Consider the following 57671-nt stretch of genomic DNA (forward strand, 5'->3'; position numbering starts at 1 on the left):
GTTTTATTCAACGATGATTATCCCGGGAACGCATTCTGCAGAAGAAAAGAGGCCCCCTTTGCAACGCCGGGCACCTCTCTCCATTCAATCCGTTCAATATGTTAATCAACAAGCAGCTTCAGGAACTTTTTGTTTTCCGCGGACCCTGTGTTGTTGGTATAGGCATTCAGAACCCTGTTGGTTTCCGAAACCGCCACCGTGCCAATAGTCGACCAAGTGCCGAGCACCAGATCATCGGTCTCCTGAACATGGGCAATCACCGAATGATCTCCGATCAGGTGGAAGATATAATTTCCGGTATCCGCATCAAACACAGGCTGGGTTCCCACATCGTTTCCATTGGTTGGATTTCCGCCGAACACATATTCCCCCCAGTTATTCAGACCATCCGCATCGCCGTCAGCGGTTTTACTTTCGCCCAGAATACCGTAGGTGATCAGGAAGTCTTCGTAGGCGGTGTAAACCGGCTCGGCCTCATCCAGAATCCGCAGCCGCATGTTGTCCATTTCCGCCCCTTCTTCACCTTCTGCGTTGTGATACGCATACATTCCGAAGTAAATATCAACGGCATCATAGAGAACCTGATTGGTATAGCTGCTGTCGCTGTACGACTGCAACACGCCCCCGTTGGCATCCAGCACCTCAACACCCACGCGCCAGATGCCTGAATTGGTGGTTTTCTGAGCCGTATAGGTAATCGTCATCGGAGTGCTTTCGATATCCGCAGCCCCGCCGGTAAGATTGCTAACACCAATCGCATTCAGGCTCATGGAAACCTGCACATCACTGGCACGGGCAGGATCCAGCGAAACCCCGAATCCCCCATCCGGCCAATCGCCTCCGACATCCCAGTTGAGCTGTTTCGTGCGGAAGCCCATCTGCGCTTCGGGTTCACTGCCGAAATACTGCTGCGAAGCCTCATACGGAGCGGTATTATCCGCAAGTGCCGTATTATTGGTGGTCAGGAAAAAATCGATCCCGTTACGGGTTTCACGGGCAGGGTGGGCAAACAGGGTGTAATCCATTTTAAACTCAATCGTTTCATTGGTCACCACTGCACGACCCAAACCGTTGGTATGAAGCACCCCACGCCAGTTCCAGCCCTTTTTGTTGACTTCAAACTCCGGCTCTGTACTTCCCGGACGGTGCACCAGCCGCGCCCCGGCGGCATTCGTATTGATAAAACCGAAGCCCCACTGATTCAGACTGTCCCATCCCCCCAGATTCGAGAAAACCGTGTTGTCATCTGTACCGTCAAACTCATAATCAAACACCGTGTCCCACGGATACTGAATCACGTACGCTTCATCACGCACCTCGATATTATCAAACTGTACCGCCGCGGAATTAACCCAGAGCCCGATCCTGGTGATCAGCGTATTATTCTCCGAATCGGCCTGGTCCATGGTGTATTCCCCACCAGGACCGACCGAACCGGCATTTGGGCTGGCCAGCGAACCCTCCACCCAGACGGCAAAGCTGTTATGATCAATGGTCGTTCCGTTATAGGCCACCGTTGCTCCGCTCTGATTCATAACGACATCAAAATGCTGCACTTTATCCATACTGAATTCCGTGCCTTTTCGCATGTCCCAGTTTCTCCCCCAGTCCAGCCGGTTCAAATTCCCAAGATCTCCGACCATGTTCATGCGCATGTAACCGTCTCCGAAATCCGCCGTATCAAAATAAGCATCAAACGAAAGCGTCATCACTGCGGCATCCGGCATATCGAGTGTTGCAAATCCCCAGCCGCCGGTGCTGACATTATTTACCCACTGCGATCCCCAAACCCCTCCGTTGGTCACCGTCATCGGCCCCGCATCAACCCAGACATTCGTAGGACTCGGTGTATCTCCGAGCGCATAGTTTTCAAAATCATCTTCAAACGTGATTCCTGCCTGTACCTGACTCGCGATCAGGCCGGCACCGAAAAGCGTGCATAGTGCATATCCTGTTTTCATTATGGGTTCCTCCTGTTTTCTGTTCAGAGAAGAGGCCCGGCACCTCCGTGACCTTTTCCCTATTTGATTACGTTCAGGTTCCCACGGGATATCATTTTTTAGAACAGCCGATGTTTTACGATACATAACACGTATTGCACTAAATGGTTCGTTTGTGAAAAAACAGCAGCTGAAAATTTAACACGAAAAACCAAAAGGACCGGAAGCGGCCTACCGCTTAGCCGCATGCCGTTTCCGTTCGGCGCAAATTATACAATTCCGCCGCACTTCATTTATCCCGAAAAAAAGGAAGGCCGAAACCTTCCTTTTTCCAAACTCTGGAAAGAACAGATCAGGACCAGTTCATCGGCATGAATACGGTCATTTCCGCAGTTCCGCGATTGCTCCAGGCATAGTACGGAATCAACTGAGCTTTAAACGGTTTGAAGTCCGGCTTGGAAACCCGGTGATACATCCCGCTTGTATCGGTGTCATTGCGCAACAACACTTCAGTACTGATGGCTTTCATGCCGCCGAGCAGATCCGGCCGATCTTCCACCTTGAGCTCGGCATCCCCCTGCAGGTAGACATCGAGAATTGATTCCCCTTTCGGCAGATCCGGAGATTCAATGCAGTAGAGCAACGGCCCGCGTTTTACCGCCACCTGATTGCGCACCTCCTCGATATACGGATGTCCTTCAATAAACACCGCGTCCATCGGCAGGTTCAGCTCAACCGTATCGCCCGTTTTCCATGCACGGCTCAGCACGGCAAACTCGCCGCCTTTAACCGCCACACCGGCCGCTTCCCCATTCACGCTCAACGTCGCATTTTCCGCCCATTCCGGAATACGCAGATAGAGATCAAACGCATCGGCTTTACACTCCTCCATCGTAATCGTCACGGAACCATCCCACGGATAGTCCGTCTGCTGGCGCAGTTTAAGAGCAGAGCCATCCTGCAGATGAGTAGAGAGCTGATTCGCCCCATAGAGATTCACCGACACCCCGTTGGGCGTCAGGCTGTACGCCCAGCCGGAAACCTTTGCAATGGTTCGCACCAGATTCGGCGGACAGCAAAAGCATTCCAAATAGGGTTCGCGGTGCGGCGATTCCGTCGCTTCGAGATCTTCGCCGTAATCACGCTGACCATGAACAAAGCGCAGCGGATTGGCATAGAAATAATCCTTCCCGCTGTGACCGATCCCCACCAGCGCACTGTTATGCAGCACCAGTTCCATGATGTCCGCATACTTTGACTCCCCTTTAATCCCCAGCATACGATAGCTGAACATGGCATTTGCAATATTGGCACAGGTTTCATTATACGACGTTGTATTCGGCATTTTGTAGTCATCAATAAAACCTTCTTCAATGAGCTGCCGACGCGGCGAAGAACCGAAATGGGTCTGCCCGACAGCGCCGGTGGCATACATCTTCCGATTCACCACGCTGTTCCACAACCGGTCAAGGGCATCCAGCAGCGCCTGTTCTCCGGTCTCAGCGGCAACATCAGCCGCTCCAGCATAGTAGTAAAGCGCCAATACGGCATGCCCTGCGGCCTCAGTCTCTTCGCGTATAGCAACCGTCTCCTGCACCATGTCGCCGATCGGATACCCCTCCGTTGTCGAATCATGCACCACCGGATATTTTCCCCGGTTGTTAATGAAGATTCCGGCCAGTTCGAGATAGCGTGCATCTCTGGTGGTGCGGTACAGCTCGGACAACCCCATAATCTGCGACTGATTGAATCCGAAGCGTCCCAACTCCGGCGGCTGAGGCTGGAAAAGGCTGTAAAGCAGATCCGCATTTTTTACCGCAATGTCGAGAAAATTGGTTTTCCCGGTAACACGATGATGAATGCAGGCCGCGGTATAGAGATGGCCGCAGTTATACATCTCATGATATTTCCGGTTTGAAAAATGACCGATGTTATTAATCTGAATGTAGGTGTGCAGATATCCGTCGTCTTCCTGCACCTCCGCCATCAGCTGCAGGATTTCATCCAGTTCATCCATCAGCTTTTCGTCTTTGTTGATGGCATAAATATGAACACAGGCCTCCATCCATTTAAAAAAGTCGCCGTCGTGCCAGTAGAATCCTTTGTGTTCTCCCGCCATCAGTCCGGCAGCGATTTTAAAATTGTTGTAGGCATGGCCGACGTCGCCCTTCAGCACCTCGCCCATATACGGGACCATCGTCTCTTCGCACTGCTTGAATTTGTCGGCCCAGAAACCACCTGTCCAGCGGCACTCGCCGATGCCGATCGATTTAAACTTCACAAACGGACTGGCCGAATTGTCGGTCACTGCAGGAATACTCATGGTTAACATCCTAAGGTTTCAGGTTTAAAAATCAGTCCTCGTCTTTAATAACCAGCTTCTGCTGAATCTCTTCAATCGAAAGACCTTTCGTCTCCTTGAAGGAGAAAAACAGAATCACCAGTCCAACGGCCACACAGACCGCATACGTCAGCAGCGTGGAAGCCATGCCCAGCGTATCAAGCTGTACCGGAAAAAACTTCGCCACACTCCAGCTGATAAAAGTACTGATAAATCCAAAAAGCGGAATCGCAATCCCGCGCAGAGCAATCGGAAAAATCTCCGAAAAAACAATCCACATAATCGGACCGATGGAAAAATGAAAGGCCGCAATGAAACTGAGCATGCAGATAAAAATCAGCATGGCATTCATCTGAGCGGCTTTCTGAATCAACAGGCTCTGATTATTCCGTGCATCCTTTTCCCCGAGCACCTCTGCAATGGCGGCCTTAAACTCCACATCACTGTGGTATTCCACACCGGCAATCGCCCCCAGCCGTTCCGGTTGCGGAAACGTACCGGATTCCGCAAGCTCGACAACCGTGGTCTCCGGCAGGGTATAGGTCGCCTGTGAAAAACTGTAGGCGCCGACACCGAGACTCGCAATAATCCAGAGCATACCGCCGACGATCAGCGGACGGCGGCCGAGTTTATCGACCAGCAGCAGCGCCACAATAGTGAAGACCAGGCTCGCCACGCCAAACAGAACCGTCTGCGCAAAGGCGGCATCTGTGCCGAAACCCAACTGCTCCACCACCGTGGTAGCATAAAACATAATGGCATTAATTCCCGATGCCTGCTGCGCAATGGCAAACGTCACAGCAATCACCAGAATCAGACGCATACGCCGACCGAAGATCTCCCTGAACTGCGTCAGGATATCGTGATCATGGGCATTTTCGGCCATACTTTCACGCATCTCATCAAGGTGATGGTCGATTTCATCATCGGGCAGCAGCTTTGTGAGTACGTCACGCGCTTCCGCCTCACGCCCTTTATAAAACAGCCACGACGGACTTTCCGGAATGAAGAAAAGAAGAATCAGCCAGATCGCCGCCGCCGGAATTTCAGAACCCAGCATCCAGCGCCAGGTATGATCCGCAAACCCCAGCGATTCCGCCCAGCCGGTGCCGGAAACCGAAGCTTTGAAAATCGCGTCGTTGATGAAATAAGCCAGCGTCAGACCGATCACAATATTGATCTGCGTCATCGCCACCAGCTTTCCGCGCCAGCTCGGCGGAGAAATTTCGCCGATATACATCGAGGCCAGCGTGATGGAGCTGAATGCCAGTCCGCCGATAAAACGAGCAATAAAAAGGGTCCAGTAGCCCGGCGCAAAAGTGGAGCCGACGGCCGAAATCAGATAGAGCGTTGCAATCATCTGTATGACCCGTTTTCGGCCGAAGCTGTTGCACATCGGCCCGACAAACGGCAGTGCAATCAGCACGCCGAGCAACGTGGAGGAAACCACATTGCCCAGCATATCCGGTGTAAGACCGAACTCTTCAGTAATATAGCTGGTCGTGCCGGAAATGAGTACGGCATCAATCCCGAATACCAGCCCGCCGATCGCCACAATCGTGGCAAAGACAAAAGCATTTCTCTGATAGTTTTTCATTGTTCCCCTCTATTGCGCCGCAACGTCCAGCAGCAGCACCCCGTTGGGTTCCAGCGAAAATGCAGAACCCATCGATTTCCCCGTAAGCACATCACCCGCATCCACCGGCTTTCCGTTCAGATCCTTCAGCTGCAGCTCGGCCGTGTGTTTCCCCAGATTAAGAATATTAACCAGATAACCTTCTCCGTTCGGATTTTTCACCACACGCCAGGTACAGCCTTTATGCGTTGATCCATTATCCTCCGAAACAACTACCGGCAGTTTTGTTCCCGGGCTCAGGGCCAGAACCTTCTGCTGAATCTGCTCGACCGTTGCACTTTTCGGCAACATAACCAGCCGTCCTTTTCCGGCGGAAAGTTTTTCTGCACGGGGCTGCCCATACTGATTTTTTCCCAGGCTCAGGGCATCGACAATCACCGTACCGCCTCCGTCCAGATACTGCTGCAAAGCCGCAAATTCGGAATCGGTCACAAACGGGGTTTTATACACCACCACCGTATCCCACTGGCTGTGATCCTGTTTGCTCAGCATTTTTTCCGTCATATAGCCCAGCGGAAACCCTTCAAAAAACAGTTGTTCATACAACTCAAATTGTTCGCTCATGTGACGGTGTTTATTGATCGCCGAGGTTTCCGAATAGAACAGACGGACCGGACGACGCTGCCGGCGAATCGCCATAATTTCTTCCGAAACACTGTTCAGGTCATACATCACCTGCGTCACTTCATTCACCACATGCGGCTGCTGATTGGCCGAAGCCGCATAAGAACCGGCCAGTGCCGGATCAAAGAAATTCAGTTCGCCTTCCATACGGTTTTCCGGAGATCCGTCCGGATCGCGTGCCCACCACCAGGCCAGATTCGCATCCATCCCCTGGATTGTCGCCAGCCAGTAAACGTTGCGCACATATTCCTCGGGCATATCCAGCTCGCGTACCCACGAAGCCGAAAGAAAATGATTTTCCGAATTGAAGTGAATCTTGTTCGGCGCAACTGATTCGAGGAAATCATACGTCATACTCAGCTCTTCCCAGAAATAGGCATAGTGCGCCTCCCATGGCTCAGGCTGTTTGGCATTCAGATTCCGGATCCATTTCGTTTTGGCATCATCGCCGATCATTGACGTCAGCTCCGTCAACGCCTCCACATCAATGCCATGCGAGCGATAGTTTTCGGAAAAGAGATTGGGCTGCAGTTTGATGCTGGTATCCGCCTCCGGATTTCCTTTACGTAATTCGTTCTGAATATAGGTAAACCAATCCGTTACCCGGTCCATATTAAAGCGGCAGAAATCATACCACAGCGGCGAGCCCCGCAGCGAGCGCGGCAGCGGGAACGGATAGCTAATTTCATCAAATGATTGAAATCCGGTTTTCCAGAGTGCATTCAGTTTTCCGATATCCCCGTTATAATTTTCCTTCAGCCACACTTTAAAGTTGGCCTTCGTATACGAAGAAATCGAATTCATCTCTTTATACCGCTGGGTCCAGTGCTCCTTCGCCGCATACCAGTGCGGCTCATTGGAAAGAATGTAGCCGAGCTGGGTCACTTTTTTTCCGCGGGTAAGCTCGCCGGACTTACGGGCGATTTTCCCCCACACCTCACGCACCAGCGGGTTATCGATATCATAGCCGGTGAAAAGGCTGCGCCCTTTATCCGCCTCCGGTTCTTTCTCCAGCACCCACTCCGGAATCCCGCCGTTCCAGAACAGCAGAAACCCGACGTTTGTATCAGAAATCCCGGTAATTTCTTTCAGCAGTTCCTCATCCCACGATCCGTCTTCTTTGAGCAGAAACGAGTTGATCGCCCGGTCGTGATCCACCGGATACAGGTTTTCACCCCCGTGAAAAATCGCCCCCAGATGGTCATTATACACCTGTTTATCAGTCAGCGGACGGCCAACGGATTTGGAAAAATAATCATACAGAAAAATCGGTTTTCCATTGCTCAGAAGAACATCCTCAGCAACGTCAATATTCTCCCAGTCCACCCGCTTCACTGGACAGCGGACGATCTCACCGCGGATCACCGAATTCAACGTGGCAATGCCCTTGTCCAGCAGTTCAATCACTTTCTGCCGCTCAAAATCCGGCAGCTGTTCCGCCAGTTCCTTCTTCCGGCTTTTGAAGGGCTGATGGTAGACGCCGAACAGATATTCATTCGCCTCCTTATGGGCTTCATCCCAGTCTGCAAATTTAATGAACTCCTTAGAAAACCACACTACGGTTTCTTCACGCGCCACACACAACTCCTTCGCGCGGGCCTGATCCATCAGCGTTTCCAATTCACCGATTTTCACCAGCGCCTGTTCCTTCAAGGAAACCTTTTGACCGGAACCGGCCGCCGTAGACAGCGCAAAAATGCACGCTAACGCTAAACCGTGTAATGTGGTTTTCTTCATCTTTTCATTCCTGTTTAGTTTTCCGGAATCATCATAAATTCAAGCGCATACGTTCCCGGCTCAATCAGATACTGAGGCAGCGTATCGGTCAGTGTTCCGCCCAGCCCCGCCTGCACGAGATCAATATTCACGGTATAGAAACCCTGCAGTTTCAGATCAAAAGGATGCCTCGCCGCGGCGAGCTGTTCTGCAGAATAAGGCCAGACTGAAAATCCGAATGTCGGGGCTCCTTTAAATTTCAGCGCCCGCGTACCGTCGGACAGTTTGAGCCATCGCGCATCACAATGCTTCCCGTTTTCCTGCGGCATCGCATAGCTGTGAAACAGCTCTTCGGTTTTCAGTGAAAATTCATTCACGTCGGCACTGAGCTTCCGGTCTTCATAGTTTTCCCAGGGACCCCGTCCGTAATACGCCGCGTCGGAATATCCACCCGGAACGCCCAGCGTCATACCGATCCGGTACAGGTCCGGCAGTGCGGCATCGGCATCCAGTTCCATCTGCACCTCCACCGCACCATCGCTGAAGAAAGTGTAGATCGTTGTCAATTTGATCTGCTCCACTTCGCGGACCACAGAAACACGCACGGTATGCTCTCCATACGGAGACGCTTCAACCTGCGTAACCCGGAAACCTTCCGGCAGATTCCCCCACACTTTTTTCGCGGCACTGTACGGCTTCCAGCCACGCCCTCTCGTATCGTTATCAATCGGCGGACGGTTAAAATTCGGCATCATCGGCGCCGCCAATTGCTGTACACCGTTCACGGTATACGAAATCAGATTACCGTCCTGTTTCGAAACGGCCGCCGAAAAATCAGGGCCGCTGATTGCAACAACACGGTTGTTTTCCTTAAACGTAACTTCTCCGCGCACCGTGGAGGCATAGCCCGGGTTCGGCTTCGCCGGCCGGACCAGTATCTGCTCCCTGGCAACTTCAAACCCTTTTTCCGCCCAAAGCCGGTCACGCGTTTCATGCACGCTCACCCGCAGCCAACACTCTGCATCTTCGCGCACATCCGAAAGGTCGGCCGGAATTTCAACCACAACGGCCTGACCCGGTTCAAGGTCCAGCGGTTCCAGCACGCCGGACTGCTGCTCCGCACCGTTTTCAGAAAAGCTCCAGCGGATTTCATATGCTTTGAGATTCGTGAAACTGAACCGGTTTACAATTTTAACCGTCCGATCCCCCTCATCCGAAATTTCCACCGGCTGGAAAACATATTTACATTCCCACGCATGCGGATTCGGCGTGCGGTCCGATGCAAAAACACCGTTGAAACAGAAGTTTTCATCGTTCGGGATATCACCGAAATCGCCGCCATACGCAAAAAAGACCTCACCGTTTTCGTTGGTCGTCTGCAGGCCCTGGTCAATCATGTCCCAGATAAATCCGCCAATCAGATTTTTGCGTGCGCGGATTTCTTTCCACCAATCATCCAGCCCGCCGATCGAGTTGCCCATCGCATGCAGATATTCACACATCACAATCGGACGCTGAATCTGTTCACTTTCACTCAACGCCACCAGCTGGCGCAGTTCGGGATACATCCGGCTGATTACATCCACATAACCCGGATCGGTCGGGTTCGCAAAAACCGGCCACTTTGTAACCTTATAACCGACATCCGCTTCCTCAATATAATCCGGATGCGTCGGATCGCCTTGCGCACCTTCATAATGAATAAAGCGCGACGGATCATAATATTTCACCCAGGCGGCCGCCGCTGCAAAACCCGGCCCCGTTCCCGATTCATTACCCAGCGACCACGAAATGATACTCGGATTATTTTTATCCCGCTCCACCATCCGCGTAACACGGCTCAACAGCGCCCCGTTCCATGATGGCTGATTGGCGATATATCCGCCGAGATGGTGCGTCTCAATGTTCGCCTCATCCATCACATAAATTCCGTACTCATTGCACAGCTGCAGAAAATAGGGATCGTTCGGATAATGGCTCGTCCGAACCGCATTAAAATTAAACTGCTTCAGCAGCTCGACATCTTTACGCATTTCCTCACGCGTCAGCGCCTTACCGTGCAGATGACTATGATCATGCCGGTTCACCCCCATCAGCTTCGCCTCTTCACCATTAATCAGCAGCTGATTTTCCGGACCGAACTCCACACTGCGGAAACCGATATCCTGACTCCGCGCCTCCACCACTTCGCCCTTTGAATTTTTCAGCGTCAGCACCAGTCGATACAGATTCGGCGTTTCCGCCGTCCATTTCTTCGGATTCCGGATCTCTGATTTCATAAAGCCGAATACCGGGTGATCCCGCGGCGGCCAGCGCTCTTCATAGATTTTTTTTGCGGAACACGAGAGCGGTTCGGCAAATACCGGTTCCGCTCCGTCGAACAGCTCCGCGGAAACCGTCCATCCCTCCAATTCAGCCGGATCATTTTTCACCCAAAGACGCGGGCGGATTTCCAGTTTGCCGTGTTTATACTGTCCGTCGAGCGATGCGCGAACATACATATCATTGATCGCAACCTTCGGCTGAGCCATCAACAGCACTTCACGGTGAATTCCGCTCAGCCGCCACATATCCTGATCTTCCAGATACGATCCATCGCTCCAGCGGAATACCTGCACCGCCAAACGATTTGTTCCCGCCTGCACATAATCGGTAATATCAAATTCCGCCGCCAGACGGCTGCCCTGACTATAGCCTACCGCTTCGCCGTTCACCCACACATAAAAAGCCGACGACACCCCGCCGAAATGCAGAATCACCGAATCGTCTTTCCAATCCTTGGAAACGACAAAATCGCGGAAATAACTGCCCACCGGACTATCGCGATAGATCTTCGGCGGAACCGGAGGCTGCGGCCCCTTCCAATCGTAGGTCAGGTTGGTATCGAGAATCCCCGGAGTAAACGGATAGGTAATATTGGAATAGATCGGTTGCCCATGCCCCTTCAGCTCCCAGTTGGAAGGAACCTCAATATCGTCCCAGCCCTCACCGGAAAAATCGGGTGCCATGAAATCCTTCGGCCGTTCATCCTCGGTCGGCACAGCCTTGAATTTCCATATCCCGTTAAGCGACTGCATGCGCGCAACTGCACGATCCCCGGCCAGCGCATCCTCCGCTGTTTTATAGGAATAGGCCGGCACCCGGGCACCGAGCTTATTACGCTCGAACACCTGTTCATTCTCCCAGTCCTTCTGTGCCGCAAAACTGCTGCTCACCATAACTGCCGTTACTCCAGATAGTATCGTTATCCGTTTCATCATCACACTTTCTTCTCTTCTTTCCCGTCGGAACACACGCTGTCCTTCCGGGAGGTTCTATTTATTGCCACAGGTTGAAATCAGCCAACATAGCTGATCTTATAAGATAACTGCCCGCGATTGCACTCCTGTACGAAGTTGCGATCCTTTTCCAAAGGCTGGAACATGCTCCATGGAAAACATAAAAATACACCGGATCCGAAATGCGGCCCCGGTGGCTGAAAATCCGAAATTTTCCGGGTCACAGTCGAATCTTTTGCCGATTAGTAATCGGCAGCAGGAGGCACCGAAAATTCATCGGCCCGGCGGGCCGACAAGGCCTCCTCCTCACGACGAAGCATAAACCGCGGACGCTCCAGCTCCATTTCCCATTCAAACTGCTTTTTAAAGAGCTCCTTCACCAGATCCGGATATTCCGCCGCCAGATTCACCTGCTCCCCGGGATCCGTCGCCAGATTATGCAGGCGCGGCGGCCGATCAGGAAAACGCAGCAGTTTCCAGTCGCCGTCACGGATCGCCCCGCGAGTCTCCATCTTCCAGTGCAGCGTCTGATGCGGCCGCTCCTTATTTTCCCCCAGCAGATACGGAAGCATATCGACCCCGTCCAGCATTTCCGCCGGAACTCCGCCGCCCGCAGTTACAAAAGTTGGAATCAGGTCCAGCGTAATCATCGGGAAATCATAGGTTCCACCCTTTGGAAGTTTCGCCGGCCAGGCCACCACGCCGGGAACGCGGATTCCACCCTCCAGCTGCGTGCCCTTCACCCCGGAAAACGGATAGTTGCTCGACCCGTTTTTATCCATCGGCCCACCGTTGTCGTTTGAAAAAACAATCAGCGTATTTTCGTAGAGCCCCAATTCCTTAAGCATACCGATAATTTTTCCGCACGCGCGGTCCAGCGAAAGCGTCATCTGCGCCACTTTGCGGCGGTTTCCTGTGAGCTGCGGAAACTCATCTTTATCTTTCGGATCCGGCTGCATCGGCGTGTGCACCGCATTGAACGAAACATAGGCAAAAAACGGCTTATCCCGGTGACGCGTGATAAAATCGCACGCTTCATCCGCCAGCGCGTCCGTCAAATAACCCTTGTGTTCTTTGTATTCCCCGAAATTCCGTTCCAGCAGATTTTCATGTTTCTGTTTCTCCGGCTGCGGATACGGGAAAAAGCTGCGCGCCCCGCCACGGAACCCGTAGAACTCATCAAAGCCGCGTTTCAGCGGATGATACCGGTCCGCCACCCCCATATGCCATTTTCCGAAAACTGCGGTTTTATAGCCCAGATCCTGCAGATAGTTTCCAAGGGTTGGAAAATCAGTCGGAAGGCCCATTTCGTCGCCCAGCAGTTTTGAATTCGGACTCATAATTCCCGGCACATTAATCTCTTCGAACCCGAAACGCTGCTGATAGCGCCCCGACAGCAGACCGGCGCGCGACGGTCCGCACGTGGCCCCCGACACATAAAACTGGGTCAGCACAACGCCGTCCTCCGCCAGCGCATCCAGATGCGGCGTCCTGAAATGATGACTGCCCTGAAAACCGAAATCCCCGTACCCCGCATCATCCGCAAACAGCAGTACGATGTTCGGCTTTTCAAAAGCGCAAACAGACAGTGAGAACAGCAGAATCATTAAACAGCTTTTAATCCACATCGGAAATCTCCTTCAGCCACAAGGTCACTGAAACCACGGAAAGGATTCCCGGTGATTGTCAGTGCCTTTCTATATTTTCACGACCATTAAAACAGAATGGATATTAAAGAACATGGTGATTCCTACAGTAGAACCATCTTAAATTGCACTTCCTTGAAAGTTGCTGTTTGCCGTATCGGGGAACCCGTTATTTCGGGTATGATTTTCATTCAAAAGACACCGAATGCAGGAGGAGAGCATGGAAAACGAAAAAACGCCCGAAATCCCTGAAACCCAGCAGCGTCCCGGCATAAAGAAACGAATATCGCAGATATTCTGGCTCGCCTTTCTTGCCTTTTCGCTCGCCGCTGCCTGGTATTGCTTTTACGCCCCGTCCAACGACGTTGCCTGGGCAGGAAGCTACACCGAAGCTCAGAAGACCGCGCTGAAAACCGATAAACCCATGATTCTGTTTTTCACTGCCGCCTGGTGTTCGCCCTGCCGGATCATGAAACGCACTGTGTGGGCCGACAACGAGATCGCCGCCGAAGTCAACAAACACTTTATACCTGTGGAAATCTACGCCGACAGTTCTGGTGCAGCTGAACTTTTCACCCGTTACAATATAACCGGAACTCCCGTCACACTCATCACACATCCCGACGGAACCGTAATCGACTACGCCGCTGGGAAAACCGACAAAACCGGTTTGAAGGAACTCCTCCGGAAACAGTTTACGCACTCCGGCCGCTCACTCTGAAGCCGCCTGAATAATCCGGCATTGTATTTCCCGATTGCGCCGGAATAATAGGAAATGAACACTCAGTCAATCACACAACCTATTGCGAACAGGGGAGATACCAATGAACACAGAAGAGACCAAGCAGCTCCGTCTACTTGCCCTTTTTCATTATGTCGCAGGCGGCATAACGGCGCTCTTTTCATGCATGCCGTTCATCCATGTTTTTATGGGGCTGGCCATCATTTCAGGCACATTCTTTGAGGAAGCCGACGGAACCCCGCCGCCGGCTCAGATTGGCTGGATGTTTGTTATCATGGGATCCCTGTTCATCCTCACAGGCTGGGTCATCTCCATCGGCATGATTGTAGCCGGACGAAAAATCAGCCAACAGAAAAGCCGGATATACTGCATGGTTATCGCCGGAATCGAGTGCATGTTCATGCCGTTTGGAACGGTGCTCGGAGTCTTTACCCTCATCGCACTGAATAAAGAATCGATCAAAGATGCTTTTCAGTCCGCAACGCACCGATCCAACCGGAACATCACATAAATTCCACCTTAAAAACATAGGCAGCTTCGCAGGGCTTTTTACCGCGGACATTCAGTTCGAGCCCTTTGCGGGTCTGCTTCCATCTCAGGTGATTCTTTCCGCTGACAAACTGCACGGATTTAATACGGCGCGATTCATGGGGATTCTTCTTCGCCAATGATTTGATCAGGAATTTCCCGTTTTTCGGCCAGCCGAGCGCCGTGGCATACAGGACATCATCTTTCGCGGTGAAACGGATATCCTTATACCCAGCGTCCTCGTTGTGCTTTTCGGAATGGTGGCCTTTATTCACTTTAGTCGGGCCTTCGCCGTAGATTTTCCACGGGCGGGTATCAAACAGCGCCTCGCCGTTAATATTCATCCACTCGCCCATCGACAGCAGAATCGCCTCGGCTTCGGGCGGAATCGTACCGTCCGCTTTCGGCCCGATATTGAGCAGCAGACATCCGTTTTTACTGACAATATCAATCAGCTCGTCTAACAGGTAATCGGCGGTTTTATATTCCTCGTTTTCGATATAGCCCCAGGAAATCTTTCCAACGGAGGTGTCGGTCTGCCACGGATATTTATAGATTTCAGACATGCGGCCGCGCTCGATATCGAGCACGATGACATCTTCCGGAAAACAGTGGTATTTCATATTTTTATCCTGAAACACCACGCCTTTGTTCCATTCCAGGCCTTGGTTGTAATAATAGGCCAGAATTTTTTTGTGCACCGATTCCCAACCGGGTTTATCCAGCCCGTAATCGAACCAAAGCAGGTCAGGCTGATAGCTGTCGATGATGTCCGTAGTGCGCTTCCACCAGAGATCGAGAAACTCCTGATCCGGTTTTGAATCCTTATCGCGCGGATACCAGTACAGATCGGCATACTGCGGGTCGTTGGTATCCCAATCCGGCTCCGTTGTTTTGTAATAAATCCGGTTCAACGCAAAATGGGAAGACGCACCGAATTTCATACCTTCGGCCCGCACAGCATCGGCCAGCAGACGCATTGTATCTTTTTTCGGACCCATATTTTTGACATTCCAGCGGGTGTGCTTCGATGCATACATGGCAAAACCGTCATGATGTTCCGCCACCGGAACCACATAACGCGCACCGGCCTTTTTAAAGAGCCGGGCCCAGGCTGCGGCATCAAACTTTTCGGCTTTGAACATGGGGATAAAATCCTTATATCCGAATTCCGAGGGATCGCCGTAGGTTTCCTGATGATGCCGAAACGCATTCATGTCGCCTTTATTCCAGCCGGGATCATACATACCGGGGGCATATTTTTCCGACATATAGGCCGGAACCGCATAGGGCCCCCAGTGAATAAAAATACCGAACTTCGCATCGCGGAACCAGTCCGGCACCTGATACCGGCTCCGAATGGAATCCCAATCGGGCTCGTAGCGGAAGTCGTCCGCCGATGCTCCGATCACACACAGGGCTAAAAACAGAAATACACGTTTCATCATAAAATTCCTTTCAAATACCGGACGTAAGTTACCCACAGAATCATCCATAAGAATACTTAACCTTTTGGTCATATTTGATATTCCGGAATTTCAGCGTCAGACTCGCCCTTTCACCGAAACGATAAAACACGTCCTCGGCATCGACTCAGGCCTGCCCGATCCTGAACCGCTGTGATTTACCGGGATGTGGAGCCGAAGCGGTATTCCTTACGATAAGCGGAAGGCGTTTTTCCGGTCTCTTTCCGGAAGGCCGCATTAAAGCGTTCGCGCGAGCTGTAGCCGCAGGCCTCGGCCAGAACCTCAACCAGCATATCGGATTCCCGAAGCAGCCGGCAGGCGCGTTTAATCCGGGAACGCCGGATCTCTTCGTGCAGCGTACGGCCGACCTCCGCCTTAAACCGTTTTTCAAGTACACGACGATTACAAAACAGTGCATCCGTGATTTCCGTCACGGTGAGCGGCTGATGGGCGTGCTCGCTGATGAACCGCAGGGCGCGCGCCACCAGTTCATCGTTCACTTCCAGAATATCCGTGGAATGCCGCTGCACCACCCGCTCCGGTGCCACCATGATCGGCTCCTCCGGAACTGCGGCACCGTTCATCAGATCATCGAGCAACTGGGCGGCCTGATAGCCGATTCGCTCGGCCCCCAGCTCAACGGTTGTTAATCCGGGTTTTACCATCTCGCAGATAAACGGGCTGTTATCGACCCCGATAACCGCAACGTCTTCAGGGACCCGCAGCCCCTGATCCTGACAGGATTCAATGACCATCCGGCCCAGATAATCCTCCGCCGCAAAAACGCCGACGGTCTCCCCCTTCTGCAGATCGAGGCAGCGCTCCGGCCGGGTGATGTCTTTCTGATTTTCCAGCCGACGGACCAGATGACCGCGCTTTTCCAGGGTCTGGATAAATCCGCGGATCTTCAATTCACCGCTCGCTCCTTTGATCGACCAGCAGGTCGCCGCAAAACGACTGATTCCTTTATCCAGAAAATGTTCCGCAGCCATGCGGCCGATAGCCATGTTATCCATCAGCACCGAGGCCACCGGAAGATTGAGATAGTCCGACTTCACGTTCACCGCCGGAATACCGCGATGCTGCAGATCGGCAATCACCTCGGGGGTCAGACGGCCGATCACCCCGGCGCCCGTCCATTCTTTCAGATCCTGTTTGGAAATCTGCGGAAATCCGCGATTCGTGTAAAACCGCCAGCCCTTGAGGTTGCTGTAACGCGCAACACCGCTGACAATGCTGCGATAATAGTTGCTGTTATAATCGATACACAGCGCAATTTCTGTGGCTTTTTCGGGCATGAAATAAAAAACCGGATTCTGTTAACGGACCATCCAACCGCCGTTAACGGTCACGCAGGATGAACGCTTTCCATATAAACACAACGGGGCGGACTTTCATCCGCCCCTGCAGAACGGTTAAACGACGTTTTCGCCTTTAACATAACCGAAGTTGGCTGTAATGCCACCATCCACATACAGGACGTGTCCATTGACAAACTGGCTGGCTTTCGAGGCCAGGAAGAGCGCCGCATTGCCCACGTCTTCCGGCTCGCCCCAGCGATCGGCCGGCGTGCGGGTCATCACGAGATCATTGAACGGATGCCCGCCTTCGCGGATCGGAGCGGTCTGCGCCGTGGCAATATAGCCCGGGCCGATGCCGTTCACCTGAATGTTATACTTTGCCCACTCGCAGCACATATTGGCCGTCAGCATTTTCAGGCCGCCTTTTGCCGAAGCATAAGCCGAAACAGAGTTGCGGCCATAGCGGCTCATCATCGAACACATATTGATGATTTTACCTTCGCGCTTTTTGATCATATTCGGTGCAACACGTTTGCCGACGATGAACGGAGCCACGAGATCGACGTCGATCACCTGCTCGAACTCCTCCACCGGCATGTCGAGAATCGGCACGCGCTTGATGATGCCCGCGTTGTTGACCAGAATATCGATCTCGCCGACGTCCTGCTCAATTTTAGAGATACCGGCATCGACATCAGCTTCATTGCAGACATTGAACACCAGCGTATAGGCATCGATGCCCGCCGCCGCATATTCCTTCTTCGCGGATTCCAGCTTCGCTTCATCAATATCATTCACACAGATTTTAGCTCCGGCCTGCCCCAGCACCATGCCGACCGCCATTCCGATACCATGTGTTCCGCCGGTGACCAGCGCCACTTTGCCTTTGAGATCAAACAGATCCATTACACCCATTGTTCTTCTCCTGTTAATTTATGAACACTTAATCAAACTCTTCATCGCCGTCGCATTACCGTCCAATGCCTGGAATGCCTTGGTAATATCTTCCAGTTCCTGAATATCGGTAATCAGCGTCTCGCAATCGATGTCACCGTTCACTACCAGTTCAATTGCTTTTTCATAGTCCGCCGCTTCATAGACACGCGCCCCCATCAGTTCCAGCTCGCGCCAGAAAAACTTGAACATATCCACTTCCGGCTTATTCGCAAAAATCGCCACCATTACGATCCGGCCGCGCACCGCCGCCGCTTCAGTCATGGTTTCAATGCCTGGTTTTGACCCGGAAACTTCAAAGACCACTTCCGCCCCTTTGTCACCGGTACGTTTCCACATCTCTTCGGCCACATTGACCTTCCGCGGATCCAACGTCTGGAAACCGAGTTTTTCCGCCACTTCCAGGCGATAGTCACTCACTTCGGAAATCACCACGTTACCGCCCGCCTGTCGCGCAACCATCGCCACCAGCAGACCAATCGGACCGCCGCCGATCACCAGCACATCTTCGCCTTCTTTAATTTTTGCACGGCCCACATCGTGGCAGGCCACCGCCGTCGGCTCAATCAGTGCCGCATAATCAAGACGCATTTCGGCCGGCACTTTATGCAGCGTATGCGCCGGCAGCGTCCACATTTCCTGCATGGCCCCTTCGGTATCCAGTCCCAGAAACTTCAGATTCTGGCAGACATGAATATAGCCTTTTTTACACGCCGCACATTCACCGCAATGACTCAGCGGACGTACCACCACCGGATCGCCGACCGCGAGGCCTTCGACTCCGGGACCAATTGCATCAACCACGGCCGAACACTCATGACCGATCACACGATTGGTGGTTACCCGCGCATCCATGGAACCGTGATACACATGCAGATCGGTTCCGCAGATACCGCAATAGGCAATTTTAATCCGTGCATCGCCCGGCCCCGGCTCTTTCGGCTGATCCTCTTTGATCGTGAAACTTTTATCTCCTGAATAATATGCAGCTTTCATTTTCCATTCCTTTATTTAAAAAATTCATGTGGAAAGAATTCAGGGTTCAACGGTTGAAAAAATGTACATTCCAAGCCCTGGACCCTTTAATCCTTTTAACTATTCAACCTCATACGGTTTGAGCTTTTCCCAGTTAAAGACAACGCCGGTCCCCGGCTCATCGGAAGCGACCGCACGATGGTTCTCCACCACGAGCGGCCGGGTTGTATATTCATCGATCGGGAAACTGTGCACTTCCAGCCAGCCGGAATTCGACTGCGCCGAAACGAGGCTGACGTGCAGTTCCTGCATCCCGTGCGAACAGACCGGAAGATCATATTTCCGCGAAAGCTCCGCTGCAGCCAGCCAGCCGGTAATGCCGCCGCAGTTGGAAGCATCGGGCTGAATGAATGAGAGCTTCGACTGTTCCAACGCATAGCCGAATTCATGAATCGTATGCAGATTTTCCCCCATCGCCAGCGGCATCCCGGTAGCATCGGCAATCTTCGCGTAACCCGGATAGTCGTCCGGAATTGTCGGCTCTTCAAACCAGGTAATGTCATATGGTTTAAAACGCTTCGCCGCTTCAATGGCTTTTTCCACACTCATCGAATAGTTGGCATCCACCATGAAGGTGACTTCCGGACCGATCAGTTTACGGACCGCGGCAATCCGCTCAATATCCTCATCCAGATTTTCGCGGCCGATTTTGATCTTCACCGCATTGAACCCGGAGGCCAGATAGCCGCGAATGTTGTTCAGCAGTTTTTCCAGCGGGAACATCAGGTCAATCCCGCCGCAGTAGGCTTTACAGCTGTTTCCCGCCCCGCCGGCCATTTTCCAGAGCGGCTCGCCGGCCGTTCTGCATTTGATATCCCAAAGCGCAATATCGATGGCGGAAATGGCAAACGAAGCAATTCCTCCCCGGCCGACATAATGAATATGCCATTCCATGAAATCATAGATTTCAGCAATGTCCGCTCCATCCCGGCCGATCAGCACCGGTGCCAGATCGTGTTCAATCATGGCCTTGATCGCATAGCCGCCTTTACCGCCGGTATATGTATAGCCCGTGCCTTCGCTGCCGTCTTCAAGGGTGACGGTTACCGTGACCAGCTCGAAGTAATGATGATCACCGTGTTTTGCATCCGACAGCACTTCCGCCAGCGGAACTTCGAAGAGGCGTGTTTTGACTTTTTTAATTGCGCTCATAATCAGTTGTAGTTCACATAAAAGGTTTTCTTTTCGAGATACTGCTCGAAGCCGTACTTGCCGTCTTCGCCGCCGGTGCCCGAAAGCTTATATCCGTTATGGAAACCCTGATGCTGCTCACCGTGACCGCGGTTCACATAGATTTCGCCGCATTCCAGTTCATCCGTGAGACGCAGGATATTTTTCATATCCTTTGTGCAGATCATGCAGGCCAGCCCGTAATCGGCATCGTTGGCATATTCAATCGCCTGATCGATCCCCTTGAATTTGATGACCGGAAGAATCGGACCGAACGACTCTTCGTGCACAATCGTCATATCCTGCGTCACATCCGTCAGAATCGTCGGCTCAAACCAGTTGCCGCCCTCAAAACCGGGGACATCGGCCACCTTGCCGCCGTGGGCAACCGTAGCGCCCTCTTTCACACTGACAGCCACGAGCTCTTTCATATGTTCCAGTTCTTTCGCATTCACTTTCGGGCCCATATCAGAAGATTCATCCATCGGATCCCCCACCTTGATGGCCTCAACCATCGGCATGAAAATCTTCATAAAATCATCGTAGACGGATTCCTCAACATACATTCGCTCATTGCAGGTGCAAACCTGACCGCAGTTGTCGAAACGGGAATGCAGCGCCGCTGCAGCCGCCTGCTCGAGGTCGGCATCTTCGAGGACGATAAACGGGGCCTTGCCGCCGAGTTCCAGCTGGCAGTGCGCCATATTTTCAGAAGCGGCCTTGAGAATCGCCTGGCCCGCCGGCGTGCTGCCGGTCATGGTAATCATCTTTGTAATCGGATGGCGGCAAAGCGCATCGCCCATCGTACGGCCGGGACCGGTCACGATATTCAGCACGCCGTCGGGAATTCCGGCTTTTTTGGCCAGCGGCCCGAGCTCCAGCGTCGACATCGGCGTTTCCGAGGTCGGTTTCATCACGATCGTGTTACCGGCCACCAGAGCCGGGCCGATTTTACGGCCCGCCAGTGCCATCGGGAAATTCCAGGCCGTAATGCCCACCACGACCCCGCGCGGAATTTTGTGAATCCAGATGTGTTCGTTTTCGTTATCGGACTTCACAATATCACCGTCCATCTGACGGGCCCAGTCGCACGCATATTCAATAAACGAACAGCAGACATCCACTTCAAAGCGGGCGACGGTCAGCAGTTTGCCCTGTTCAGCAGTCAGCAGCTGTGCCAGCTCCTCACGGTTGGCCTGAATCTCTTTGCAGAAATTACGCAGCAGGTCGGCCCGCTTGCGCGGCGGAATCTTCGCCCAGGATTTCTGCGCTTTTTCAGCGGCCCGCAGGGCGATTTGCGCATCCTCCTCATTTCCGTCCTGAATGGTTCCGATGACTTCACCGGTAGATGGACTCAATACGTTATCGATTCGGTCGGATACGGAATCAACCCATTCCCCGTTAATAAACTGTTTGTATTCTTTCATTACCCAGCCTCCTTGATGGTTAAAAAATCAGCGGTCAGTTTAGAATTTATCCACGCCGCGTAAACACGCATTATGCGTTTACTATGTGACATTTTACGAATTTAAACCCGAGTGAAAAATAGGCGCCTCGCCCATCCGCACGAGACGCCTGTCCCCTCAAACATCAATCCCGCACCAGCTCTTTGTTTTCCGGATGCTCCGGAACGGCATCCTCTTGAGCAAGATCCTCTATGGCCAGCTCCCGAAGCCGTTCCTTAGCTCCTTCGGAAAGGCCGTCACGGAAATAGACTTCCGGCGGCCAGTTATGCGACGGATCTTTCATCTGCGGATCATGATAATCCAGACTCAGGTCGCAGTCGAAACGGCCGAGCATGCTGTGCATTCTTCCCTGCCCGCCCACTTGAGTGAAATGGCATAAGCCCCAGGTAATTCCTCGACCGTCCCCTGAATCGGTAAACGCATCGGGCACATAGGGCCCCGCCGCCACCGGCAGCAGCGTAGAATTCGCCTCTTCCCGGAAATTGATTCCGTCCGGCGACCACTGAATACTTTCCATTTCATTTCCATGCCGGCCGGCCAGCGCTGCAATACCGCCTTTAAACGGAAAGTATGCGGTTTCATGCCCCGAATTGAGCACCGGGTTCAACGGACATTTTTCAAACGGCCCCAGCGGATGGTCCGCTGTTGCGAGCCCTTGAGCACGAATCAGTTCAGGGCGACCGTTAAAATCAGATTTATAGTAGAGATAAATGCGGCCTCTGTAGACCAGCGGATAGGGATCATGAATGGAATACTGATCCCACGCACCGGCCGGACCGTTGGGAATCACAGTCCGGTTCAACGGAGTCCACGGACCGTCCGGCGAATCGGCCCAGGAAACCGCCACCGGACAGTCATCGCCGCGCTTCCCCGGCATTTCCTGAAATGCCTGATAGTAGAGATAATATGTTCCCTTCCAGACCAGAATATCCGGCGTGGACACGGAACGCCAGCCGGGAGCAGGCTTCGGCGGACGCCGCACAGCAACCCCCTGTTCCTTCCAGGTAAATCCGTCCTCCGACGTGGCATACCAGATTTCCGACATATCCCAGTCGAACGAAGGCAGTGTTTCCGAACCGCCCTGGGCTCCCTGCGGCGGCACCTCGGTTTTGCGGCAGGTATACCACACATAATACCGCCCCGCATGTTTGATCACTTTTGAAGGATCCCGGCGGGTAACGGTTCCGTCGTGGTTGCTGTAATCCAGCCCTTCAATCGGAGTGTAGCGGAATTTGGAGAAGAGCTCGTTCCACCAATAAGTCGGGGACGCATAATCGTCATACACCCGTTCCATGGCCTCACTGAGCGGTATATCCGGCTTTTCCATCGGAAGTTTATACGGAAACGATTGCTGCTCCGCCGCGTTTCCGGGGATTGGAACAATGAGCACGGCTAACAGACCGTATATCATGCACCCCTTCTTCATCATTATCTCTCCGTTATAACGGTTGCCGCAGCATCCGACAGTCCTTCACCCGATGCCCGGATAACATATTCTCCCGCCGCATCTGTTGCCTGCACAATAAGCAGTGCGCGGCCTTTATGCGTCCGAATGGTATCCGACTGAAAATCCTGCACGTTATCCGCCGCACCGTTATCCACGCCCAGCCGTTTCAGCCCTTCCGGAATGGAAAAAGTGATTTCGCGGTTTTCCGTATAAACCGGGAACCCCTGTTCGTCCTGCAGCTGAACCACAATGTGGGCCACATCATAACCATCCGCCTTAAGCCGGCGGTTTTCCGTCCGCAGCGTCATACCCACCGGTTCACCATGCGTTGAAAGGGTACGTTCAAACCGTTTCCCGTCTTTCCAGCCCCTCGCCGTCAGCGTGCCCTCTTCAAACGGCACGGCCCATTTGACGATATGATCCTCAAAAGCAGCCTGTTTTTTCCGCCCCAGCGATTTCCCGTTCAGCAGCAACTCAGCCTCTTCGCAATTGGTGTAGAGTTCCACCACCGTCATACGGCCTTCTTCAAAGTTCCAATGATTGAAAACCGGCTGCCAGCTCCAGAGCATCTGCTTCCAGCTGTCCGGATTTTTCAGCACCGCATTTCCGTCTGCATCCAGCTCATAGAGCGCTTTTCCGCGGTGTTTAATTTCCTCGATATAATTGATCCCGAAAGCCAGATGCGGCTCATCGCGCCAAAGTGTGCGATACATGTGCCAACTGCCTTTTTTGAAACCGGCTGTATCCAGCATGCCGCTGCCGTTGACCTTCACCGGATAATCCCCGCGCACTTCGCCCATATAATCGATACCGGTCCAGAGAAAGGTTCCGGCAATATGATCCCGGTCCATAACCGCCTTCCACTCGTGATACTGCGGAACATTTTCCGTACCCATAATCGGCTTGTCCGGAAGGATTCTATGGCCGTAGTCATACAGCACCCGGCGATAACTGTAACCGACCATGTCCAGCGCATCGGCATATCCCGAAAAATGGCTGGCCGAAGGCAGAATACAATTGGCCGTAACCGGCCGCGTGGTATCCAGCTCCTTCGTCCAGCGCGAAAGTTTCTGAGCCGTTTCCCCGATGTCGTACCGCCCGCGCGGCAGTGTTGCGAGCTGGTGTTTAATTTCTTCGGTACTGAACGGGGGCTCGCTCCAGAAATAGTTTCCGTCCCAGTTCATGTTGTTGAAAAAACCGGTGGCGGCTTTGTTGCGCGGATAGGTCCACTCAATCTCATTCCCGATGCTCCACTGAATAATGGATGGGTGATTCCGATGACTCAGCACCGTAGACTTCAGGTCCTTTTCCGCCCATACCTGAAAGTGCTCACCGTAGCCCTGCGTTTCGTAATGAACGTCCCGCTGGTTCATATTAAACCGTTTATCCTTGGGGTTATCCCACTCATCGAAAAATTCATCCTGAACCAGAACGCCCATTTCGTCGCACAGATCAAGGAGCACGGTCGAAGCCGGATTGTGCGCACTGCGGATGGCATTGCATCCACCTTCTTTCAGAATTTCAAGCCGACGACGCCACACCCCTGCCGGTACCGCACTGCCGACCAGACCGCCGTCGTGGTGCAGACAGACGCCCTTGATCTTCATGCTGCTTCCGTTCAGCGAGAACCCGGCATCCGGATCAAACTTAAAGGTACGGATGCCGATCCGGGCAGAAGAGGCATCCACCGTTTCTCCATCGGCAACCAGCTCGGTTTTCGCCGTGTAGAGATAGGGATCGCCGATGCTCCAGCGCCGGGGATTTTCAACCCGGATTTTCTGCTCAATCGTAATGTGCTCCCCGCCGTTCAGTTTAATCCGTTTGGCATCCGAGCCGACCCTATGACCCTCCGCATCCAGAATGGAGGTGATGACCCGGAACTTCCGGATATCGGAATAATCGTTCTTCACCCGGATTTCCGCATCTATTTCGGCTGATTTTTCCGATGCGGTGATCGTGGAATAAAACGTGCCCCAGATCGGAATATGCAGTTTATCCGTAGTGATTAATTCTACATCACGGTAGATCCCTGCTCCGGTATACCAGCGACTGTCGGCATAACGGGTGTGATCCACCTTCACCGTAAGCACATTGGTTCCGTTTTCTTCGAGATGCGGGGTAAGATCAAAATGGAACGGCGTGTAACCGTTCGGATGAAAGCCGAGTTTACGGCCGTTGATCCAGACCTCGGAATTATTATACACCCCGTCAAAAAGAACCTGCACCTTTTTACCGGCCAGCGCCCCGGTCTCAAACGTCTTGCGATACCAGCCTATCCCTTTTCCCGGAATGACCCCGGTGGCCTGATAAAACGGGAGATTAGACTGACATGAATTTTCCACCACCCAGTCGTGCGGAAGATTCAGCTGACGCCATGTCGAATCGTCGTAATGTTCATCCTGCGGCACGCCTTCAGCATCGAGTGCAAAACGCCAGTTTCCGTTGAAATCCGCCACGCGCTGCGCCATAGACACCACACTTACTGCGGCCAACGCCGTCATCATTAGAACCCTGTTCACTACACAACCTCTCCATAATTCAATCGCACTGAAAATGATATGATGAAGTGTTGAAATGCGTACATTGTTCAATTGGACTATACGACGATCCGTTCCGGAAACGGCTACGCCATTCCGAAACGTGAAATTCAATCCGGCCGGACTGGAACGGCACACCGTTTCCGGTGAATCAGTAAAAGAACCGCACAATCAACGCAGCCCCGGAACCGGTTTAAGACCGTTCATCGCATTCCTTATTCAATAGAATACGGCCTTTCAAAAGTCACTGCGTTCACCTGCACCCCGCTTAAGCCCGAACCACGGCTTCCGGGGCTGATTGACTGAATGAAACCGTATGCACCATCTCCAGTCAGTGCAGTATAGATGGCGCTATCCACACCGGTTACAGTACCGGTCCCCGAATCGGTTCCGTCCGTCAGATTCTGCAGCCGCACGGTGTAAACAGTATTTGCGGCATCCACCCCCAGAATCAGCTCATAGTCAAATTGCAGAATATCACCGGCATCCAGAACTCCGGTCACATTTTCCGCACCGGAAATGACACTGTAATTATTAAGCAGACGATAGGTATCAGCATCCTTGAAAATCTGAATATTGGCATCAGCAGCATCGCCTCCGGTGCTGACAGGGGCATCCTCGTTGCTCGCTTTCAATCCGCCGAGGAACGTATACACCCAGTTGGTCGGAGTTGAATAAACCCCTCCGAATTCCAGGTTAACACTCAACCGATAACGTTCGCCCACTTCAAGTTGAACAGCAGGGGTCAAAACCGCCGCGCTTCCGTCTTCATCCGTCCGGGCATAACCGGCTCCGGCCGAATCACCGATAATCCAACCGGCTTCCGCATTCCAGTTCTGCTGGCCGTCCAATGTGCCGTCACTGTAGTCGGGGGAGGTAAACGTAATAACACTCACGACCGGCGAAGGCGATGCCGGCGCCTCACCTTCAAACAGCCGGAAAAATTCCTGCGGAACTGTAATCGGGTTCGTCACCGAACCGGCACCCGTGGCATCCACGGGAAGATTCGCCTGCACAACCGACCAGCTCGTATCCATCAAATTGGTTTTAGACTGCAATTCAATCCAGCCGTTAACCGGACCGTTGGTGAAACTGAGCAGCACATTGGTTCCAACCACTGAAAAATCCGCAATGGGAATCCATCCGGACATTTCATCCTGCAGTTGCCAGGAAAAAGAGGACGGCGTCCAATCCGGCCCCGGAACCCAGCGGGAGCCTCCGTATTCATAGGCCCCGATATCCGGAGCGGAACCGGCATGCCCGTCTGTTACCCCGGCAATGAACCAGCCCTGATCCACAATATCGGGATCATTCACCGGCATGAAATTTTTATCGGCAATGGAAACAAAGGGTGACGAGGCCTCCTGAATATTGTTGGAAAACACGTTATCGAGGGTTTCATCTTCGGTATAGCTTCCGGCCCCCGAATCCCACCAGTCACGCACATCCGACAGATTGTTGATGAGCGTATTGTCCCGCACATCTTTTCGTCCATCACCGAAATCCGGCACCCAGCACAGAATAACCGCCTCGTTGGTCCCGACATTCCAGAAGGTGTTGTTGTAGATTTCATTCTCCAGAGCATCCCAGTTAAAATGCAGACCGCCCCATTGGACATCCCACACCACATTATGATGCACCTTGTATCCTGCGGTATCATTATCCAGATAAATACCGGTTGCCTTGATACCGGCATACGACGGCGAATAAGCATCATAAAACCAGTTATAACTGAGCTCCACATTCCGCGGAACACTATTCCCGGTAACATAGAACAGCCCGCCGTCTGCACACGCTTTCAGTCCGTCCGACACGTCGTTATAGCTGAATACCGTCCCCTCTCCGGTCGCCCGGGTAACGTCACGTGCAGAGCCGGAAATTCTGTTGCTCACAATGAGGGCATCCGGGCCGTTCGAGCGAATCGGGCAGCAGTGATTGCCCTGCTGATTAAAGTTTTGAATGATGTTATTGCGGATGACGGTACGGTCTGCATTTCCGCCGACGTTAATCCCGTTGGATGACCCCTCTTCCAGCAGACAGCGTTCAATCCGGTTATCATCTCCGGTAACCTGAACCGCCGCACCGCCGGCCGTGGATGCCCCCGAGGTATCAATGTCAGGAATCAGCCCGGCAATACAATGGCGCAGACGCAGATTTTCCAATGCACAGTGGTGCCCCCCCATATCCACAAACGCTCCGAACAGATTAAGCCCCTCAACCTCGATATAATTTTTACTCAGATCAAGCGTCTTGTCGCGAACGGCAATCTCAACAACACCGGTGGATGGATCGACTCCGCCCGGCGCATAAAAATAGAGCGTTTGCGCGCCGGCGTCATAATACCATTCGCCCGGCGCATCCAATGCTTCAGGGCGGTTCAGCAGATAGAAAATTCCACGGTGTCCGTTTTCATAGGTTAACGGCGAATGATTGCTGAACGGCCATTGTCCCGTGGGCATCGGTGTAAACGAGAGTCGATGCGTTCCGGGATCAAACCCGGTGATACTTCGCTGAATGGAACAGCCGCTGTGTGCTCCGAGCCAGAAGATCATGCCGCTGGTCCAGTAGTCCGGAATTTCATCATTCGTGATGTATGAATCAGAATAGGTTCCCGAGCCGGTTTCCGCAAATTCGGCATCATAGGTATAAGGATCGCCATCCAGATCATTCGGCCAGCGGGCCAGCTGCATAGCCTCGCTGTTGAAAAAGACCATGTTCTTATTTCCCATTGGCATATTCACACCGGTGGCTTTGTAGACATTCCCTGTATGCACCTGCCAGTTATCGACCACCTCGGTTCCCGAAACAACCACCGGATCATCGCTGTACGCCGTATACCGGATCGGCGAGCCGGAGGAACCATGCTGAAGCGGCTCAACGGTTTCCCGATAAATCCCCCGATGAATATAACAGGTATCGCCCGCCGACATCACCCCCGATGCCTGGGCGATGGTTCGGAACGGATACGCGGCAGAACCGTCTTCATATATTTCAGGCGAAGCCTGATCCACATGATAATCTGACGCCCACGTCAACACAGGAAGTATGGCGAACCAAACCAACCGTTTTTTCATGATTTGTCCTCTTTTTATTCATCGGTCACGGCAACGTTACAGTCACCGAGTTCACCTGCAGACCGTCAAAACCGACATCGCTCTGCGTCAGGTTGTGGGATTGAAAAAAGCCGTAGGCACCACTGCCGGTGAGCGCATTATAGATCGCATCGTCCACACCGTTCACCGTACCGATCCCCGTATCATCTCCATCCGTCAGATTCTGCAGGCGCACCGTGTACGACGTACTGGCCGCATCCACCCCGAGCGTAAGTTGATATTCAAACTGAAGAATATCCCCGGCATCCAGCGTGTTAGCAATCGTGGAAGCCCCGATACCGCTGTATTCATTCAGCAACCGGTATTTATCTTCTCCGGTGTAAATCTGGATATTGGCATCAGCAGCCGTTCCGGCAGTGCCTACAGAAGAAGCAGTTTGACTCTCTTTCATTCCGGCCAGGAAGACATACGCCCAGGCCGTCGGTGTGGAATAGGTCCCGCTGAATTCCATATTTATGGTAAGATGGTAAGTTTCTCCGACCCCCAGCTGGACCGCATTGGTCAGAATCGCCGCGCTTTGATTATCCGGAGTGAATGCCATTCCGCTCCCCGTCGAATTTGAAACAGTCCAACCGGATTCTGCAGCAAAGAGCTGCTGTCCGTCCAACGGTCCATCGCCATAATCCGGAGCCGTGAATGTAATAACCGGTATCCAGTTCGGGTTCTCGATGATTACCGGTTGCGTACCTACGGATTCACTGCCCCCGTCCGTCGAATTGAAGCTGGCGAACAGATAATAAAAATTATCGGCCGGCAACTGATCGCTCGGAATGATGTCCTCCGGAATCCAGATCTGAGCTTCCGACGCGCCCGCCGCCGTGCCGGCCGCACCGGCATCCTCGGCCGTATAATCCTGCACCACGCTCCAGGGACCCGCAGAGGCATCAATCTGCCTGAGCTTATAACTGATCCCGTCCGACGGAGAGAGAACCGTATGCCCCGCACCGGCCTGATATTCAGTCTTCACCGTCAGATACGTCCCATTGGTAAACTGCTGGTTTCTGTATTTGTTCACGTCATCGAAAACAATATCCGCAGCAGTGGACCCGACAGAAATGGAGCAGCTGTCAGTGAAGCCGCCATCGACAGTTTCCCCGGTAATAATTGCACTTCCGGAGGAAAGAGCGGTAACAATCCCGCCGGAAACCGTTGCAACCGCTGGATCGCTCGACGACCAGATTATACGTTTGTCCGCAGCATCATCCGGAGACAGACGGTAAAGCAGACGAAAGGTCCCGCCGGTACTGACGGATCCGACATCCGGCTCCATCGCGAATCCCGACACGGGAATGCCCGGCGCAGAACCCTCAACAATTCTATAGAATTCCTGCGGAGCTGTGATCCGATTGGTAATAACACTCTGTCCCGCAGCATCGGTCGGGAGACTCTGCTGCTGCACCATCCAGTTTCCGGAAACAAGGTTGGTTACCGCATGCAGTTCAATCCAGCCGTTGGCCGGACCGTCGGTTACCTCCATCAGAAATTCCGAACCCTGAACCATCGCAGAATCAATCGGAATCATTTTTGCGCGGGTGCGGATATCAGATTCAAACCTGAAAGTCTGCAGAGCAACAGAAGAGATATGCCCGCCGTTATCCGGAAACTCCACAGATACCGTATTGTTGCTCTGCAACAGCTCGTACGGCACCGGTATTTCAAGCACCCCGAAAAAAGAATCCCGCGTGGCCTGATCATACCCGCGCCAGTCATCCGGAACCGGCACCTCAGCTCCATTAACGGTCAGTACCGGCTTCAACGAAAGTCCGTGAGCACGCCCCGCGCCCAGACGCAGCACCGCGTCGCCATACCGGGCCGAAACGTTTACATTGGTTATGGAAAATTCAATTGGAACACCGGCCGAGATCGGCTGCAGGTATGTGGTGGCATAATATTTGGATTCGACGGATGTTTTTTCGGGGACCACCGGATCGGAAAACTGATAGTTGATCACCGCTGTTGATGAGGCCGGAAGCGTTAGGGCGGCCAGTTCATTGGTTACATAATGATCCAGCACAACATTACCGGCAGTATCCGCATAGGTATGCTTTACTTCAACCGCTTCAAACGGCCGGGAAGTACCAAACAGATTCAACTCAACCGTCTGCGGTCCGGTATGGTCCAGACTGCTGACGATTACAAATGCATTCGTTTCATCTACATAGGCATCAACCTGAATATCGGGATCATCGGAAATGGTATCCACCCGAGTTCCACGCACTTCGTTCCACAACTGCCAGTATTTTATCCGTTCAGTGAAAACAAACGGCCCGTCCTTATCCTTTGGAGAACCCAGCAGTTCATCTTCGTCGTATAGCAAGCGTGTCGGATAGGGATAACCATTGGCACTCCGCCCCCATTCCGCCTGCACCATCATAAACGGAATGGTCTGAATCATACGGTCAGGACGTTCGAGCAGCTGCATCAGAATCGTCGAATAGGAACGGACATCCACCCAGTCGTTTTTCGGATCGTACGGAACATCACTTTCAACCGAAAGGCTGCCGTATTCCGAAATATTGAACGGCTTGATTTCGCCGAGCGTCAGCATGCTGTAATGCTCAATCATATCCAGCAGTGCTTCTACGTTGCTTCCCGAACGGTACTGATGCTCCAGCACATTCGTACTGCCGCCCGGGTTATCGTAGAGATGCAGTGAAAAGAAATCCATATGCTCTCCGGCGATATCGATAAACGTTTTCCAGTTGGCCTCCCAATGTCCGAAATTACTGCCCTCATACTGAGGGTGAGCCGCACAGTACCCGCCAACCAAAACATCGGGATGAGAATGATGAATCGCCGCCGCAACATTGGTATGCAGCCGTGAAATATTAGCCCGTGTAGTTCCCAACTCATCCGCTTTGACAAACGGCTCATTCAAAACCTCAACCATGGCCGGTTTCGGTGCACCGTCTGTTCCGCCGCTTCCGTAGAAATCGGTCAGAAACTGTTCATAATAATCCGCCAGCGCTTCGTAACTTCCAATCGCAAATCCATTACCGTTGGTCTGCCCGTTGGGATACATTCCCTCCTGACCGCCAATCATCATTTTCCGGGCACGGGATTCCAGTGAATGGGCATGCGTGTCGGAAGCATAATTGGAGCGCGCACTGTTACCGCGACTCAGCATATCGGCATGATTACACCATCCGGGTTTCGATGGATCTTCCGTTGTCTGACTCAGATTCCACGGAAGCGTTCCGTTTGCACGGCCCAGATAAACATCATTTTCCGTTAGAAAAGCCGTTTCCTGCGCTTCCGAATCCCAGGTATTTTCTCCCGCGCCCGCATGCAACACAAAATAGGTTTCCCGGTCCAGTTCCGAAACTCCACCCACTTCATGACGGGTATCCAGATTAATATCGACCGAAACCTGAGCGATGGCACCGCTCAGCCCCAGCACCGTTACCGCCGTGATTTTCCCTACTCTTTTTTTCATGTTCCTCTCCTCAGAGTTTATCTATGCGGCTGACCGGCTTTGGAATAATCTCTTTCGGAATCTCCAGTTTCCGGTCATGAGCCCCTTTCGCAAAATTATGCACCGTAAATTTATTTTCCTTCGTCCAGTCGCACTCCACCCGGCCGTCGCCCAATATGATGCGACCCAGTTTATTCCTGAAAAACGCGGCAAGCTCGGCATACTCTTCAGCATAGGCCACATTCACCCGTTCCTTCGGATCCACCCGCAGATCATAGAGCGTCATATCCACCTCTTCAGGCGGAGCATCCAGCCCCCATCGAATTTTTTCACCCGGCTCATACCCCTCGCCCGGTTTCGTCCAGAACGGGCGCATCCGCATCGCAAACGCAAAATCCCCGCAACGGAGATAGGCCCGGTCGCCGCGCACCTGATTCATTTCCCCAATCACATAATCACGCTGCGGCCCCTTTTCCAGCGTCTGGAAAAGGCTGACCCCGTCAAGTCCGGGATGAACCGACGGATCGATTCCGGCCGCATCGTAAAATGTCGGTGCAAAATCCACATATTCAATCCAGTCATTGGAAACTTTACCGGCCGGGATTTTCCGTTTATCGGATGAAGCCACAATCACACTGTCGTGTGTCGTCTGGAACCACGGGCCGAATTTTGCCTCGATTCCCTGTTCCCCTAAGTGCCAACCGTGGTCTCCGCAGACATAGACGATCAGCCACTCCTGCTGCTGCTTTTCACAATAGGCCTTAAAAGCATCAACAGCCCGGCCGATCAAATGGTCGCCCATGGCGCAATAGGCATAATAATCCCGGATCGCCTGCTGTTTTTCAGCATCCGTCATTTTTGAAAAATCCATATCGTTACGCAGATCACGGATCGAACCCGTCAACAGTTCCGCCTCTTTTTCGCTGTACTCCGGAACCGTATACGTTTTACCCGCAAAACGATCACGAAATTCTTTCGAAGGCAACACCGGCGTATGCGGAAAGACAAATCCCAGGTTGATGAAAAGCGGCTTATCCGGTTCCGGTCCCCGTTCGATTTTTCCCGTAACCGCCGTGTATTCCTTCCCGACCTGGGAAAGATAGTTTTCCAAGGCCTGGACAATCGCTCCGTCCAGCGTGCCCTCCGCGGATCGCGGAGCCACACCCCCGATGATCAGATCCGGATTGCTCCGGGTATACGAGCGCAGTATATCGAGCTCTTCCTCCACCGTTTTCCGATGTGCTTTTTCTTCCGCTGTAATGTTCCGATCCGCACGTTTTTTCCAGAACCGCTCAACGCGGCCGTTTTCAAAACGGAATACCTCTTCGCTGCCGAGCACCATCCCCTTGCCGTTGTAATTTCCCCACGGTTTGTTAAACCAGAAGCTGCTGGCATCGGTCTTCTGCAGATCATTATTGGTGATCCAGGGATGGTAGTTCCCCAGCGGAGCCCACTGATGATACCCCTCCCAATCAAAAATATAGTAGCCCGGTTTACCGAACATCGACGACTGATAACCATACTCATTCATCACTTCCGGAATCACCCGGCTGGCGCAGTCTGCCGCCTGATGCGCCTTACGGAAACCATACATACCTGAACGGTGCGGATATTTACCGGTATGCATCGAACTGCGGCTCGGTGCACACGCCAGCGAGTTGCACCACGCCTGTGTAAACAGTGTTCCTTCCGCCGCCAAACGATCAATATTCGGCGATTCCACATAACCCAGCTCGCTTTCGCTTTTCCCGGTAACCGCCTCATTCCAGCACGCCAGAGAATCACTCCGCTGGTCGTCGGTAATAATCCATAGAATATTCGGCGCAGCCGCTTTTGCAACTGCGGTACAGACCAGTACAGTCATTGAACTGATTAAAATATATCGCTTCATCATGATGGTTAGACCTCGCTTATTCATTACAGTTGATTCTCAACATCTAACGGTAGACTCCGCTTCAAACAGACAAAATAAGTACTGGCCTTAAGGCGTAGCATTTAAACAAACAGGGCGCCCGTAGACGCCCTTTATGTAAATTTCCAATGCCTGGAAAAATCACATCATGAAACGACGGCGGATAAACAGCACTCCACCTCCGAACACGGCAATCAGACCGAGAGTTCCCGGCTCCGGCACAATTTCGAATCCATAGCTCATGTTACGGGTCCAGCCGTTAACCGTTGTATTGTCCCGCTGTGTCAGCTCCCACACAACCGAATCAGTCGCCGCAAAATCAACATTCTTATTTTTATACTGATACGCTCCCGTTCCATCCATAACGTTGGTTACACCAATCCCGTTAATTAAGGCCGCCACAGAATCCCCGTTGGCAGTGGACGCATTGCCGCTTGTACCCAAACCGGCACTGGTAAATCCAGTGAAGTTGGCAGACAAACCTGCGGTATCTGCAGTCACGGATGAGGAAACGTACTCCAGAGTCAAAGTATCCCCAACCTGCCAGGCTCCGCCGCTCGCACGCATGCCTTGACCGTTGAGATCAACATTTCCATTGCTTGAGGTAAGCCGAAACGTATAGTCGATATAATCATTATCAGCACCGACGTCATCCAGGTTTAATCCGGTCCATCGCAGATCAAAGGTGAAGGTTGTCGCGGTATCATCATTGGCTCCAAACGTACCGGGAACCGGTTCAACAATATCACCCGCAGATTCTGTCCCCCCCACAACGCCTGTACGAAGGTCGGTATAGGCGGTATTCACTGATGTCAGTGCGGCCGATGCCACGCCGGCAACGGCTGCCATCGCAATGAGTATTCCTGTTTTTTTCATGTTTTCTCCTTTTTACAAATCGGCAGGGTTCAACCCTGCCGGATAAAATCAGTGCCCGGCGGGATACCCCGCCGGACAAACAGAAGTATTGATTACTTAGTGACTTCCAGTCGGATGAATACATTGTCGGCACTTTGGCCGATATTGCTGATGTATTCTTCGAGCACACCGTTATTGGATACCGGAACGGTTTCATGTACGCCCCAGAGACTTTCCACGGCGAGATTGACGTTGGTCATCACGTTCACCGTCAGCGTGTCATCCCCGATCACAGAGAAGGTATAGTCCGAGCCATCGTAGGTCGGAATGACCCCGATATCACCGGCACCCGTTCCCGGCATCGGATCCCCGCCGAAGGCATACTCGCCCAGGTTGTTCATCCCGTCGCCATCAAGATCGGCATCGGCATCACCGTGCTCACCGACGAGTCCATAGGAAGCCACCCAGCTGGCATACCCGCTGACGACCGCTTGCGGTGCAATCAGTTCGAGGCTCATAACTTCAATCCCGGTAAGGCCGGAACCAAATCCCCCGGTTTCGAAGTACGGGTAGGCCGCGCCGTTTTCCAGTGCACTGTAGAAGATTTCACTCACGCCGCTTTCCGGAGTGCTATAAGCACCTCCGACTCCCGAAGTCAGGTTCGTGAGTGCTACACTGAATACAGTGGAAGCGGCGCTGTCACCCATCGTCAGGTTATAACGGATTTCCCACTCATCGCCGTCCGTCAATGCAGTCCAGCCCGTTTGCGGACCGTTCCAGCCATCGCCGTAAACACGCAATGTATTTGCATTATTCTGCGCCTGCAATGTCGCCATGGCTCTGTTTTCACGGGTGGCACTTCCATCATAACCGACATCCGTTCCATCCGTCTTGGTGGTTAGACCAATACGTGCGAGATATACAAATCCCGCCGGAACATGTGTTCCCAGAACTTTATATCGGACAGCAAACTCAATGGAATCGCCAACCGGCAGCGGAATGTCCTTCAGCAAGGTCATATTAATGTTATTGTTTGTGCAGGTAACCGTTCCTCCGGAAGCCGTATCCACCAACCAGCTTCCTCCGGCCACCCAGGAATTCTGGCCGTTGATCGCACCGTTGACATAATTTTCACCGGCGATGAATTCGATCTCGTTGGTGACCGTTACATAGTCCGGCGGCACAACAACAACGCCCGGAACAGAACGCAGCCGGATGTTGTCGATGAAGTAGTTCGGTCCTGAAACCGGATCCGTTCCGTTGTCATCATTAATCAGAAGGGCTTCCACTGCGGTCAACGCCTCTGCATCAGAATCAAATGTACCGGTCCAGGTGATGGTATTCCATTCATCCGGAACCAGCGTGCTGATGGCCTTCGAACCCCCGGCAACCCCCGCTACGCTGTAGGAGATGGTATCATCTGCAACATTGGCATCAGCCAGCTGGATAGAGGACACATAGATATCGAATGTCAGCGCCCAGTCCTGTCCCGCATAGAGTGCCCAGTAACGGTTTGACACACCATAGGAAGAGATGTCACCGCCGGTCAGATCAGCGGATTTGAACATGCCGATTTCTCCCTGTTCCGTGGCAAACGGATCTGAAATCGAAGCCAGCATCATTCCGCCGTCTTCCGGAGCAACATCGACCCATAGATCGTCCGCGTCGTCGACTTCGGCCGGCGCAACAGCTTCAATTTTGAAGTTACGCGCATAATAGTTCGGGCCTGAAGCCGGATGTGTATCCTGGTGGTTATTGATCAAGCGTATGTATGAATTCGTCAGAGCAGAAGGCTCATTCGTAAACACACTGCTATGCGTAACAGTTACCCATTCATCAGCAATCATTTGATCTCCGACGGAGGTATAACCGGAACTTGCTCCGTCAATCTGGAAGAACAGACCGTCATCTGTGACATTGGTATCTCCAGCCTGAGCTGAAGCAACATACATTTCAAAACTGAAAGTATAGGTTTGTCCTGCATAGGCAGACCAATCGTTGTTATAGCTTCCGTAATTTACATACCGGCCGAGGCCGTCGGAAGCAAACTCACCGATACCGGTTCCAAACGCGTTTGTAACCAGTGTGAATGCCATCGCACCACCCTCAGGATTCGGATCATTCCACAGCGTATCCATCGGCAATCCCGGAACAGCCTGAGTTTCAAATTTAAAGTTATCCATGTAAAGATTAGCCCCGGCCGGATGGGTGGCTTTGTCATTGAACAGGACTTGAGCACTGGCAGAGGTCAGATCATTCGGATTGATCGGCATGATGCCGAACCAAGTGACGGTATTCCACGAATCCGCCACGAAATTGAGATTACTGACTTCTGAATATCCCCCGGCATTTCCAGCAACACTGTAGTACATCGTGTCATCCAGAACCGCTGGATCCGCCAGCTGCGCCGAGGTAATGTAAATATCAACAGACAGCTGCCATTCAACGCCGGCATACTGCTCCCAGTTGTCAGAACCGGAATTATAATTCCCCCACTGACCGGTATGCGTGGCCGAATTGTACTCCCCGATATCACCATGACCGGTATCACTGCCGGTAACTGCAGTTTCTGTGGTCGCGCCCAGCATCATATTTCCGTTAACCGGCGCCTGGTCATCCCACAGCACCGCATCGTATACCGGGATGTTGCAGACCAGACTCAGATTATCCAATGTATAATTGGATCCTGCATCGTGTGTATCCTTGTCATTATTCACAAATGCAAAAGTCGCATTCGCAAGCGAAGCCGAGGCGGCCGGAAACGTCCCCTTCCAGATCACTGTGTTCCAGGCATCGGCCGTCCACCAGGAGGCATTGGCCAGCGTCAGATTTCCGCCGGAAGCAAGCACATCGGTTCCATCCAGCAGCTGCCAGGATATCGTGTCATCGTTAACGTTCGTGTTCGCAAGCTGCGCGGCTGTAATGTAAATATCAGCTGTAAACGTCCAATCACGGCCGGCATAGGTCGACCAGTCATTTCCTTCGGTCGCATAGGTCGACACATTGGTCCCTGACGTCGTTGCACTGGAATCAAATACGCCGGCCGATAAATTCATCGTGCCGCCGGCGGGATTCTGATCATCCCATAGGACGGTATCCTGCGCCTGGACAACAGCAGCCATCGATGCCGCCCCCAAGGCTGTGAACAGTAGTTTTCTCATCTTTTAATCTCCTCGTTTCACCGCCGTGCAGTCCTTTCCATGGCGCGGACCTCCTAACACGACCGTTAACATGAGTTGTTCTAACAAGGAGAGAAAATGCGAACTATGGGCCAAAAGACCCATACTTTTTACCCGCCATCATCCCGAACAGAATAAAAACCACAAACCATTAATTACAAGACTGTTGCGACGCAACCAAACCTTGTGATTTATCCCGGGAAAAACCGGATGAAAAGCGAACCGGAAACGGCCGCAAAAATACCTTCACGGATGGCGGCCGTTCCGCAGAACCGCCCTACTCTTCGTCCAGTTTCAAAATGCCTTTTTTATAAGCAATTACCACCGCCTGCGTGCGGTCGGCCGCCCCGAGTTTTTCCCGGATGTTGGTGATGTGGTGCTTCACGGTCGACATCGAAATATTGAAATACTCCACGAGCTCTTTATTGCTGGTGCCCTGACCGAGCATCTGCAGCAGTTCCAGTTCCCGCGGGGTCAGCTCTTCCTGCTGTTTGCGCGCAGAAATTTTCCGGGCAATTGACGCCGGAAAAAAAGAATACCCCTCCGCCACCTCGTGAATGGCTTCCATCACATCCTCAACCGCGCTGGCCGATTTGGTCAGATAGCCCTTAACACCGGCCTGTACCGCTTTCCAAACCTCTTCCTCCGACTCAAAGACGGAGAAAAGAATCACCTTGGCATCGGGATCAATCGCCATAATTTTCTCCGTACACGCCACCCCGTCCTCGCCCGGCATGCGGTAATCCATGGTCACAATATCGGGTTTCATCTTCTGATAAAGTTCCACCGCCTCTTCGCTGCTCGACGCATCACCGGCGGCCTCCAGCCCCGGCTCCATATCAATCGCTCCCAGCAGCCCGAAACGCAACAACTGATTATCATCCACCACCATAACCCTTATGTTTTCACTCATGCCTGCTCCAGCTCCCATTCTTTTAGCGAGGCCAGTTTCACTGTAACTGTGGTCCCCTTGTCTATCTCGCTTTCAATCGTAAGTTCACCCTTAATCCGGTTGATTCGTTCATGCATCCCCCGCACGCCGAAATGACCGGCCGGCGGTAACTGCTCGGGATCAAATCCTTTGCCGTTGTTATATATTGTCATAGAGAGAGACGACGCCCAATAGGTTAATTCAACACGGATTTCTGTTGGATTCCCATGACGCACCGCATTGGTGACCGCTTCACGCGCCACCATCAGCAGATTCCGGTCGGCGATCTGCTTCAGCCGTTTCGGCATACCCGACACCCGGATATCGAGCTCGGCCAGCCCTTCATCGGCCAGCGGTTGCAGCGCCTGCCTGAGCGCCGCCGGCAAATCCATTTTTTCCAGCAGGCCGCCGCGCAGATCGATAATGGAAGTCCGCGATTCATCCCCGCAATAAGCCAGCATCTCCTGTGCTGCAGCAAACTCATGCACATTCCGCCCCATATCCGCATCAAAACGCTCCGCCAGATTTTCCAGCGGCTGGAACGCATCGGCCATTTTCCAGAGTTCGGAGGAAAATGTTTCTGTATTGTGCTTCAGGAGACGACGGGAGCCCTGCAACTGAATCGCCGTACCGGCCAGCCCCTGCTCCAGATTATCGTGCAGCTCGCGTGCAATTCGCTGTCGCTCATCCAGCACCGCTTCCCGCTCCACCTTATCACTGATAATTCCGGTCTGGCGCTCAACGGTCTTGCGTAACAACAGGGTCCAGGCCACAAAAAGCAACAGAATGGTAAAGATAATTCCCACCGCCCAGAGCAAGCGTTTCACCGTCCACCACGGGGCCGGCTTAATAACAGTAATGTCATCCACACCCCGCAGTTGAAGCCAGAGTCCATCAGCATAAAGCCGCCAACGCATATCTTCATTATGCATCAGATTACAGATCCCCGTAAGCTCCAGAACCGCACCGGGCTTCAGTTCCTCCGGCCCTTCCACCCCGATCGGAAGCCGCGCCTCAAAGGAGTTATCCCCGGAACGGCACAGCAGACTCACCTGTACCGCATTTCCACTTTTTTCAGCGGGGGCGGCAAAGGATTTCCCCACCTCCAAAAGCTGAGCCTGCATCCGAATCAGTCCATAGTTCAGCCGCGAATCCATCAGGTCTTCCGGAAGATCCGTTCCAAACAACTCGTCCAACTCCACATCCACCGGTTCAGGCTGCTTCCCGGTATCGCTCAAAACACGCACTTTCAGCGCGCGGAAGGCCGGACTGACCGGCTGCGGCCAGGCAAATCCCTCCACTTCAACACGCTGCCCCACTTTCAGGCCATCGCTGTTCATCACGGCCACACGAAGAGCGGATTCCGCACCCCGCAGATAAATATCATTTCCCGATGCATGCGTAACCAAACCGCGCGTGCGTACCGGCTTCTGAGGATCCATCGTGACCTGCATCAGCTCCTCAATCGGCACATTGACGGCAGCATGATGAAGCCCCTCCTCCTCGATCAGCTCAAAGTCCATAATCGAATCAGCAATAAAAACCCGCCCGGTCATCTGCCGCTGTGCGTTATAAATGGTTCCAACGATGGCATTAAACCGAACCCGGCGAAACATGCAGTCGGGCAGCTTTTTCCACACCGGCACCACAGCCGGCATATTCACACCCAGCTGGATCGAATCATTGATCTCCAAAAGCAGATAAAAGCGCCCATAAGGAGCCGCCACATCGGAATAGCCGATCACGCGCCCTTCCACCGAGACCCAATCACAATCGCTGGCAGGACGGTTGATTTCATCCAGCTGGAACGGCCGGCCCCGCGGCGGCGGTTTCCAGCCGTCCACCTTCACATCAACCGCCTCAATCGCCGGATAAAATTCACCGGGATACGTCTTCCCTTCGATTTTAACCAAAGCACCGGTATGCAAACGCGGCAGTATGGTATGGTCACCGGGCCGCTGAACATACGCTCCCCCGTTTTCCGTAAGAATAAAAAAATGGGCTCCGCCCGGCGACAGACAGACCAGCTGACCGGAAACCTCAACCGGAATACCCATCGCCGCTTCCTCAACCGACAACTGCCTCAAATCCATTACATTGGTAATCACCGACTGTCCGAAAGACGGACACGCCAGCAGCAACAGCATACACACACCTGAAAAAAACCGCATCAATATCATCGGTTATCTATATTCCCATAGGGGAAAAATTCCAAGCATTGGAACCAGTAAAGGAAAATCGTAATGTGTGTGCTCCGCTGGATTTCAAAGGACTGTACTCAACAGCAACAGAAGTTAATCATGCTTTTCAGGCCCGACTGGAGAATCAGGCCGAAGGGTGAGGCCTTCGATCGGGCAGTTTTGCATTGCGGTGGCGCGCTCACCAACTGCACCGACCCGGCATCGGTCTACATGCTAAAATTGTTGATGTTCCAAAACTGCACTTGAAAGCAGTCCAGAACATATTACGGCACAATCTCCACAGCGAGATTATCTATCCGGTTGTTCCAGGTCAGCACCGCTCCGTCCGGATCGTAAGGCGCACTCCAGATGATCTCGTCAATCGCCAGATTCAGTTCTCCTGTCGTGGCTGTCGTATAGGTTTGGAAATTTCCGTTCTCCACAGGATCAATCGACCACTGTTCCACACCGTCGAGCATACCGCGCACCAGCGGTTCGCCTTGCGGAACAGCATCTGTGGATGCACTGATGTCAACAGAGGTCACCACAAACCGCTGACTCACTCCACCGATATTTACGGTGAACGTACCATCGACCTCATCCTGGCTGTAGGATGCTTTAAATGCATTTCCGTTTTCATGCGCCGTGGCCCGCCCGCCGTGCACCAGTGAAAGGCCGTTATCGGTTTCAACATATCCATATCCGTCTGACCACCAGGTACCGTTAAAATCCGACCAGTCAAACAGCGCGGTTAACGCGCCGGTCGGCGCTTCGCTTCCCACCAAACGGAAAAATTCAACCGTATGGGCCATCGGATTAGTCACCGCACCGCATCCCGTTTCATCAATGGGAAGTTCCGTAAGGTTTGTGCTCCAGCCGGCCGTAACCAGATTAGTTTTGGAGAGCAGGGAAAAAAATCCGTTCTGCGGGCCGTTGGTGAATCCCAGAATAAAACGGTTCCCGACCACGGAAGCGTAATCGATAGAAATGGAACCCTCCCTTGCGGCATGAATATCGGAACTGAATGTAAACACACGAAAACTCAAACTGCTGATGTGTCCGCCTGTATCCGGATAGGTAATTGAAACGATGTTGCTGGATTGAATCAGCCCATACGGTACCGGAATGTTAAGCTGCCCCATAAAATCATTCCGCCCATCGCCTTCATGCCCCATAAAATCGGTCGGCACATCCAGAGCCGTTCCGTTAAACCGCACAACCGGCTGTCTGGACAGCGCCTGATTCCGTCCGGCACCGAGGCGCAAAACCCCTTCTCCGCAAGCATCTTCACTGACGTCATTGATGCTGAAAACGTTAGCCTGGCCGGAAACAATCGGCAGGAAATTGGTTGAGGCATAATATTTTACCTCATCCGCGGTTTCATCCACCTGTATTGAATCCGAAAAAGCATATTCCAGCACCGCTGCCCCTTCAGCCCGAAGCTGCACCTGCCCGGGATTACCGATGTGGACATTTTCTTCGAGGACCGTTTCTTCACCGTCCCAATACAGGTTTTTCTCCACCAGTGTCTGCACCGCATTACCGTATTTTCCGAAGAGGCTCAGATCCGCCTGAACTGAATTTTCATTCAGATTGTTCAGGACGACAAACAGCTGATTGCTGCTGACATAGGCATCCACCTGAATATCCGGATCGGCCGTCGCGATACGCACCCGCGTACCACGAACATTTTTCCACAGATCATAGAATTTAATATAGTCGGTATAAACCCAGTCGCCGGTATAGCTCGGCGTGGCGTTGGTCTCACCCTCTTTCCGGAATAGTCGCCAGTTATGCGGATATCCATAATAGTCCCAATTCCACTCCTCCTTCAACATGATGAAAGGAATGGCTTTATCGATAATATGCGGCCGATCGGCAAAGCTCATGAGCATGGAATTCATGGATTTGATCGCGGCCCAGTCCCGCTCCGGCGTCCACATGATCGGCCGCCAGTCATACGCTTCGAGCCGGCGATCGCGTCCGCCGAATTCCGACACGACAAACGGAAGCGGCTGCCCTTTTTTCAGATAGCTGTAGTGTTCGATCATATCGAACGTAGCCTCCAGATTACTGCCTTTTTTAATATGCGGCCCGTCGGAAGCATAGTCGTCGTAGATGTCATAGATATGAATGCTGAAGAAATCCATATTGGTGGCGCAAATATCAAGGAAGCGTTTGTAGCGTTCCGTCCACTCTTCAAAATCGTGGTTCGACAGATCCGGGTGCGACGGGCAGAAACCACCGATTTTCACCTCCTGATTCAAAAGCCGGATCTGATCCGCTACCGTATTGTGATAATTAAACAGCTCTTCCCAGGTGGATGTTCCATACATGGGATCACTGCTGCTGTCGAACAGCGGATAATCCGGTTCATTCAGGATCTCCACATAGGCCGGGAGCGGGCGCCCCGCGTACCCATTCGCGGCCGTGCCGTAAAAATGATTCAGAAAATTGCCCATATGATTTCCCGTTGCAGAACCGAAAGGCTCGGCAGCGGTATCGGCGGCAGAAAAACTCCATCCCCCGCGCATCGTTTCCGACCCCGGCCAGAAAGGTGAAAACTGCGCACATACAATATCCAATGCCGCACGTGATTCATAAGCATGCCGCCAGGTCTGGCCGGCATAACTGTTTCGGGAAGCGGCTCCCTGTGCGGCGATTGAATAGGTGCTTCCCGAAACCTGCGACCAGCCGGGTTTTACAGGATCCTCTTCAATCTGGTTTTTGCTGTACCACCCGATATATCCGGTATCGCGCCCGAAATAGACATCACGCCCGTTAATGAAATCATGCATCACGGTTTCATCCATATCCCCCGTCGTGTGCGAAGCATGTACCGTGGAAAACTTTTCACGATCAAACGTGGAGATTCCGCCCACAGAATGTTTTACATTCACGTCAACATCCACCTGTACTGCGGCCCGGGCCGCAGCAGCAGTTCCAAGCAACACGGATAACAGTGCTGTCTTCCTCAACAAAATCATTTATCCTCTTCCCGATTATAATTCCGAGCAGAGTTTCCACCATATGCCGGGAACCGCAAATCGGTCATATGTCCGACGAAACAATCAAGGCGTTATTGTGCGCATGACCGAATGAACCCGCACACCATTCAGCCCCGAATTATTGGCTCCCGGATTAATCGTCTGGAAAAAACCATAGGCTCCGCCGCCGTTCAGGGCACTGAAAAGCGCCGCATCCACACCACTCACCGTTCCTGTTCCGGTATCGGTGCCATCGGTCAGATTCTGCAGCCGGACCGTATAGGCTGTGCCCGCCGCGTCGGCGCCCATCGTCAGGACATAATCAAACTGCAGCAGATCTCCGGCATTCAACGGTGCTCCGGTGATATTGGATGCCCCCGACACCGTCGAATAATTACTCAACAGACGATAGGTATTTTCATCTTTAATAATCTGGATATTTGCATCGGCAGCAATCGCATTTCCGGCTCCGACCGATTCCCCGGCACGGCTCTCCTTCAGGCCGCCGAGAAAGGTGTACACAAAGTTGGTCGGTGTTGAATCGCTGCCGGTGAATTCAAAACTGATACGCAGGCTGTAACTTTCGCCGGCCGCCAGTTGCACAGACTCATCGAGCACCGCCGCCTGTCCGCCGGCCGTGGTTTCAATCCGGCCCGAACCGGCGGCATCGACCACACTCCAGCCGGAGTCTGCATTCCATAACTGCTGTCCATCCAGCGTGCCGTCCGTATAATCCGGAGCGGTAAATTCAATACGTCCTGGAATGGGAACTTCAGGCGCATCGGTTTCCAGCAGCCGGAAAAACTCCTGCGGATAAGCCACCGGATTCGTAACCGATCCTGCACCACCGGAATCAATGGACAAACCGGCCTGATTGGTCACCCAGCTCCCATCAACCAGATTCGTATTGGAAAGCAGCGAGAACCAGCTTCCGGCCGGACCGTTAGAAAAACCGAGAACGATATCGGTACCCAGCATTTCGTAATAATCAATATCAATATAAGACGGTGGCGTCTGTCCATCATCGATGACCCGCAGCGCAACAGTACTGATATGCCCGCCACGGTCGGGAAACACCACTTCAACCAGGTTGTTTTCCTGAAGCTGTGCATGGTCCACCGGCACATGAAGCATTCCGAAATACTGAGATCGGTCATCCTCTTCGAATCCCATCAGATCGGCCGGAACCGCAACCGAAACCCCGTTCACTTTAACCGTCGGTTGCTGCGACAATCCGTACGCCCGGGCAAAACCGATGCGCAGTTCCGCACGGCCCGACAATCCCGGCACAACACCGTTGATGCGGAATGAATTGGTTAAACCGGCATCGATGGCTTTCAGGTAGGTGTCGGCATAATATTTGGATTCCGAAAGCGTCTGTTCAATCTGTATCGGGGAAGCCAGGGTGTATTCCAGAATCACACATCCTTCGCGCCCCACCTGAACCTGAGCAATATCACCGACATGGTTGGTTTCGACCAGCGCAACAGAACCGACATCCCCGACACCGTCCCAGTAAAGGTTTTTCTCCAGCACGCTCTGAACAGTATTGCTGTATGCATCGAACAGCGAAAGTTCCACGTCGGAGATTTCATCCACCAGATTATTAATGATCAGATAAACCTTATCATCATCCGCATAAGCATCCACCTGGATATCCGGGTCGTCCGAAGTCACATCAAGCCGCGCACCTTTCACATTCGCCCACTGATCATAAAATTTCACGAGATCGGTATAAATCCAGTCCCCGGTATAACTCTCCGGCTCATTCTCCTGCCGCAGCAGGCGCGGTCCGTAGGGTTCACCGGTCGATGAATTCCGCCCCCACTCCGCTTTCACCACCGTGAACGGAATGGTCTTCAGCATCATGTGCGGACGATCCATGAAAGCCAGCATCATGGCATTGCAGGATTTCAGACGCAGCCAGTCACGATAGGCATTCCAGCCCTGATTATTATAATCATGGGTCTGCGCACCGTATTCTGAAATCATATACGGACGACGAACCCCCAGCTGTTTTTCACTGTAATAATCGATCATATCGAACATGGCTTCCATGTTCGCCCCTTTGCGATATTTCTGCAGCCCGCCTCCAATGCTTGGAAAATCGTAAAGATGCAGGCTCCAGAAATCCATTTTTTCGCCGGCGATGTCGATGAACGATTTCCACTCGTCGTCCCATTCCTGAAAATTGTCTTCATCGTGATCCGGAAAGGTGGTCACAAAACCGCCGATCAGCGAGTTGGTATTGTGCGCTCGGATTCCATCCGCCACCCCATTATGAAACCGCCAGATATCATCCGCCGTTGCGGAGCCGTAATCCGGATCGGATGACCAATCGAGGATATGCCAGTCGGGTTCATTGATAATTTCCACAAAAGCCGGCGATGGACGACCGTTTCCGTTTTCCCCGAAGTTATCGTAAAAATTATCCAGATAAAGGCCCATAAAATCGCCGGTTGCAGAACCCAGCGGCTCCGTCGGGGAATCATTCGTCGAAATGGCCCAGCCGTTATACTCGGCTCCGTTGGGCCAGAATCCGCTGTACTGAGCACATAGAACATCCCCTGTTGCACGGGATTCATAGGCATGCCGGCTCGTCTCACCGTCGTAGGAATTGCGCGACTTCGTCCCCTCGCTCACCATGGTCGAAGCATCCACCCATCCCGGGTTGGCAGCATCTTCGTCGATGTATGCATTCCCCCGCCGCTGCCAGCTGATACCGCCGGTTTCACGCCCGAAATAAACATCCCGCCCATTCATGAAATCATCCAGCAGGTCCGGCACGGCATTCGCCGCCCCCTGCTGCCCGCCATCCCAGTCGCTTTCGGTATGACTGGAGTGAATAGTTATGAATTTTTCCCGCTCAAAGGTTGAAACTCCGCCCGCTGCACGACCGGTATTCAGATCAACCTCAACCGAGACTCCGGCTGCACAAAACGGCAGAAGCAGCCCCACGGAAATAGTCCCTATATACATCTTCATCGTCCCTCTTCCTTTCGGTTTTCGCCCTGCGATTCTCCTCCACAGCGTGTTAACCTCCCATAGGTCGAAAGAACGACAAATCAGCTATTTATCCAATGGCTGGAATCTACAGGTGCACAATTCCCCGTTTTACGGCAGCAATCGCCGCCTGGGTACGGTCCAGCACGCCGAGTTTTTCAAGCACATTGGAAACATGCACGCGCACCGTGCTGGCCGAAAGATCGAGTTCCCCCATGATCTCCTTGTTGCTGTTTCCGGCAACAATCAACTTGAGGACCTCCAGTTCCCGCGGAGTGAGCGAAGCCTGCCCTTTCCGCGCTTCCAGCTTGCGGGCAATCGCGGCCGGAAAATAGCTGCGCCCCTCCGCCGCCTCGCGAATGGCTTCAATGATGTGCTCATACGCATCAGCTTTGGAGAGATACCCCGCCACGCCGGTCTGCCAGGCGTTCCAGATATCTTCCTCTCCTTCATACGTGGAAAGAAACAGAATTTTGGCATCGGGAAACTGCGAAAGAATCCGCTTCGATGCTTCGAGGCCGTCGAGATCGGGCATGCGGTAATCCATGGTCACCACATCCGGGTGACATTCGCTGTAGAGCCCCACCGCTTCTTCACCGGTGGCGGCCTCCGCCACGGTAGTCATATCTCCTTCATCCGAGATAATATCCTTCAGCCCGACACGCAGCAGTCCGTTATCATCCACAATCATAACCGAAATTTTATCACTCATACCTGCTCTCCAAATGCGATGCATCCGTCCGCACCGTCAACTCAACCCGGGTTCCTTTTCCCGGCTCGCTTTCCATCGTTAAATGACCGGAAATTCTTCGTGCACGCTCCTGCATACCCAGCACGCCGTACCGCCCGGTCTCGGCAATGGCTTCCGGATCGAAACCACAGCCATCATCTTCAACAACAGCGGTAAATGTGGCCTCGCCGTACTTCATGGAAACCGAAATCCGCTGCGGACTGGCGTGATGCGCCGCATTCACGGCGGCCTCAGTAATGATCCGAACCAGCTGATGCTCTACAAAAAGCGAAAGACGAACCACTTTTCCCACGAGCCGGAACTGCAGTTTCGGGGCATCCTCATCCAGCCTCGAGATCAGCGTCTGTTTCACCGCAGCAGGCAGATCCACCTTCTCCAGCATGCCGTCGCGTAAATCCTTGATCGATGCGCGCGATTCCTCCTGACAGACCCGCAGCGCATTGACCGCTTTTTCCACCACCGGCAGATCTTCCGGCGAACTTTTCCGGATTTTATTCAATAATCGTCCCAGCTGCAGCGACAGTGCGGTCAGCCCCTGCTCAAGTGTATCGTGCAGCTCCCGCGCAATACGCTGACGTTCATTCAGCACGGACTCCCGTTTAATCTGTTTTCCGATGGTACTGGTCTGTGCGGCAACCACCTTCCGCAACGAAAACACCCAAACCACCATGAGAAACAGAATGCCCGAAACAATGATAATTCCCCAAAGCAGCCGCTGGGCCGTCCACCATGGGGCCTTGCGGATAATTTCGATTCCGGCCTCCCCGGAAAGTTCAAGCCAGAGAGCCGCAGTCATATTTTCAATCCGCGGATTTTTTGTTTCCGACACATGGCCGATTCCCGTCAGTTTGACCAAACTGCCCGGACGCAGGCCCTCCGGAAGCGGAACATCGCCGGGAAATCGTGCTTCCACCAGCCGACCGCCGGCACGGCACCACAGCGTCTGCACCTCAGGCAGCTGATCTGTTCCCCCATCGCCCGGAAACAAGCGTTTCTCGGCATAAACAAACTCGGCATCCAGTGCAATCAGGTCATAGTTCCAGCCGGAATCGATCCGCGAATTTTCCAGCGAAACCGTAAACGGCCGTACAGTCCGGCCGTGTTCCAGACACTGGATGGATACCGCCTGAAAAGACGGGCTGACCGGCTTAAGTTCAACATAGCCGACCAGTTCAACCAGATCACCTTTCTGAAAAGGCTGCTCTCTGAAAATCGAAACCCTGAGACTGCATCCGTTTCCCCGAAGATACAGAGCATCTTCCGAACCGCCTGTAACCACCCCTTTTGTTTTCACGAGAGCAAAGGTCTCTTTGCCATACTGCATCAGCTCATCGATCGAATAAAAGCGGGGTACAGAACCCAGAAAATCAGAAACCAGGCTGAAGTCATCCACGGAGTTAATATACAGAACCCGTCCGGTCATCTGCTTCATTTGATTGGCCTTGGTGGCCAGCACACCGGAAAAAGAAACGGGGCGGAACATAAAGCGCTTCATCCGCTCAAAAGCCCCCTGCTCATAAGGCACAAATATTTCAATCTGTTCGTTGCCGAAGCCCCGGGATGTTTCCAGTTTTATCAGATAGTGCCCATAGGACTTGATGAATTCCATCGATACCGGCCGCCCGGTCACCTGCACCCAGTCCACATCAAAATTGGTGGAACGCGTGAGTGTACGGCTCAGCCGCATCGCTTCCGGCAACGCCCGTTGTCCGGTAACTCTCAACGATGAGGCCAGCAGCACCGGCGAATAGCCGCCGGACTCCGTAGTCCCTCTAAGCTCAACCAGACTGCCGGCCCGGAGATCCGTATATTCCGCAGCCGGCCGGGCCAGCTCAACATACATTCCGGCCTGATCGTCGTGCACAAACAGGCGCGTCTGCCGAGGATGCAGATTGAGTACCTGTGCCTCGATAATCACGGGGACCTTTTTTGCCGCTTCTTCATTCGTAAGCCGCTTAATGTCGAAAATTCGTTTTATAACCGCTTCCGGTTCTCCGCCATAAGCCGGTTTACGGGCAAGCTCGCCCAACCGGGCTTCCGAAATTGGCGGCGAACGGCGCACCTCCAACGACAGGTTACTGACCCGCACATAGGATCCCAACGTGGAAAATCCCCCGGTCTCATCAAACTCGGCCGGAAGCCGCAGGAAAAAATAGAGCGGTTCCGCTGCGCAGTTATTGTGGTTCGCCTGATTAATCAGACCGACAGCGGCCTGCTCAATACCGTTTACGTGATTCGAAGTGATTATTGTGGAAGGTCCGAACCCCTCCTCCGTGCGCTGCACATAAAAGGTTACAGTCAGCGGTCCACCGATATAACGGTCGTCCGAAGGCACCGCACAATGCGGATAGGGCTCGGTCCAGGAATCGGAGCGCATATTCCAGAATGAAAACCCCGCATACTGTTCCGGACCACTTCCCGACAGTACCGAAGCATAGGCTCCGAGATCGCCGTGTATCCAGGGGGATTCTCCCCCTGTACGCAACCCGAATGAAAACCACCAGTGGTTCAGATTATCCGGGGATGTGATTCCCTTCGCTTCGAACACCATCTTAAAAACCGCATAGTCGCCGACCGCCAGCTGCACCGCATTCGTATTAAACATGGTGCCGCCTAAATCGGCGTCGCGGTAATCGCTTCTAAACGGTTCTCCCTTGATCCGTTCGCCATCCGAAACCCACACCGGAGCCGTATTCGTCAAATGGTCGGTTTCATGCCACTGCACATTCCAACCCGAAAGGTCGGAACCGGATGTTTCAAAAACGGGTTTCGAAGCTCCGGACTGTGAAGCCGTCAGAAATGCAACGGCGAAACATATATTTTTAAACCCGGATATCATATTTTTTCATACTACTCACCACACGCTCATTATCCAAGCCCTGCAGCAGATTATGTAAAAAGGCCTCCGCCGAAACGGAGGCCTTTACAACATTCGGCAGACCGGATTAAATCGCTTCGCTCCCCATCACGGCATATTGGTCGTAATCGTCGTTTTAAAGAACAGCCTGTCGCTGGTGCTCAGCTCCCGGGTGACGGCATCATACATAGCATCATGCGGCGTACGGTTGATTGAATCCCAGACGGCCGGGGTAAAGTCAATATTCACCAGATCCGGAGTCGTCAACAGATTATAGGAAATTCCACTGAGCGGATCCGTCAGCTCAACGATGGTGTAATACACAACACCGTTGGAAACCGTCATTTCCGGAAGTACACCGACATCCGCCGGATTGGTGGGGTTCCCGGCCCATCCGTATTCATGAAGATTGAGCATTCCGTCCCCATCAAAGTCTTCATAGGCTCCGCTGTTCGGTTCACCGGCCATACCGTATTCTTCCAGAAAAGCATCAAACCCTTCCGGTTCCGGCGGGGGATTCAGCAGAATAACCGCCGCCAGATTATCTATTTCATACCCCGCCGGATTTGCGCCGCTGACAGCATCACCGTCACTCAGATCATCCGCAGTATAAATGCAGAAGTAGGTTGGATTATTGTAGGCCGCAGCATTCACAATGGCGATATCTTCAACACGGTACGACATCGCCGTTATTTTATTGGAAACCATCATGCTGCACAGCCAGGTATCAGCCACGGCCGTTTTCTTTGCGGTGTAGGAGACGGCCAGTTCATCGCTTTCGTGATCGGCCGTTCCGAGATCAATACCGAGATCAGACAGCGGAATACGCAGCACCGGCGGGGTGATCGCCATGTAATCATCATCGGCAGCAAAGGTGATCGCCACATCATTACTGTTCATGGTCTGGTACCAGGCAAAACCCAGCTCTGTACCGGTCGCTCCGAAACGTTTAGCTGCCTGGTTACCCGTGGTTGAAAAAAACATATCAATGAACCGTCCGTCGTCCGAACCGTTCACAAACATTTTCCAGTCGTAAGTAACCCGCAGGGTTTCGTTCGAAACCAGCACACGCGCCGGATCAGTGACATAAACACCGCGGTTAGCAAGACCGCCGACATTGGTATCCGATGGAATGCCGCCGAAACCGCCATCAGCCGGCAGGTCGGCCAGCCCCGGACGATGCTTGATGACCGTCGGACTCCCGGCAGTATCACCGCCGCTCCACCAATACTGATCGAAATTCAGCAAATCCATTCCATAAGTTGGAAGGTTCCAGCTGTACAGCGCATGCGGCGTCCAGAATGAACCCAGATTCCAGTTATATACCACTTCCAAAGCGGGCAATACGGTCCGGATATTCAGATTATCAATTTTATTATTAAAGGTCGCATTCGGATTCGAATGATACCCCACCTCCCAGACAATCTTTTCAATCGGAGCCGACAGGTCTCCCGAAGTTGCCGCCGTATACGTTACGAGTCCTGCATTGGTTACCGGCTCGATGACCCACTGCGCCAAACCGGCAGCATAACCCGTCACCGTAGGATTCATGCTGCTCTCCGGCGGGTTGCCTTTATTGGCTTCGATATCAATGGATTCCACAACAAACCAGGACTTGCTTCCGTCCTTGTAGATTTCAAAAGTCCCCGGTTCCTGGTCGTTTGCCTCATAGGCCGCTTTCAAAGCTGTTCCATTTGCACCGCCCGGTCCATCACCGCCGCTGGACGCCGTTGCCCGGCCACCGACCTGCATGACAATGCCGTTATTCGTTTCACTGTAGCTGAAACTGGGAACCTCCCACCAGTTTCCGTCAAATTCCTCCCAGTCAAAAACCGCAGTGTCTTCCTGAAAAACCGGTTCATCCGCGGTCGTGATACTCAGGTTATCAATCTGGTTTTGATAGTTTGCCCCCGCATTGGTTGAAATGCCCGTATGCCAGACAATCTTACTGACCGGATTGGTTAAACTGCTCATACCGGCTGGTGTATAGGTGGTAAAACCAACCCCTTCTGCGGGAACAATCGTCCAGACCACAGCGCCGTCTGCAGTTCCTTTAACCGTCGGGGTGTATTCCCCGTCGCCGAATGCACTGATATCAATGGAATCAATCACAAAATAGGTATCCACTCCGCTCTCCTGAAATGTGAATTCACCGGCAGAGCTATCCTGTGGATCATAATCCACTTTAAGGGCGGCTCCATTATCTCCGCCCGCACCGTCACCGCCGTCTACAGCCGTTGCCCGTCCGCTTGCATTCATCACTATTCCATTATTTGTTTCGCTGTAGCTGAAGCTGTTAATCTCCCACCACGCGCCATCAAATTCTTCCCAGTCAAACGTGGCGCTGAGGCCTGCGGCTCCAGTTTGTATTACCGCACAGGAAGCCAGCACTCCTCCCAGCAACAATGGTTTCATTTTCATCGATCTCACTCCTTGGTTTGAATAACGGACCGTATTCACTGCGGGACAAATCCTGTTCCCACCTATTGATGCTGATACGTTAGGTCACTCTCCCGGCTTTCGGTATTGGATATCTATCCAAGGTTTGAAACCTCCCGGATCATCCCGCAGACTCTGCGGCCTGAATGCAAAAAGGGCTCACCCGAAAAACGGGTAAGCCCTGTATGAGATGAAATCGATTCTATACGCCGCCTTACAGCGTAATGGTAAAGCGGTCCACATCCTTCGGCCGGTCCGGCATCACACGGTTGCAGTTTTTGTTAAAATGTTTTCCTACCGGAACATTCCGAAGATTATTAAGGTTTTCAAAAAGGAATTCGTGCGAAGCCTTATATTGGATAATATAACCGCGCTTGTCGGTAACTGTCACCAGATAGCCGCCATACTGGACCCCCCGCATAGAACCTTCGTCATTGACCGCCTGCACCTTCATTTCCACTTCATTATCGCCCATCAGCACAAATTCACCCTGGTTCTCGGCCGAAGGCGTGAAGATGTCCGACTTACGATCCAGCAGCACATAGTTATCGCCGGTCGTTTCCTCGCCGAATACAAAATATTCAACTTCGAGCGGATAAGTATAGTCTATACCTGAAGCAGCCGGCTTCAGCCGGGCTCCAAACCGGTAATCAACAATCTGAAGTCGCCTGTTGGCTTCCAGCCATGGTGTTGTATCCGGCAGCCTTCGCTGATTACTTGATTTTGAAAGATCGATTTTAAACTGCGGCGGATTCAGGAGACTGACATATTCGCGATCCTCCGGAGAAAGCATGGCCGTATCAACCTGCCGTTGCTTTTTCCTCGCATTTTCCAGCACCACCGTCTTTCCCAGCCCCGTTTTATAGATCGCTTCAAACTGGCTGTTATCCACGGTGGTCCAGGTGCGCATTTCCGGACCATGCTCCGCTGCAGTCACTGGTGGTGCAGGCTCAACCGGATTTGCATAGACAATCGGATTACGCGAGGTCGGTGATACATTTGAATAGTCATTGAATACCGGACCCATTTCACAGGTAGCTTCCCCGGGATGCAGCTGGTTGTAAATCAACTCCGCCATATCCGTTGTGAATTCTTCCGTTTTAAAAAACGGCAGCGTCGGTCCATTACGATGGGGGTTGCGGTCATATTCGACCCCTTCCACCTGAACACACAGCATGGCAGCAAAAATGCCTCCGTGTGACTCGCCGAGCAGAATCTCAATCTCCTTCGGTTCGTTGGCTTTCAGCTCAATCCAGTCCCCGACTTTAGAATGATGGTTGGCCATGGGATATTTTTCATTATCAGCCGATGTACTTTGCCACAGATGTTCGGTGTGTTCCTGAAAGTCAGTCACCCACTGCGGAAAACAGGATAGCAGCACCAGTTCTCCGTCGACGCGTACCGCGAGTGCATCATCGCCAAAGCCCCAGAAACGAAATTTAATATCTTCGGGATAAACCAACTGCCCTTTATAATGCACCAGCCAGCACCAGCCCTTCCCATTGGATTCACCGAACGCCTGCGGGGCCTGAGTCGACTGCAACGGCGGCATGGCAATGGATGTGGTGTAGAGTTTCTGCGGTGCACGATAATAGCGGCTGAACACACTCGGTGACCAGTCACGCATCAGAAATTTGGCCAGCAGGCCGGCAAGCTGCACCGGATCAGTTACACAGTCCGCTCCGGATCGCAACCGGTTAAAATCGTAATAGGTACCTTCGAGGTCGTTCCCTACGGAAGACGTTGCACCGAACTGCGAGACATCCTCGAGATCCGGCATGATATCAAATCCCCCGATGCTGTCGCCCAGCCCGTCCGTCATGCCGCTCATTTCCGGCAACTGGATATCGGGCATGCTGGCCTGTTTGACTTTTGTAACAATGCGGGTGGTGGATCTCGGTTTCGAAGTTTTTTTGACCTTCACCTTCGGCTTTTTGAGTTTCATCTTCGGCCGGTCAACGGGTTTGGGCGGTACAAACTTTTTCTCTTCTTTCTGCACAACATTAAAGACCACCAGCATACCCGCCAAAAGGAACGCAGCAGCATGGATCGCGATGCTGATAATAAATCCGCTGGGAGCCCCCTTAACGACCCCCTTATTTTTTTCAGCTGTCTTTTTCATCATCCGTTTCTCCTCAGCTCCCCGGATATCCTGCGGGCTATACCCTGAATCTTATCCGAGCGTTGAAGGAAAATCTAATGAAAGCAGTCATAATTCGCTATCGGTCAAATGTACAATGCGTTTCAAACGCAATACCTTACGAATAATTCGCAAAACATCACATTAAGTCATCCCCCTCACTGAATCCGCATGAATTGACGCTGAAAGCAGCTCAAACCTCGCGCAGATCGAGCGTTGAAACAAAAAGGCCTCCGATTTCTCAGAGGCCGTTCCAATCACTGGGAGTTCACATTACCTCATTAAACGACGGCGAACAAACAGCACCGCACCGCCAAAGAGTCCCACCAGCCCTATGGTCGCGGGTTCCGGGATCGTCTGGGCGTAGCTGTCCACACCGGCATTTGATCCGCCGTTATGCTGAATATGTCCGTACACATTGGCCGCGCTGTACATCGTGGCATCCGTTACAGTAAACGAATTGGCATACGCTCCGCCTCTGAAACTGACTGCCACATTAATTTCATTTTCCGTGGCCGACTTTGTAAAAGCCACAGTGTAGAGCTCTCCATTGGCCTGCCCCGCACTGACATCGAACCCGGTGTTTTCATTAATACCGCCACCGAACGCATAGATATCCCCGGTCGCTCTGGCATCGAATTCAAAGCCGATCTTAGGAGCTCCGGAAGTATCGGCAATACCATCGGTGAGCCCCAGCCGGAATCGGGCGCGAACATTGGTGGCGTCATAAAAAACACCTGCTGTAAGTGTAATGGTTTCCCCCACCGCCCAGCTTCCGCCTGATCCCTTCTGGGTAAAAGCCGGCCCGTTGCCGAGCATCGTATAGCCATCAACCGCGGTATTTTCTGTCACCTGAACTGCCCGGCTGTTCCAGCCGTCGATTTCATCAATCGAAGCTCCATCACTGAATCCATCCGCCGTATTAAAATCGGTGAAATAACCGGTAAAAGGATCCGCAAGAACCCCGCCCGCCAAACAGATCGATGCAGCCAATAAACACATCTTTTTTTTCATATTTTCTCCTATTTGAACTTTTATAGTTGATACCCTGTCATTCCCGCAGGACCTCCGCCACTTGGACCAATATCCAGGTAAAAGAGGCGGACGACCCTGCAGACGTCATTCACGGCGTATCGATTGTTACGTTCAGATTATCAATCGTGTTACCGAAGGTGGTGCCGGGATCTGCCGCTTCGCCGGTATTCCAGATCATGACATCAATATCCTGCGACAAGTCACCGGAGGTTGCAGACGTATAGGTCTGAAGACCCGTATTCTGCGTCGGAATAATTGCCCAGACCTGCACCCCGTTGGTTCCGCCGAGATATCCCTCCACCGAAGGAATCCAGGCGTTGGTCACCCCGCCGCCGATCCGGTTGGCTTCAATCTGAATCGAATTCACACGGAACACCTGCTCCTCGCCGTCGATCTGCATGACAAACGTTCCCGGAGCTGCATCCTGGGCATAGGCAGCCTTCAATGCTGTACCTCCATCTGCCGCCGTAGCAGCCGCACGGCCTCCGGAAATCATCACCACACCGTTATTGGTTTCGGCATAATTGTACCCTTCCCACCAGTTTCCGGAGAACTCCGCCCAGTCGAACAGCGCGGAAATTCCCGATGGCAGCGCGGAGGGCACATCGTCAATCCGGAAATACTCCTGCGGCAGAGCGGGCAATGTATTCGAAATCACCGCTTCACCGCTCGCATTGAACATCAGATTGGATTCAACGACTTCCCAGGGGCCATTCACCAGATTGGTGGTGGCATAAAGGGCAAAGGCAGCATCGCCCGGTCCGTTGGTCACACTGAGGACGATGTTGCCGTCCTGAATCAGCAGAGCCATTACCGAACCGTCAATGCCCGATCCGGCATCGACACGGGTCAGGATAAATTTATCCAGATTCCATTGCCACGCCGGTGATGACGACGCCGCCACACGGGCCACATAAGATCCATTGCTGACAGCAAAATAGGAGGCCGACTGCAGAGTCACGTAGGCATCCCAGGCTCCGGTATTCGGAACGTCATCGCCGGCCAGCGAAACACCATCCAGCAGGAATTCAATTCCGGAGCCGTCAT

Annotated in this window: 31 protein-coding genes (1 of these 31 only partly in view); 2 read left to right on the plus strand and 29 right to left on the minus strand. The window is 52.8% G+C overall.

Annotated elements, in window-relative coordinates:
* Nucleotides 1–101 precede the first annotated feature (101 nt).
* The 6 genes from P9H32_RS03970 to P9H32_RS03995 form a co-directional block, all read right to left on the minus strand.
* Nucleotides 102–1961, minus strand: coding sequence for a hypothetical protein (locus P9H32_RS03970; protein WP_322607576.1), 1860 nt, complete (start codon nucleotides 1959–1961; stop codon nucleotides 102–104).
* A gap of 331 nt (nucleotides 1962–2292) precedes the next feature.
* A complete protein-coding gene (locus P9H32_RS03975; RefSeq protein WP_322607577.1) occupies nucleotides 2293–4263 on the minus strand; it encodes a glycoside hydrolase family 127 protein in 1971 nt (656 codons plus the stop codon).
* Between the two features lie 31 nt (nucleotides 4264–4294).
* Nucleotides 4295–5878 carry an MFS transporter gene (locus P9H32_RS03980; protein ID WP_322607578.1) on the minus strand — a complete coding sequence of 528 codons (1584 nt, stop codon included), beginning with the start codon at nucleotides 5876–5878 and terminating at the stop codon, nucleotides 4295–4297.
* 9 nt (nucleotides 5879–5887) lie between these two features.
* Complete coding sequence (locus tag P9H32_RS03985; RefSeq protein WP_322607579.1) at nucleotides 5888–8278, minus strand: hypothetical protein; 2391 nt, start codon at nucleotides 8276–8278, stop codon at nucleotides 5888–5890.
* 14 nt (nucleotides 8279–8292) lie between these two features.
* Nucleotides 8293–11517: a glycoside hydrolase family 2 TIM barrel-domain containing protein gene (locus P9H32_RS03990; RefSeq protein ID WP_322607580.1), complete on the minus strand. Its 3225-nt coding sequence runs from the start codon at nucleotides 11515–11517 to the stop codon at nucleotides 8293–8295.
* 260 nt (nucleotides 11518–11777) lie between these two features.
* Entirely contained in the window at nucleotides 11778–13163 is a 1386-nt protein-coding gene (locus P9H32_RS03995; RefSeq protein WP_322607581.1) for a sulfatase-like hydrolase/transferase, read from the minus strand.
* 238 nt (nucleotides 13164–13401) lie between these two features.
* Between P9H32_RS03995 and P9H32_RS04000 the strand changes: the two genes are divergently transcribed.
* Complete coding sequence (locus tag P9H32_RS04000; protein ID WP_322607582.1) at nucleotides 13402–13902, plus strand: thioredoxin family protein; 501 nt, start codon at nucleotides 13402–13404, stop codon at nucleotides 13900–13902.
* Nucleotides 13903–14005: 103 nt separating this feature from the next.
* A complete protein-coding gene (locus P9H32_RS04005) occupies nucleotides 14006–14434 on the plus strand; it encodes a hypothetical protein (RefSeq protein WP_322607583.1) in 429 nt (142 codons plus the stop codon).
* Here the strand turns inward: P9H32_RS04005 and P9H32_RS04010 are convergent.
* The 23 genes from P9H32_RS04010 to P9H32_RS04120 all read right to left on the minus strand — a co-directional run.
* Nucleotides 14427–15899 carry an alpha-L-fucosidase gene (locus tag P9H32_RS04010; RefSeq protein WP_322607584.1) on the minus strand — a complete coding sequence of 491 codons (1473 nt, stop codon included), beginning with the start codon at nucleotides 15897–15899 and terminating at the stop codon, nucleotides 14427–14429. The genes P9H32_RS04005 and P9H32_RS04010 overlap by 8 nt on opposite strands.
* 176 nt (nucleotides 15900–16075) lie before the next feature.
* Complete coding sequence (locus P9H32_RS04015) at nucleotides 16076–17215, minus strand: AraC family transcriptional regulator (RefSeq protein ID WP_322607585.1); 1140 nt, start codon at nucleotides 17213–17215, stop codon at nucleotides 16076–16078.
* A 117-nt stretch (nucleotides 17216–17332) separates the two neighbouring features.
* Nucleotides 17333–18133 carry a gluconate 5-dehydrogenase gene (locus P9H32_RS04020; RefSeq protein ID WP_322607586.1) on the minus strand — a complete coding sequence of 267 codons (801 nt, stop codon included), beginning with the start codon at nucleotides 18131–18133 and terminating at the stop codon, nucleotides 17333–17335.
* Nucleotides 18134–18151: 18 nt separating this feature from the next.
* Nucleotides 18152–19168: a zinc-dependent alcohol dehydrogenase gene (locus P9H32_RS04025; protein ID WP_322607587.1), complete on the minus strand. Its 1017-nt coding sequence runs from the start codon at nucleotides 19166–19168 to the stop codon at nucleotides 18152–18154.
* Nucleotides 19169–19267: 99 nt separating this feature from the next.
* Nucleotides 19268–20362 carry a mandelate racemase/muconate lactonizing enzyme family protein gene (locus P9H32_RS04030; protein WP_322607621.1) on the minus strand — a complete coding sequence of 365 codons (1095 nt, stop codon included), beginning with the start codon at nucleotides 20360–20362 and terminating at the stop codon, nucleotides 19268–19270.
* Nucleotides 20362–21804: an aldehyde dehydrogenase gene (gene aldA, locus P9H32_RS04035; protein WP_322607588.1), complete on the minus strand. Its 1443-nt coding sequence runs from the start codon at nucleotides 21802–21804 to the stop codon at nucleotides 20362–20364. Before aldA ends, P9H32_RS04030 begins: the two co-directional genes overlap by 1 nt.
* 163 nt (nucleotides 21805–21967) lie before the next feature.
* Nucleotides 21968–23272: a glycoside hydrolase family 117 protein gene (locus P9H32_RS04040; protein ID WP_322607589.1), complete on the minus strand. Its 1305-nt coding sequence runs from the start codon at nucleotides 23270–23272 to the stop codon at nucleotides 21968–21970.
* Complete coding sequence (locus tag P9H32_RS04045; protein ID WP_322607590.1) at nucleotides 23272–25809, minus strand: glycoside hydrolase family 2 TIM barrel-domain containing protein; 2538 nt, start codon at nucleotides 25807–25809, stop codon at nucleotides 23272–23274. The genes P9H32_RS04040 and P9H32_RS04045 overlap by 1 nt, the downstream gene beginning before the upstream one ends.
* Before the next feature lie 233 nt (nucleotides 25810–26042).
* Nucleotides 26043–28901 carry a right-handed parallel beta-helix repeat-containing protein gene (locus P9H32_RS04050; protein WP_322607591.1) on the minus strand — a complete coding sequence of 953 codons (2859 nt, stop codon included), beginning with the start codon at nucleotides 28899–28901 and terminating at the stop codon, nucleotides 26043–26045.
* 25 nt (nucleotides 28902–28926) lie between these two features.
* A complete protein-coding gene (locus tag P9H32_RS04055; RefSeq protein ID WP_322607592.1) occupies nucleotides 28927–32376 on the minus strand; it encodes an Ig-like domain-containing protein in 3450 nt (1149 codons plus the stop codon).
* Between the two features lie 10 nt (nucleotides 32377–32386).
* Nucleotides 32387–34249, minus strand: a complete 1863-nt coding sequence (locus P9H32_RS04060) for a sulfatase-like hydrolase/transferase (protein WP_322607593.1) — start codon at nucleotides 34247–34249, stop codon at nucleotides 32387–32389.
* A gap of 159 nt (nucleotides 34250–34408) precedes the next feature.
* Nucleotides 34409–35143 (minus strand): PEP-CTERM sorting domain-containing protein, encoded by a 735-nt coding sequence (locus P9H32_RS04065; RefSeq protein WP_322607594.1) that lies wholly within the window; start codon nucleotides 35141–35143, stop codon nucleotides 34409–34411.
* Between the two features lie 92 nt (nucleotides 35144–35235).
* The gene (locus P9H32_RS04070; protein ID WP_322607595.1) at nucleotides 35236–38283 is read right to left on the minus strand and encodes a hypothetical protein; all 3048 of its coding nucleotides are present in this window, start codon (nucleotides 38281–38283) and stop codon (nucleotides 35236–35238) included.
* Nucleotides 38284–38578: 295 nt separating this feature from the next.
* The gene (locus P9H32_RS04075; protein ID WP_322607596.1) at nucleotides 38579–39214 is read right to left on the minus strand and encodes a response regulator transcription factor; all 636 of its coding nucleotides are present in this window, start codon (nucleotides 39212–39214) and stop codon (nucleotides 38579–38581) included.
* Nucleotides 39211–41379 carry a sensor histidine kinase gene (locus P9H32_RS04080; protein WP_322607597.1) on the minus strand — a complete coding sequence of 723 codons (2169 nt, stop codon included), beginning with the start codon at nucleotides 41377–41379 and terminating at the stop codon, nucleotides 39211–39213. The genes P9H32_RS04075 and P9H32_RS04080 overlap by 4 nt, the downstream gene beginning before the upstream one ends.
* A gap of 317 nt (nucleotides 41380–41696) precedes the next feature.
* On the minus strand, nucleotides 41697–44393 hold the full coding sequence (locus tag P9H32_RS04085; RefSeq protein ID WP_322607598.1) for a hypothetical protein: 2697 nt from the start codon (nucleotides 44391–44393) through the stop codon (nucleotides 41697–41699).
* A gap of 90 nt (nucleotides 44394–44483) precedes the next feature.
* A complete protein-coding gene (locus P9H32_RS04090) occupies nucleotides 44484–47384 on the minus strand; it encodes a hypothetical protein (RefSeq protein ID WP_322607599.1) in 2901 nt (966 codons plus the stop codon).
* Nucleotides 47385–47490: 106 nt separating this feature from the next.
* Nucleotides 47491–48114 carry a response regulator transcription factor gene (locus tag P9H32_RS04095; RefSeq protein ID WP_322607600.1) on the minus strand — a complete coding sequence of 208 codons (624 nt, stop codon included), beginning with the start codon at nucleotides 48112–48114 and terminating at the stop codon, nucleotides 47491–47493.
* Nucleotides 48107–50992 (minus strand): sensor histidine kinase, encoded by a 2886-nt coding sequence (locus P9H32_RS04100; RefSeq protein ID WP_322607601.1) that lies wholly within the window; start codon nucleotides 50990–50992, stop codon nucleotides 48107–48109. The genes P9H32_RS04095 and P9H32_RS04100 overlap by 8 nt, the downstream gene beginning before the upstream one ends.
* Before the next feature lie 126 nt (nucleotides 50993–51118).
* On the minus strand, nucleotides 51119–53431 hold the full coding sequence (locus P9H32_RS04105; protein ID WP_322607602.1) for a hypothetical protein: 2313 nt from the start codon (nucleotides 53429–53431) through the stop codon (nucleotides 51119–51121).
* A 232-nt stretch (nucleotides 53432–53663) separates the two neighbouring features.
* Complete coding sequence (locus P9H32_RS04110) at nucleotides 53664–55574, minus strand: hypothetical protein (protein WP_322607603.1); 1911 nt, start codon at nucleotides 55572–55574, stop codon at nucleotides 53664–53666.
* A gap of 288 nt (nucleotides 55575–55862) precedes the next feature.
* Complete coding sequence (locus P9H32_RS04115; protein WP_322607604.1) at nucleotides 55863–56603, minus strand: PEP-CTERM sorting domain-containing protein; 741 nt, start codon at nucleotides 56601–56603, stop codon at nucleotides 55863–55865.
* A 109-nt stretch (nucleotides 56604–56712) separates the two neighbouring features.
* Nucleotides 56713–57671, minus strand: the end of a protein-coding gene (locus P9H32_RS04120; protein WP_322607605.1) for an Ig-like domain-containing protein. 4078 nt of this gene lie beyond the right edge of the window; only the last 959 of its 5037 coding nucleotides appear in the window; its start codon lies off the right edge, out of view; its stop codon occupies nucleotides 56713–56715.

Source organism: Pontiella agarivorans (assembly GCF_034531395.1).
Lineage (GTDB): Bacteria > Verrucomicrobiota > Kiritimatiellia > Kiritimatiellales > Pontiellaceae > Pontiella > Pontiella agarivorans.

Bases quoted from the DNA above. Each gene is read 5' to 3' on its own strand.
- P9H32_RS04055 (WP_322607592.1), bottom strand. From the start codon at position 32,376: ATGAAAAAAAGAGTAGGGAAAATCACGGCGGTAACGGTGCTGGGGCTG.
- aldA (WP_322607588.1), bottom strand. From the start codon at position 21,804: ATGAAAGAATACAAACAGTTTATTAACGGGGAATGGGTTGATTCCGTA.
- P9H32_RS03975 (WP_322607577.1), bottom strand. From the start codon at position 4,263: ATGAGTATTCCTGCAGTGACCGACAATTCGGCCAGTCCGTTTGTGAAG.
- P9H32_RS04015 (WP_322607585.1), bottom strand. From the start codon at position 17,215: ATGCCCGAAAAAGCCACAGAAATTGCGCTGTGTATCGATTATAACAGC.
- P9H32_RS03990 (WP_322607580.1), bottom strand. From the start codon at position 11,517: ATGATGAAACGGATAACGATACTATCTGGAGTAACGGCAGTTATGGTG.
- P9H32_RS04100 (WP_322607601.1), bottom strand. From the start codon at position 50,992: ATGATATCCGGGTTTAAAAATATATGTTTCGCCGTTGCATTTCTGACG.
- P9H32_RS03985 (WP_322607579.1), bottom strand. From the start codon at position 8,278: ATGAAGAAAACCACATTACACGGTTTAGCGTTAGCGTGCATTTTTGCG.
- P9H32_RS04095 (WP_322607600.1), bottom strand. From the start codon at position 48,114: ATGAGTGATAAAATTTCGGTTATGATTGTGGATGATAACGGACTGCTG.
- P9H32_RS04020 (WP_322607586.1), bottom strand. From the start codon at position 18,133: ATGGGTGTAATGGATCTGTTTGATCTCAAAGGCAAAGTGGCGCTGGTC.
- P9H32_RS04050 (WP_322607591.1), bottom strand. From the start codon at position 28,901: ATGAAAAAACGGTTGGTTTGGTTCGCCATACTTCCTGTGTTGACGTGG.
- P9H32_RS04080 (WP_322607597.1), bottom strand. From the start codon at position 41,379: ATGCTGTTGCTGCTGGCGTGTCCGTCTTTCGGACAGTCGGTGATTACC.
- P9H32_RS04040 (WP_322607589.1), bottom strand. From the start codon at position 23,272: ATGATGAAGAAGGGGTGCATGATATACGGTCTGTTAGCCGTGCTCATT.
- P9H32_RS04090 (WP_322607599.1), bottom strand. From the start codon at position 47,384: ATGAAGATGTATATAGGGACTATTTCCGTGGGGCTGCTTCTGCCGTTT.
- P9H32_RS03995 (WP_322607581.1), bottom strand. From the start codon at position 13,163: ATGTGGATTAAAAGCTGTTTAATGATTCTGCTGTTCTCACTGTCTGTT.
- P9H32_RS04000 (WP_322607582.1), top strand. From the start codon at position 13,402: ATGGAAAACGAAAAAACGCCCGAAATCCCTGAAACCCAGCAGCGTCCC.
- P9H32_RS04025 (WP_322607587.1), bottom strand. From the start codon at position 19,168: ATGAAAGCTGCATATTATTCAGGAGATAAAAGTTTCACGATCAAAGAG.
- P9H32_RS04065 (WP_322607594.1), bottom strand. From the start codon at position 35,143: ATGAAAAAAACAGGAATACTCATTGCGATGGCAGCCGTTGCCGGCGTG.
- P9H32_RS03970 (WP_322607576.1), bottom strand. From the start codon at position 1,961: ATGAAAACAGGATATGCACTATGCACGCTTTTCGGTGCCGGCCTGATC.
- P9H32_RS04110 (WP_322607603.1), bottom strand. From the start codon at position 55,574: ATGATGAAAAAGACAGCTGAAAAAAATAAGGGGGTCGTTAAGGGGGCT.
- P9H32_RS04060 (WP_322607593.1), bottom strand. From the start codon at position 34,249: ATGATGAAGCGATATATTTTAATCAGTTCAATGACTGTACTGGTCTGT.
- P9H32_RS04075 (WP_322607596.1), bottom strand. From the start codon at position 39,214: ATGAGTGAAAACATAAGGGTTATGGTGGTGGATGATAATCAGTTGTTG.
- P9H32_RS03980 (WP_322607578.1), bottom strand. From the start codon at position 5,878: ATGAAAAACTATCAGAGAAATGCTTTTGTCTTTGCCACGATTGTGGCG.
- P9H32_RS04070 (WP_322607595.1), bottom strand. From the start codon at position 38,283: ATGAGAAAACTACTGTTCACAGCCTTGGGGGCGGCATCGATGGCTGCT.
- P9H32_RS04010 (WP_322607584.1), bottom strand. From the start codon at position 15,899: ATGATGAAACGTGTATTTCTGTTTTTAGCCCTGTGTGTGATCGGAGCA.
- P9H32_RS04105 (WP_322607602.1), bottom strand. From the start codon at position 53,431: ATGAAAATGAAACCATTGTTGCTGGGAGGAGTGCTGGCTTCCTGTGCG.
- P9H32_RS04005 (WP_322607583.1), top strand. From the start codon at position 14,006: ATGAACACAGAAGAGACCAAGCAGCTCCGTCTACTTGCCCTTTTTCAT.
- P9H32_RS04115 (WP_322607604.1), bottom strand. From the start codon at position 56,603: ATGAAAAAAAAGATGTGTTTATTGGCTGCATCGATCTGTTTGGCGGGC.